49 protein-coding genes and 3 pseudogenes (1 of these 52 running past the window's edge) are annotated in these 57158 nt (G+C 62.6%); 22 read left to right on the top strand and 30 right to left on the bottom strand.

What is annotated here, in order from left to right; translation table 11 throughout:
* A protein-coding gene (gene rfaD / locus CWO91_RS18280) for an ADP-glyceromanno-heptose 6-epimerase (protein ID WP_130214989.1) crosses the window boundary here: on the bottom strand, positions 1–920 show its 5' portion. It extends 61 nt beyond the left edge of the window; the window shows 920 of its 981 coding nt (coding positions 1–920); its start codon is at positions 918–920; its stop codon lies off the left edge, out of view.
* Positions 921–1078: 158 nt separating this feature from the next.
* Here rfaD and waaF point away from each other — a divergent pair, with 158 nt between their 5' ends.
* Positions 1079–2149 carry a lipopolysaccharide heptosyltransferase II gene (gene waaF, locus CWO91_RS18275; RefSeq protein ID WP_130214987.1) on the top strand — a complete coding sequence of 357 codons (1071 nt, stop codon included), beginning with the start codon at positions 1079–1081 and terminating at the stop codon, positions 2147–2149.
* Between the two features lie 177 nt (positions 2150–2326).
* Here the strand turns inward: waaF and CWO91_RS18270 are convergent, their stop codons facing one another.
* Positions 2327–3364 carry a glycosyltransferase family 4 protein gene (locus CWO91_RS18270; protein ID WP_130214985.1) on the bottom strand — a complete coding sequence of 346 codons (1038 nt, stop codon included), beginning with the start codon at positions 3362–3364 and terminating at the stop codon, positions 2327–2329.
* Positions 3365–3490: 126 nt separating this feature from the next.
* On the opposite strand from CWO91_RS18270, the gene galE reads away from it, so the two are divergent.
* From galE to CWO91_RS18255, 3 genes are all read left to right on the top strand, one after another.
* A complete protein-coding gene (galE, locus tag CWO91_RS18265; protein WP_130214983.1) occupies positions 3491–4504 on the top strand; it encodes a UDP-glucose 4-epimerase GalE in 1014 nt (337 codons plus the stop codon).
* Positions 4505–4622: 118 nt separating this feature from the next.
* Positions 4623–6425, top strand: a complete 1803-nt coding sequence (locus CWO91_RS18260) for an ABC transporter ATP-binding protein (RefSeq protein WP_130214981.1) — start codon at positions 4623–4625, stop codon at positions 6423–6425.
* A 36-nt stretch (positions 6426–6461) separates the two neighbouring features.
* Complete coding sequence (locus tag CWO91_RS18255) at positions 6462–7163, top strand: fumarylacetoacetate hydrolase family protein (protein ID WP_130214979.1); 702 nt, start codon at positions 6462–6464, stop codon at positions 7161–7163.
* Between the two features lie 63 nt (positions 7164–7226).
* On the opposite strand, the gene CWO91_RS18250 is transcribed toward CWO91_RS18255, so the two are convergent.
* From CWO91_RS18250 to CWO91_RS18205, 11 genes are all read right to left on the bottom strand, one after another.
* Positions 7227–8567, bottom strand: coding sequence for an MFS transporter (locus CWO91_RS18250; protein ID WP_130214976.1), 1341 nt, complete (start codon positions 8565–8567; stop codon positions 7227–7229).
* A 167-nt stretch (positions 8568–8734) separates the two neighbouring features.
* Complete coding sequence (locus tag CWO91_RS18245) at positions 8735–9193, bottom strand: YybH family protein (RefSeq protein WP_130214973.1); 459 nt, start codon at positions 9191–9193, stop codon at positions 8735–8737.
* A 13-nt stretch (positions 9194–9206) separates the two neighbouring features.
* The gene (locus CWO91_RS18240; RefSeq protein ID WP_130214971.1) at positions 9207–10136 is read right to left on the bottom strand and encodes an aspartyl/asparaginyl beta-hydroxylase domain-containing protein; all 930 of its coding nucleotides are present in this window, start codon (positions 10134–10136) and stop codon (positions 9207–9209) included.
* A 143-nt stretch (positions 10137–10279) separates the two neighbouring features.
* Positions 10280–10435 (bottom strand): hypothetical protein, encoded by a 156-nt coding sequence (locus tag CWO91_RS43030; protein WP_007612486.1) that lies wholly within the window; start codon positions 10433–10435, stop codon positions 10280–10282.
* A gap of 175 nt (positions 10436–10610) precedes the next feature.
* Positions 10611–11264: a hypothetical protein gene (locus CWO91_RS18235; RefSeq protein ID WP_165405527.1), complete on the bottom strand. Its 654-nt coding sequence runs from the start codon at positions 11262–11264 to the stop codon at positions 10611–10613.
* Positions 11233–11895 carry an AAA family ATPase gene (locus CWO91_RS18230; RefSeq protein ID WP_130214969.1) on the bottom strand — a complete coding sequence of 221 codons (663 nt, stop codon included), beginning with the start codon at positions 11893–11895 and terminating at the stop codon, positions 11233–11235. Before CWO91_RS18230 ends, CWO91_RS18235 begins: the two co-directional genes overlap by 32 nt.
* 137 nt (positions 11896–12032) lie before the next feature.
* On the bottom strand, positions 12033–13499 hold the full coding sequence (locus CWO91_RS18225) for a flavin-containing monooxygenase (protein WP_130214967.1): 1467 nt from the start codon (positions 13497–13499) through the stop codon (positions 12033–12035).
* A 49-nt stretch (positions 13500–13548) separates the two neighbouring features.
* Positions 13549–13968, bottom strand: a complete 420-nt coding sequence (locus tag CWO91_RS18220) for a nuclear transport factor 2 family protein (RefSeq protein ID WP_130214965.1) — start codon at positions 13966–13968, stop codon at positions 13549–13551.
* Between the two features lie 162 nt (positions 13969–14130).
* Positions 14131–15552 carry an adenosylhomocysteinase gene (ahcY, locus tag CWO91_RS18215; protein ID WP_130214963.1) on the bottom strand — a complete coding sequence of 474 codons (1422 nt, stop codon included), beginning with the start codon at positions 15550–15552 and terminating at the stop codon, positions 14131–14133.
* A 129-nt stretch (positions 15553–15681) separates the two neighbouring features.
* On the bottom strand, positions 15682–16878 hold the full coding sequence (gene metK, locus CWO91_RS18210; RefSeq protein ID WP_130214961.1) for a methionine adenosyltransferase: 1197 nt from the start codon (positions 16876–16878) through the stop codon (positions 15682–15684).
* A 60-nt stretch (positions 16879–16938) separates the two neighbouring features.
* Positions 16939–18294: a hypothetical protein gene (locus tag CWO91_RS18205; RefSeq protein ID WP_128938832.1), complete on the bottom strand. Its 1356-nt coding sequence runs from the start codon at positions 18292–18294 to the stop codon at positions 16939–16941.
* 172 nt (positions 18295–18466) lie between these two features.
* Here CWO91_RS18205 and CWO91_RS18200 point away from each other — a divergent pair, with 172 nt between their 5' ends.
* Positions 18467–20176, top strand: a complete 1710-nt coding sequence (locus CWO91_RS18200) for a caspase family protein (RefSeq protein WP_130214959.1) — start codon at positions 18467–18469, stop codon at positions 20174–20176.
* Between the two features lie 221 nt (positions 20177–20397).
* Here CWO91_RS18200 and CWO91_RS18195 read toward each other — a convergent pair whose 3' ends face one another.
* The 6 genes from CWO91_RS18195 to CWO91_RS18170 form a co-directional block, all read right to left on the bottom strand.
* Positions 20398–21516, bottom strand: a complete 1119-nt coding sequence (locus CWO91_RS18195) for a cobalamin-independent methionine synthase II family protein (protein ID WP_130214957.1) — start codon at positions 21514–21516, stop codon at positions 20398–20400.
* Between the two features lie 70 nt (positions 21517–21586).
* Positions 21587–22303 (bottom strand): ABC transporter ATP-binding protein, encoded by a 717-nt coding sequence (locus CWO91_RS18190; RefSeq protein WP_130214955.1) that lies wholly within the window; start codon positions 22301–22303, stop codon positions 21587–21589.
* A complete protein-coding gene (locus CWO91_RS18185; protein WP_130214953.1) occupies positions 22296–23051 on the bottom strand; it encodes an ABC transporter ATP-binding protein in 756 nt (251 codons plus the stop codon). The genes CWO91_RS18190 and CWO91_RS18185 overlap by 8 nt, the downstream gene beginning before the upstream one ends.
* A complete protein-coding gene (locus CWO91_RS18180) occupies positions 23048–24076 on the bottom strand; it encodes a branched-chain amino acid ABC transporter permease (protein WP_130214951.1) in 1029 nt (342 codons plus the stop codon). Before CWO91_RS18180 ends, CWO91_RS18185 begins: the two co-directional genes overlap by 4 nt.
* An 8-nt stretch (positions 24077–24084) precedes the next feature.
* Positions 24085–24954 (bottom strand): branched-chain amino acid ABC transporter permease, encoded by an 870-nt coding sequence (locus tag CWO91_RS18175; RefSeq protein ID WP_128938838.1) that lies wholly within the window; start codon positions 24952–24954, stop codon positions 24085–24087.
* Between the two features lie 174 nt (positions 24955–25128).
* On the bottom strand, positions 25129–26307 hold the full coding sequence (locus CWO91_RS18170; RefSeq protein WP_130214949.1) for an ABC transporter substrate-binding protein: 1179 nt from the start codon (positions 26305–26307) through the stop codon (positions 25129–25131).
* A gap of 583 nt (positions 26308–26890) precedes the next feature.
* Between CWO91_RS18170 and CWO91_RS18165 the strand changes: the two genes are divergently transcribed.
* On the top strand, positions 26891–27184 hold the full coding sequence (locus tag CWO91_RS18165; protein ID WP_128944970.1) for a hypothetical protein: 294 nt from the start codon (positions 26891–26893) through the stop codon (positions 27182–27184).
* A 44-nt stretch (positions 27185–27228) separates the two neighbouring features.
* On the opposite strand, the gene purU is transcribed toward CWO91_RS18165, so the two are convergent.
* A complete protein-coding gene (gene purU / locus CWO91_RS18160; protein ID WP_130214947.1) occupies positions 27229–28092 on the bottom strand; it encodes a formyltetrahydrofolate deformylase in 864 nt (287 codons plus the stop codon).
* 140 nt (positions 28093–28232) lie between these two features.
* Here purU and CWO91_RS18155 point away from each other — a divergent pair, with 140 nt between their 5' ends.
* The gene (locus CWO91_RS18155; RefSeq protein WP_130214945.1) at positions 28233–29072 is read left to right on the top strand and encodes a uroporphyrinogen-III synthase; all 840 of its coding nucleotides are present in this window, start codon (positions 28233–28235) and stop codon (positions 29070–29072) included.
* 12 nt (positions 29073–29084) lie between these two features.
* Here CWO91_RS18155 and CWO91_RS18150 read toward each other — a convergent pair whose 3' ends face one another.
* Both CWO91_RS18150 and CWO91_RS18145 read right to left on the bottom strand, forming a co-directional pair.
* Positions 29085–29765: a peroxiredoxin-like family protein gene (locus tag CWO91_RS18150; protein ID WP_130214943.1), complete on the bottom strand. Its 681-nt coding sequence runs from the start codon at positions 29763–29765 to the stop codon at positions 29085–29087.
* Between the two features lie 21 nt (positions 29766–29786).
* Positions 29787–33101: an adenylate/guanylate cyclase domain-containing protein gene (locus tag CWO91_RS18145; protein ID WP_130214941.1), complete on the bottom strand. Its 3315-nt coding sequence runs from the start codon at positions 33099–33101 to the stop codon at positions 29787–29789.
* A 292-nt stretch (positions 33102–33393) separates the two neighbouring features.
* On the opposite strand from CWO91_RS18145, the gene CWO91_RS18140 reads away from it, so the two are divergent.
* Positions 33394–34656 carry an MFS transporter gene (locus tag CWO91_RS18140; protein ID WP_130214940.1) on the top strand — a complete coding sequence of 421 codons (1263 nt, stop codon included), beginning with the start codon at positions 33394–33396 and terminating at the stop codon, positions 34654–34656.
* Here the strand turns inward: CWO91_RS18140 and CWO91_RS18135 are convergent.
* Positions 34653–35327: a Crp/Fnr family transcriptional regulator gene (locus CWO91_RS18135; protein ID WP_091891868.1), complete on the bottom strand. Its 675-nt coding sequence runs from the start codon at positions 35325–35327 to the stop codon at positions 34653–34655. The genes CWO91_RS18140 and CWO91_RS18135 overlap by 4 nt on opposite strands.
* Positions 35328–35619: 292 nt before the next feature.
* On the opposite strand from CWO91_RS18135, the gene CWO91_RS18130 reads away from it, so the two are divergent.
* The 6 genes from CWO91_RS18130 to CWO91_RS18105 all read left to right on the top strand — a co-directional run bounded on the left by CWO91_RS18130 (position 35620) and on the right by CWO91_RS18105 (position 43006).
* The gene (locus CWO91_RS18130) at positions 35620–36483 is read left to right on the top strand and encodes an ABC transporter ATP-binding protein (RefSeq protein ID WP_130214938.1); all 864 of its coding nucleotides are present in this window, start codon (positions 35620–35622) and stop codon (positions 36481–36483) included.
* Complete coding sequence (locus CWO91_RS18125) at positions 36480–38411, top strand: long-chain fatty acid--CoA ligase (protein ID WP_130214936.1); 1932 nt, start codon at positions 36480–36482, stop codon at positions 38409–38411. The genes CWO91_RS18130 and CWO91_RS18125 overlap by 4 nt, the downstream gene beginning before the upstream one ends.
* A gap of 298 nt (positions 38412–38709) precedes the next feature.
* Complete coding sequence (locus tag CWO91_RS18120) at positions 38710–39603, top strand: branched-chain amino acid ABC transporter permease (protein ID WP_091891860.1); 894 nt, start codon at positions 38710–38712, stop codon at positions 39601–39603.
* A gap of 3 nt (positions 39604–39606) precedes the next feature.
* On the top strand, positions 39607–40680 hold the full coding sequence (locus CWO91_RS18115) for a branched-chain amino acid ABC transporter permease (protein WP_128932711.1): 1074 nt from the start codon (positions 39607–39609) through the stop codon (positions 40678–40680).
* Positions 40681–40723: 43 nt separating this feature from the next.
* Entirely contained in the window at positions 40724–42007 is a 1284-nt protein-coding gene (locus CWO91_RS18110; RefSeq protein ID WP_130214934.1) for an ABC transporter substrate-binding protein, read from the top strand.
* A 159-nt stretch (positions 42008–42166) separates the two neighbouring features.
* Positions 42167–43006: an ABC transporter ATP-binding protein gene (locus CWO91_RS18105; RefSeq protein ID WP_130214932.1), complete on the top strand. Its 840-nt coding sequence runs from the start codon at positions 42167–42169 to the stop codon at positions 43004–43006.
* A 12-nt stretch (positions 43007–43018) separates the two neighbouring features.
* On the opposite strand, the gene CWO91_RS18100 is transcribed toward CWO91_RS18105, so the two are convergent.
* On the bottom strand, positions 43019–44170 hold the full coding sequence (locus CWO91_RS18100) for an AGE family epimerase/isomerase (protein WP_130214930.1): 1152 nt from the start codon (positions 44168–44170) through the stop codon (positions 43019–43021).
* Between the two features lie 86 nt (positions 44171–44256).
* Here CWO91_RS18100 and CWO91_RS18095 point away from each other — a divergent pair, with 86 nt between their 5' ends.
* Both CWO91_RS18095 and CWO91_RS18090 read left to right on the top strand, forming a co-directional pair.
* On the top strand, positions 44257–45480 hold the full coding sequence (locus CWO91_RS18095; RefSeq protein ID WP_130214928.1) for a phenylacetate--CoA ligase family protein: 1224 nt from the start codon (positions 44257–44259) through the stop codon (positions 45478–45480).
* Between the two features lie 90 nt (positions 45481–45570).
* Complete coding sequence (locus CWO91_RS18090; protein ID WP_130214926.1) at positions 45571–46086, top strand: D-glycero-alpha-D-manno-heptose-1,7-bisphosphate 7-phosphatase; 516 nt, start codon at positions 45571–45573, stop codon at positions 46084–46086.
* A gap of 245 nt (positions 46087–46331) precedes the next feature.
* Here CWO91_RS18090 and CWO91_RS18085 read toward each other — a convergent pair.
* The 6 genes and pseudogenes from CWO91_RS18085 to CWO91_RS18065 all read right to left on the bottom strand — a co-directional run.
* Positions 46332–46733 (bottom strand): annotated as a pseudogene (locus CWO91_RS18085) (IS66 family transposase zinc-finger binding domain-containing protein); the annotation flags it as partial.
* Between the two features lie 121 nt (positions 46734–46854).
* Positions 46855–47212, bottom strand: a pseudogene (gene tnpB, locus CWO91_RS18080) (IS66 family insertion sequence element accessory protein TnpB).
* Positions 47209–47505, bottom strand: coding sequence for a hypothetical protein (locus tag CWO91_RS18075; protein ID WP_245471293.1), 297 nt, complete (start codon positions 47503–47505; stop codon positions 47209–47211). The pseudogene tnpB (CWO91_RS18080) and the gene CWO91_RS18075 overlap by 4 nt, the downstream one beginning before the upstream one ends.
* A gap of 8 nt (positions 47506–47513) precedes the next feature.
* Positions 47514–47642: pseudogene (locus tag CWO91_RS44330) on the bottom strand (IS66-like element accessory protein TnpA); the annotation flags it as partial.
* Positions 47643–48057: 415 nt separating this feature from the next.
* Positions 48058–49617: a hypothetical protein gene (locus CWO91_RS18070; protein WP_130214924.1), complete on the bottom strand. Its 1560-nt coding sequence runs from the start codon at positions 49615–49617 to the stop codon at positions 48058–48060.
* A 116-nt stretch (positions 49618–49733) separates the two neighbouring features.
* Positions 49734–50456, bottom strand: coding sequence for a class I SAM-dependent methyltransferase (locus CWO91_RS18065; protein ID WP_130214922.1), 723 nt, complete (start codon positions 50454–50456; stop codon positions 49734–49736).
* Positions 50457–50634: 178 nt separating this feature from the next.
* Here CWO91_RS18065 and CWO91_RS18060 point away from each other — a divergent pair, with 178 nt between their 5' ends.
* The 6 genes from CWO91_RS18060 to tnpC form a co-directional block, all read left to right on the top strand.
* The gene (locus CWO91_RS18060; protein ID WP_130214920.1) at positions 50635–51471 is read left to right on the top strand and encodes an FkbM family methyltransferase; all 837 of its coding nucleotides are present in this window, start codon (positions 50635–50637) and stop codon (positions 51469–51471) included.
* A gap of 180 nt (positions 51472–51651) precedes the next feature.
* On the top strand, positions 51652–53091 hold the full coding sequence (locus tag CWO91_RS18055) for a glycosyltransferase (protein WP_130214918.1): 1440 nt from the start codon (positions 51652–51654) through the stop codon (positions 53089–53091).
* A gap of 473 nt (positions 53092–53564) precedes the next feature.
* On the top strand, positions 53565–53816 hold the full coding sequence (locus tag CWO91_RS18050) for a hypothetical protein (RefSeq protein ID WP_130214916.1): 252 nt from the start codon (positions 53565–53567) through the stop codon (positions 53814–53816).
* A 1091-nt stretch (positions 53817–54907) separates the two neighbouring features.
* Complete coding sequence (gene tnpA, locus CWO91_RS18045; protein ID WP_245471292.1) at positions 54908–55333, top strand: IS66-like element accessory protein TnpA; 426 nt, start codon at positions 54908–54910, stop codon at positions 55331–55333.
* A complete protein-coding gene (gene tnpB / locus CWO91_RS18040) occupies positions 55330–55677 on the top strand; it encodes an IS66 family insertion sequence element accessory protein TnpB (RefSeq protein WP_027564512.1) in 348 nt (115 codons plus the stop codon). The genes tnpA and tnpB (CWO91_RS18040) overlap by 4 nt, the downstream gene beginning before the upstream one ends.
* Before the next feature lie 70 nt (positions 55678–55747).
* The coding region (tnpC, locus tag CWO91_RS18035) for an IS66 family transposase (RefSeq protein WP_130214914.1) at positions 55748–57158 on the top strand (1411 nt) is incomplete at its 3' end.

The following is a 57158-nucleotide window of genomic DNA, read 5'->3' as shown; positions in this document are numbered from 1 at the left end:
AGCGTCGTGAAGCCACCGTTGTAGCCGGCGCGGTGGAGACGATCGACCTTGCTCTGGGTGAAGTATTGATAGCTGCCCCGGATCGCCTCGGGCATGTCGATGTACTCGATGTTGGGCCTTTTGCCGAGCGCTGCATAGGCTGCCAGCATCAGGTCCTTGAAGCTGCGTGCCTTGCCGGTCCCGACATTGAACAGGCCGGAGACCGACGGCGTCGCCAGCAGCCACATGACGACGCGCACGACATCGTCGACATAGATGAAATCGCGGCGCTGGTCGCCGTCGTCGATGCCCTCGCGATGCGACTTGAACAGCTGCACGACTCGGCCCGCTCTCACGTCGTCGAAGCGGCGCGCCAGCACGCTCATCATCGAGCCCTTGTGGTATTCGTTGGGGCCGAACACGTTGAAGAACTTCAGGCCCGCCCATTGCGGCGGCAGCCGATCGCCGTTCGCGACGCGCTGGGCAACAGTGAGGTCGAACAGGTGCTTGCTCCAGCCGTACAGATTCATCGGCCGTAGCTTCTTCAGCGCCGGCAACGAGGCGTCGTCGTCAAAGCCGTCCGCACCATCGCCATAGGTCGCCGCCGACGAGGCATAGATGAACGGCACCGCATTCGCCGTGCACCAGTCCAAGAGGCGCATCGACAGGCGGAAATTGGTCTCGATCACGAGATCGCCGTCGGTCGCGGTGGTCTCGGAAATCGCCCCGAGATGGATCATGGCGTCGAGCTTGCGGCCCTTCAGCCAGTCGATCAGTTCGGCCGGCGGGACGATATCCACAAGCTGCCGCTTGGCGAGGTTGCGCCATTTGCCGTCAGAGCCGAGGAGATCGCAGACCACGACGTCGCTGCGGCCGGCCTCGTTGAGCGCGGCGACGACATTCGATCCGATAAAACCGGCCCCGCCGGTCACCAGCAACATTCCACCTACCTGCCCGATTTCTGAAGGCCCGGTCCTGCCGTAGCGCATGATCCGCCAAAGTGTAAGCGGTTTTGGGATCGGTCCTCACCCGGCTTTACCTGCCGGCCCGGAGCGGCTAACCGAACGGCCATACAGCTCGCCTTCGGCTCTATTAACAAATGAATGAAGATTCGCAACTTAGTGGACATGCAGACCGGGACGACACAAGCCCGATCCTGGTCATTCCCTACATGTGGATCGGCGATTTCGTCCGGAATCACACCGTCGTGCGGGTCCTGAAGCAGCGCTGGCCCAACCGGCCGGTCGATCTCCTGACCACCTCGCTGTGCGCCCCGCTAGTCGATTACATGCCCGGCGTGCGCGCAGGGATCGTCTGGGACCTGCCGCGCGGCCGGCTCGCAGTGAGCCGCCAGCTCAGCCTGGCAAAACTCCTGCGCGAGCGGAACTACGGCACCGCCCTGGTGCTGCCCCGGACCTGGAAGGCGGCCATTGCGCCCGCGCTGGCGGGCATTCCTGAACGGGTCGGCTTCGTCGGCGAGTTCCGGTTCGGCCTGATCAACCACAGGCGCTGGGGCGAGAAGAAACTGCCCCGTTTCATCGACAAGAACGCCGCCCTCGCCCAGCCCGATGGCGCCCCGCTGCCTCCGGAATGGCCGGTGCCGCAACTCCGCGTCCCCGCCGAGGAGATCCTCCGCTGGCGGCAGGCCAATGGTCTCAGCGCCGGCGCAGCCGTGGCGCTGGCTCCCGGCTCGGTCGGAGTGTCAAAACGCTGGACCTACTATCCCGAGGCCGCCCGGTTGCTGGTCGAGCAGGGCCTGGAGGTCTGGGTGGTCGGCGGCCCCGCGGAAAAGGGCCTCGCCCAGGAAATCGTCGCGGCGGGCGGCGTGGGGGTGCGGGACCTCACCGGCAACGATTTGCGCAACGGCGTGCTGGCCATGGCCGCCGCCGGCGTCGCCATCTCCAACGATTCCGGCCTGATGCATATCGCAGCCGCCCTGGGCACGCCCACCATGGGCATTTTCGGCCCGACCAGCCCCTATCTCTGGGCCCCCCTCAACGGCCTCGCCGCCACCGTGGTCCAGGACAAGAGCGTGCTGTCATGCCAGCCCTGCCAGAGCACAATCTGCAAGATGAACGATCACCGCTGCATGCGCGACATCGCGGCGAGCGAGGTGGTGGCGATCGCGCAGCGGGTGCTGGCCGAGGCGGGGACGCGGGCGACGACATGAGGCGATCTGGGCAGCGCCGATGATGACATCCTGCCAGTGTTTAGCCCGACAAGTCAAACGCAATTCGAAAAATCCGCAAAAATCGAGCTCTTAACCAAGACATTGATTTTGCTGACCCCGGCTACTGTGCATGGGATTGTTTTCGCGCTTTTTGTTTGGCGGTCGCGAAAAGTCGGTTCAGAGCAGCGGCCGATAGACCTCGCCGATCCGCGCCGCCTCCGCATCCAGGCTGAATTTTGCGAGCACCCGCACCCGCCCCCGCTCGCCCATCGCGGTTGCCGCGGTCACATCACGCATCAGCGGCTCCAGCGCGGCGACCAGCGCATCGACATCACCCGGCGGCATCAGTACGCCGGTCACGCCATCTTCGACCACGAGCTCGGCTGCACCGGCGCGTGCGGCGACGAGGGCGCTGCCGGCCGCCATCGCCTCGATCAGCGTCAGGCCAAAGCCTTCGTTGCGTGAGGTGAAAGCGTAGATGGTCAATCGCTGATACCAGCGCTGCACCTCGCCGATCGGCAATTCGCCAGTGATGACGATGCGCGATTGCAGACCGGCGGCCGCGATGCGCTGCTTCAGGTCGTTGAGAAAGGGCGTCTGCTCGGGCGTGACCTGGCCGACGATCACCGCGGTGAAATCGGGATAGCGCGGCAACAACCGGCACATCGCATCGACGAACACGTCGGTGCCCTTCTGCGCGCGCACGCGGCCGAAGCAGCCGATCGCGTAGCGGCCCGGCAGCGCGGCTTCCGCCAAGGCAGCGGCGCGATCTGTCGGCGGTGCGTAGACGTCGGTGTCGACGCCATGCGGGATCACCGTTGCCTTCACTTTCAGGAACGATGCCGAGACGTCGCTCGTTGCGATGATCGCGTCCATGCGCCGGATCAGCCAGCGCGTGATCCAGCTGTGATGCCGCTGCGCCGCCGAGGTGAACACGAGCTTCAAGGGCCATCCGAGCGTGCGCAGCGCGACGCCGGCGATCATCTCGTTGTTGCGGCGCGCATGCCAGATCAGCGGCGCCTTGCGACGCCATAGTTTCAGGAAATCCGCAGCGCTCAGGCGCGCAATCCCGTCCGGCGCATCGGAGCCGAACCACGCCGCGCGATACAGTTTCGCCAGCCGCGGCGCGACCATCCGATTGGTCGCGGTGACCCCGGAATAGCGCCTGTGCAGATTTGGCACGATCACGTCGAGATCGCCGGGGAAATTCGCCACGTCATGCTCCGTTTAGCAGATCCCCTATACGCAACATTAAGCATAGTGACCAGTTCAGCCGCGCCGATACCCCCTCTTCACCACGCCAGCGCTAGTTTTGCGCGTTGATCGAAGACGGGTGAGATCATGACTGTGCTAGTCACCGGCGGCGCCGGCTATATCGGAAGTCACACGGTCCTGGCGCTGGCGGAAGCTGGCGAGGACGTCGTCGTGATCGACGATCTCTCCACTGGCTTCTCCACCTATCTGCCGGAAGGCGTGCCGCTGTTCATTGGCGATGCTGGCGACGAGAACTTGCTCGAAGGCGTGATCGCGCAGCACGACATCGAGAGCATCATCCATTTCGCGGGCTCGGTCGTCGTGCCGGATTCGATGCGCGATCCGCTCGGCTACTACCGCAACAACTTCACGACCGCGCGCAATCTGCTCAACGTCGCGGTCAAGCGCGGCATCGGCCGCTTCATCTTCTCCTCGACCGCCGCCGTCTACGGCAATCCGGACCAGGTGCCGGTGCCCGAGCACGCGCCGACGCGGCCGCTGTCGCCTTACGGCTCGTCGAAGCTGATGACGGAGATCATGCTGCACGACGTCGCCGCTGCCTTCGGCATGCAATATGTGACCTTGCGCTACTTCAACGTCGCCGGCGCCGATCCGCAGGCGCGCATCGGCCTTGCCACCGTCGGCGCCACGCATCTGCTCAAGATCGCGGTGGAAGCCGCCACCGGTCAGCGCGCCAAGATCGACGTGTTCGGCACCGACTATCCGACCCCGGACGGCAGCTGCATCCGCGACTTCATCCACGTCACGGACCTCTCGCAGGCGCATCGCTCCGCGCTGGCGTATTTGCGCAATGGCGGCTCCTCGACGACGCTCAATTGCGGCTATGGCCGCGGCTATTCGGTGCTGGAGATAATCGACGCGGTGCGCCGGGTTTCGGGCCGCAGCTTCGCCGTGCAATACGCCCCGCGCCGGCCCGGCGACATCATGACAATGGTCGCCGACACCAGCCGCATCCGCGGCCTGCTCGACTGGAAGCCGCAATACGAGGACCTCGAGACCGTCGCCGCCCATGCGCTAGCCTGGGAGGACAAGCTGTTCCGCGAGCGCCATGGCGAGCTTCGCCACGCCGTCTCGGCCTAGAATCATCCCGAGCGCAAGCCCTTAATTGGGCTTGAAAAACCCCGCTTGAGCAGGCACAGAGGCCCATCGATCCCTGACGCGCGGGCAGGCTTTGTCCTGCGCCGTCAATGGACACCGGATGGCCCAGTTTCCAAAGAAAATCACCGACGATCCCTATGCGGCAGCGGTCCTGATTCGCCGCCTGGTCGTGGAACAGGGGGTCGTCTACTGGCGGCGCTACCTCGTCGCCTTTGCACTGATGGCGCTCGCCGCAGGCTCAACCGCATGCGCGACCTATGTGCTCGGCCAGGTCATCAACCAGGCCTATGTCGACAAGAACATTCCGGGCATTGCGATGTTCTCGGGCATCACGGTGGTGCTGCTGTTCATCAAGGGCGTGGCGACCTACGGCCACATGGTGATCCTGACCAAGATCAGTAACGCCATCCTCGCCACCAACCAGCGCCAGATGTTCGCCAAGCTGATGCGCGAAAGCGTCGGCTTCTTCTCCGAGCGGCATTCGTCTGAATTCCTGGCGCGGCTGACCGCCGGCGCCAAGTCCATCACCGACGTGCTCAACATGCTGGTCAACGCGATCGGGCGCGACCTGTTGATGCTGCTCGCCATGATCGGCGTGATGGTGTGGCAGGATCCGCTGATGTCGTTCATCGGCCTCGTCGCGGTGCCGCCTGCGATGCTGGTGCTGCGCAAGCTGGTCAAGCGCATCAAGGGCCTTGCGCATAACCAGTTCACCGGCACCGCCGACATCCTGGAGACGATGCAGGAATCGCTGCAAGGCATCCGCACCGTCAAGGCGTTCACGCTCGAAGACACCATGCAGAACCGCATCGACGAGAACATCGCGGTCGTCGAGCGCAACGCCAACAAGATGGCCCGCGTCGCCAACCGCTCCAACCCACTGATGGAGATGCTCGGCGGCTTCGCGGTCGCCGGCTGCTTGATGTACGGCGGCTACGCCGTGGTCGCGCTCAATGCCACGCCCGGCGCGTTCTTCTCCTTCATGACTGCGTTCCTGATGGCGACCGAGCCGGCCAAGCGGCTGGCGCGGCTCAATATCGACCTCAACAGCCAGCTGGTCGGCGCGCGCATGCTGCTCGAGGTCGTCGACAGCCCGGCGAGTGAGCAGTCCGACGACGACAAGCCGGCGCTGAAGCTGTCAGATGCCCGCATCGAGCTGCGCGACGTCAGCTTCTCCTATCGCTCAGGCGAGACCGTGCTGAACCGCATGAGCTTCATCGCCGAGCCCGGCAAGGTCACCGCGCTGGTCGGCCCGTCCGGCGGCGGCAAGTCGACCGTGCTGGCGCTGCTCTTGCGCTTCTACGAGGTGACGCAAGGCGAGATCGTGATCGACGGGCAGTCGATCAGCTCGGTCTCGCGCAAATCGCTGCGGGCGCAGACCGCCTATGTCGGCCAGGACGTCTATCTGTTCCGCGACACCATTCGCAACAATATCGCCTTCGGCCGGCCGGGCGCGACCGAACAGGAAATCATCGAGGCGGCGAAGGCCGCCTGCGCGCATGATTTCATCATGGGTTTTCCGCTCGGTTACGACACGCCGGTGGGCGAGCACGGCACGCAGCTCTCCGGCGGCCAGCGCCAGCGCATCGCGGTGGCGCGCGCGCTGATCAAGAACGCGCCGATCATCCTCCTGGACGAAGCCACCGCCGCGCTCGATTCGGAGTCCGAGCGTCAGGTGCAGGAGGCGATCGAGCATCTCTGCCGGAACCGCACCACCCTCGTGATCGCGCACCGCCTGCACACCATCATTCACGCAGATAGCATCCTGGTGGTCGAGGGCGGCGAGATCGTCGAGCAGGGCCGGCATGACGAGCTCTTGCGCCGCTCCGGCCGCTACGCCTCGTTCTTCCGCCTGCAACATCACGATGCCGGCGCTCTGGCGCCGATCAGCGCAACCGCATAGAGTTCCTTATCACCTCAAGAGCCGCGAGACCGCTTCATGAACGCCGCCTCCTACGTCATTCCGCTTCCGCCGCAGGCATCGCTTCCCGTCGTCGGGGAGAGCGGCCGCTATCCCGTGCGCCGCATCTGGTGCGTCGGCCGCAACTATCTCGAGCACATCCGCGAGATGGGCAATGACGAGCGCGCCCCGCCGTTCTTCTTCGCCAAGCACGCCGATATGCTGGTGCCGGATGGCGCAATCATCCCCTATCCGCCGCTGACCAAGGATCTGCATCACGAGGTCGAGCTGGTCGTCGCGATGAAGAGCGGCGGGCTGAACATCCCCGCCGACAAGGCGCTCGGCCACGTCTACGGCTACGCCGTCGGCATCGATCTCACCCGCCGCGACCTCCAGATCGCCTCGCGCAAGAAGGAGCGTCCCTGGGAGATCGGCAAGTCGTTCGACGGCTCCGCCCCCTGCTCCGCGGTGCAGCCGGCCACGAAGATCGGCCATCCCTCGAAGGGCAAGATCTGGCTCACCGTCAACGGCAAGGAAGCGCAGAAGGGCGACCTCACCGAGCTGATCTGGAACGTGCCGGAGATCATCTGGCAGCTCTCGCAGCAGGTGAAGCTCGCCGCCGGCGACATCATCATGACGGGCACGCCGGCCGGCGTCTCGCAGCTCCAGGTGGGCGACAAGCTCGAATGCGGCGTCGATGGCATCGGCACGCTAAAGGTCGCGATCGGCCAGCCGGAGTAGGCAGACCTCAAATCAATGAAAAAGAAAAGCCCCGGACGTGACGTCCGGGGCTTTTTTGCGGCCTCAAGTTCGCCGCTCATGCGCGCCCGCCGCGTTGATGTCCTTCCCGGTGTAGTCGGTCATCATCGCGGTTGCGGCCAGCGTCATGACAGCGCAAATCGCGATGTAGACCGCGATCGCGGTCGCCGAGTGGAACGTGCCGAACAGCCAGGTTGCGATCAGCGGCGCCGGGCCGCCGGCGATCACGGATGCGAGTTGATAGCCGAGCGAGGATCCGCTGTAGCGCAGGCGTCCGGTAAAACTCTCGGCGATCAAGGCGGCTTGCGGGCCGTACTGCATGTCATGCGGAATCAGCGACAGGATGATCGCAAGGAAGATGATGGTTGGCGATCCGGTGTTGAGCAGCGCGAAATAGACGAAGCCGAAGATGCCCGTCACGGCAGCGCCGATCATGTACATGTTCTTGCGGCCGATCTGATCGGAGATATGTCCGCACAGCGGGATCGAGACGAACGACAGCACCGAGGCCGAGAGAACCGCGGTCAGCAGGAAGTCGCGCGAAACGTGCAGGGTGCCGATGCCGTAGGAGAAGACGAAGGCGGTGAAGATGTAGAACGGCGCCTGCTCCGACATGCGCGCGAAGGCCGACAGCAGGATCTCCTTCGGGTATTCCCGGATCACCGTCAGCATCGGCGTGCGGTCGACCTGACGTTCGGCCACGAGCTTTGAGAACACCGGCGTTTCGAGGATGCCGAGCCGGATATAAAGGCCGACGCCGACCAGGATGATGCTGAGCGCGAACGGAATGCGCCAGCCCCACGCCAGGAACTGATCGCCCGCCATCTGGCTGAACGCCAGCACGGCGAGATTTGCGAGGAACAGGCCGCAGGGCACGCCGAATTGCGGCCATGACGCGATCAATCCTCGGGATCGGTCGCTGCGGGCCCATTCCATCGACATCAGCACCGAGCCGCCCCACTCGCCGCCAACGCCAACGCCCTGAATGAATCGCAGCACGGTCAGGATCACGGCGCCCCAGATGCCGATGCTCGCATAGGTCGGCACCACGGCCACCGCCGCGGTCGCCAGTCCCATCAAGAGCAGCGTCGCGATCAGCGTCGATTTACGTCCGATGCGGTCGCCATAGTGTCCAAAGATTGCCGCGCCGATCGGGCGCGCGACGAAGCCGACTGCGTAGATCGCAAACGCCTCCAGCGTGCCAACCCAGGGGTCGGACTGCGGAAAGAACAGCTTTGCGAAAACCAGACCGGTGACGGTGCTGTAGAGGAAGAAATCATACCATTCGATCGCGGTCCCTACCGTGGACGCGATCACCGCGCGACGAAGCTGGCGCCGATGCTCGGATTCAGTAAGTCGGGTGGCATCAAGGTCGAGTGTTGCCATGGGAGCGTTTCCCTCGGACAGCCCCCGGTTGCGCTTTTTTAACCGGTTGTTCGTTGAGAAAAACGAGACCAGGTTCCAAGGGTTCCGGCCGAACTGGAACGAGAGTGTAAAACTTTAGTCGGCCAATAAAATAAAGCCGGCGGCGCACGCTCCCGGACGGCTTGGCTCTACCAGGCCTTCACCGGCCGATTGGCGTGGCTTGCCTGAGGCACTCCGCGGTTGAGCGACATGTGGGAATGCACACACAGCCAGCCGTTGGCGATCTTGGAGAACACCATCGTCGCCCGGCCGGGCCGCGCAAACGCGCTGCCATCCGGATGATAGCCCGTGCTCGTCCATGGCACGATCACGGTCGCCATGGTGCCGTCGGCGGACGCCAGAACGGAAATCTGTTCGAGGACAAAGCGGAAATCGGTCGTCTTCGGCCAGACATTGTCCCATTGCGTCGCGACCCATTGGTCGAGGCCGGGGATGACATCGTTATGCGTGCCGAAGGCGAGCACATCCGGATGGAAGAGCGGCCGCGCCGAAGCGTAGTCGACCTCGCGGACATAGCCCGCGAAGGTGTCCAGCCACTGGCGGAAGAACCGCACGATCTCCGCGTTCGCGATCGGCAAGGGGCTCATTGCGAGGCGCCGATCACCGCAACGCCGACAGCACGATGAGGCCGAGGATCAGCGCCGTCAGCGAATACTTCAGCGTGTAGTAGACGTTGCGGTTCCACTCCTTGACCTTGCGGCTGGCGAGATGGATCTCGTAGAGCTTGCCGAACACCTTGTTGAGCACGCCGACATTCTCACCGTCGACGTTCTGGGTTGCCGATGCCTTGACGATGTGATGGCTGACCCAGCGGTTGATCGCGGTCATGAATCCGAACTTCATCGGACGCTCGACGTCGCAGAACAGGATGATGCGGTTGACGTCGGTCGCATTCTCCGCGCTGTGGATGAAGGTCTCGTCGAACATGAAGGCTTCGCCGTCGCGCCAGACGCATTCGACGCCGTCGACGAGAATCCGACATTTGTTCGAGTTCGGCGTAACGAGGCCGAGGTGATAGCGCAGCGAGCCCGCGAAGGGATCGCGATGGGCGCCGAGCTTGCCGCCCGGCGGCAGCATCGCGAACATCGCGCCGTGCACGCTCGGAATCGAGTTCAGCAGCTCCACCGTCTTCGGGCAGAGCGTGCGCGCTGAAGGCAGGAAGTCGTCGTACCATTTCAGGTAAAACCGCTTCCAGCCGCTCTTGAAGAAGGAATAGAAGCCCCAGTCGTTGTTCTTGGCGGCGGCGCGGATAAAGCCCTCGTCGAACAGGCGCACTGCCTCGTCGCGGATGGTCTCCCAGTTCTCGCTGAGGGGCTTCAGTTCAGGAAACTGCTCGACCGAGATCACGGGCTTGTTGGGCACGGCCGAGGCGGCATACATCAGCACGTTGTAGGGTGCGAGGTAGGTCGAGTGATCGCCGAGCTGGCGCGCGAAGCGCAGCCGGTGCTTGCCGCGGAAGTGAACGTAAATCGTCGATGCCGCAAGCACATAAAGAATGACAAGTTGCGGTGCAAAAAGCTGTTTCAGCATTTCCCCAATCCCAAGTGACCCAGCCGGGGACGTCATCTACTCCGGCCGGGCCCGACCGACAAGATATTCACCGGTGGGTTGCAATCACGCTGGGGAGAGCGCTCGGGCGGAACTCGGGGCCGAAAGGGCCGAAACCGCCCAAATCAAGCCCGCGACAGCGCCTGCAGCCCCTTGAAGGTCAGGCGCTTGGGATCGGTGACGCCGGCCAGGTAGAGACGACGGATGAAGGCGATGACGGCGTCGCGGTCGCAATCGGTCAGCGCGACGACAGCGTCGACCGCGATTCTCTGGGCTTCCATTGGGCTCACCTCGGCCTTGCGAGTCACCCCGGCCGGGACAGGCTAGGACCCATCCGTTAATCCGGCGTTAACCGTTGGGCGATGGCCGATTCGGACGGGCGGCCGAATACGCAAACAACATTGGCGGGCGGGCTGCCCCGCCCGGGCCTCGGCGATATCCTGATTCCGATGCGCGCTATTCGGCGCCGGACGATCTCGCATTGCGTGTCAATGATTTTAGCAATTCGGCTTGCTGTCGGACCAACTCACACTGCTTTCGCGCATGTGAGCTCGACAACTCGACCCACTGCGAGAGCGTTCTCACGCGGCTCAACTCGCGCGTATACTGCAGGGTCGCGCCTGCATTCACCTTCATCAATTCGAGCATGACAGCGTGGCTCTCAGCGGCAACTCCGTCCAGAACGTCGCTTTCCGGACTGGCAATATCCTTCGTATATTCGAACGCAGCATGCACGCCTAACTTCATTGCCTCGAGGGCACGCGTCTGCATCTCTTTGGCGATCTCCACGGCGAGAGCGGAGGTGTTGCTGGCACTTTGGAATTGCGTCGAAGGCAACTCCACCTTCGTAGACGGGCACGTCGCGACATTGTCGATTGCCGCAGGAATGGTCGTCTCCGCAGGCACCTTTCGAGCAGGCGTCTTTCGAGCAGGCCTCTTGGCTGCCCGCTCGCTCCGGAGTCCATCGCCCCGTCGGGCGGCGACCGGATCAGGCGGCATCTCCAAGAGGCTCTCGTCGATGCTACGGCTCACCGCCGCAGTCAGATCCACCAGCGACCGACGTCTGGCGCGTGCGCCATCAGCAGGTTGTCTCGACCGCGCCTTGCCCATGATGATTCGACTCCGCGAAGATGTGTTCCGAAATCCAGCGCCATAGCCCAACGATCTCGTCCGAGGCCTTTCCTTCCGGCGCAAACTCGGTGACGCCCAAGCCTACGCCGAGCGCATCCTGATGGTCGTTGCGCTGTCCAATAAAGGGAAGCGCAAGCACGCCAAGCGAGTTGAGCGACGTGGCAGCTTCACTCAGCCGGCACCCCCGTGTGGGCGTCTGATTGAGGATGAAGGCAAACCGGCGGTTACCCCTACGAATAGCCAACAGCGTAGGGATGGCAGCTTCGATATCGGCCGGGCTCGGACGCGCCGGAATGAGACAGAGGTCGGCATTGGTGATGGCGCGCAGCGCCAAGGCGTTATTCGTGGCGGCCGTGTCGATGATTGCGAGCCCAATCCCTTCAGCCTGGAGCCGAGATAGCACCGGCTCGATCTCCGCCGGATCCGCAACGCACTCGACACGAGGAAACGAATTCTCGCGACGCTGTTTCCATCTCGAGATGGTGCCCTGCGCGTCCGCCTCAATGAGAGCGACGCGCTCTTCGCGTTCCATCGCGGCCACTGCAAGCCCAACGGCCAGCGTACTCTTGCCGCTTCCGCCTTTCTGCGTGACCAGAGCAAGCACGTGCACGTCCCGCGCTCCCATCAATGCCAGCGACGCGGAACTCAGGCGCTGTCGGAACTAAATTGCATGCGACGCAACAATACTACTTCAAGTCGCGGTTCACCTCAAGCGATCGACGGGTTCCCTCCGGCAACGTACGGAGATCAGGAATACTTCATCACGCCGTCGTCGATCCGGCCTAAGCGCAAGGAGACGATATCGAGCGCGTAGTTCTGATGGAGCCGCCACGGCCGCTTCGAGCCCTGCTTCGGCATCTTAGCGACCGAGCGCTGCACGTAACCCGAGGTGAAATCGAGCGAAGGCTGTGCGGTGATCGTCGGGTCTTCATTATGCGGCATGCACTGACGAAAATTGTGCCGGTCCATGTAGTTGATGAGCCGGCAGACATATTCGCAGGTGAGATCGCATTTCAGCGTCCACGACGCGTTGGTGTAGCCGAAGGCGGAAGCCATGTTCGGCACGTCGGCATACATCATGCCCTTGTAGGTCAGCGTGCTGGCGAAATCGACGGCGCGGCCATCGACGCTGATCTCGAGCCCGCCGACGACCTGGAGCACCAAGCCCGTCGCCGTCACGATGATGTCGGCCGCAAGCTCGCTGCCGTCCTTCAGGCGAATACCGTCGCGCGTAAACGTGTCGATCTCGCTCGTGACGACGGCGGCGCGCTGCTCGCGGATCGCCTTGAAGAGATCGCCGTCGGGAACGAGGCACAGCCGCTGGTCCCAGGGATTGTAGCGCGGCGTGAAATGGGTCGCGACGTCGTAGTCGGGGCCGAGTGCCATCTGCACGCCCCTAAGGATGAGATCCTTCACCTTCGCCGGCCGGCGCCGGCTGAGCTGGAAGAAGAACATCCCCCACATCACATTGCGCCAGCGGATCAAGTGATAAGCAAGCCGCGTCGGCAAATTGCGGCGCAGCTTGTTGGCGACAGGATCCTGAGCGGGGCGCGACACCACGTAGGTCGGCGAGCGCTGCAGCATGGTGACCCGCGCCGCTTTCTTGGCGAGCTCCGGCACAAGGGTCACTGCGGTTGCGCCCGAGCCGATCACGACGACGCGTTTGCCCGAATAGTCGATGTCCTCGGTCCATTTCTGCGGATGCACGATGCGGCCCTGGAAATCCGCCGTGCCCTTGAACTCCGGCGTGTAGCCCGCCTCGTATTTGTAATAGCCCGAGCACATGAACAGGAAATTGCAGGTGAAGCGCACGAGGTCGGTTGCGCCCTCGCCCGCGATGCGCTCGGCCTCCACGGTCCAGCGCGCCTCCGGCGTCGACCACGATGCGCGCTTGACGCGATGACGGAAGCGGATGTGCTGCTCGATGCCGTTCTCGGCGGCGGTCTCGCGCACATAGTTCAGGATCTGCGGCCCGTCGGCAATCGCCTTCGGGTCGGTCCACGGCTTAAAGAAATAGCCAAGCGTGAACATGTCGCTGTCGGAGCGGATGCCGGGATAGCGGAACAGGTCCCAGGTGCCGCCGATGCAGTCGCGCCCCTCCAGAATGACGTAGCTCTTGCCCGGGCACTTGCTCTGCAAATGATAGCCCGCGCCGATGCCGGACAGGCCGGCACCGACGATGAGGACGTCGAAATGTTCTTTGGTTTCGGCCATGGCGCTTCTCCTGATCACAGGATGGCAGCGCCACGCCAAATTGCAACGGTCAGGGGATGGTGGCGCCGTAGACACAGGCAGTGTCGAAATACTCGTGAAATTCGATCGCCTTACCGTCCTTGAAGCGCCAGAAATCCACCTTGGGCGTCTTCGCGACCTTTCCGGTTTTCTTGTTCGTCCATGCGCATTCGCCGCGCGCGACCACGGCATCGCCCTGCGCAACAAATTCGTTCATCGTGTAGTACTGCATGCTCCACTCAGCCAGCAGGCCATCGAAATAGCCGCGCAGCTCGGTGCGGTCGTCATAATACTTGGCGAAAGGTACCTGCTCGGCTCCCCGCGGAATCGAATCGAACTTGATCTGCGGGCCGATGACGTTGTCGAACCAATGATCGACGTTTTGCCCCTTGCTGTCGTTCCACTGGCGATAGGCTTCCTTCAACAGCTGAACGTTGGCTTCGCTGGACATCGCATTCCTCCATATGCATTCTGGCAATGAACGTGGAAAAAAGGCCGCCCGCTGCAAGAGGTGGCGGGCTTGTTGCGGCTCCACCTGAAAGCGTATCACAGGGCGGACCAACAAAAAAAGGCCCCGGATCGCTCCAGGGCCTTGTGTCGCAACTGAAAGCGATCAGTACCGGTAGTGGTCGCTCTTGTACGGACCTTCTTGCTTCACGCCGATATAGTCGGCCTGGTCCTTGCGCAGTTCGGTGAGCTTGACGCCGATCTTGGCGAGGTGCAGGCGGGCAACCTTCTCGTCGAGGGTCTTGGGCAGCACGTAGACCTTCTTCTCGTACTTGCCGTCCTTGTTGTTGGCGAACAGCTCGATCTGCGCCAGCGTCTGGTTGGTGAAGGACGCCGACATCACGAAGGACGGATGGCCCATGGCGTTGCCGAGGTTCACGAGGCGGCCTTCCGACAGCATGATGATGCGGTGCTTGTCGGGGAACTCGATCTCGTCGACCTGCGGCTTGATGTTGGTCCACTTCAGATTGCGCAGATTCGCGATCTGGATCTCGTTGTCGAAGTGGCCGATGTTGCAGACGATGGCGCGATCCTTCATCGCGCGCATGTGCTCGATGGTGATGATGTCCTTGTTGCCGGTGGCGGTGACGAAGATGTCGGCGCGGGGCGCGGCATCTTCCATGGTCACGACCTCATAGCCTTCCATCGCGGCCTGGAGCGCGCAGATCGGGTCGACTTCCGACACCATGACGCGGCAGCCGGCCTGGCGCAGCGAAGCCGCCGACCCCTTGCCGACGTCGCCGAAGCCGGCGACCATCGCGACCTTGCCCGACAGCATCACGTCGGTGCCGCGGCGGATGCCGTCGACCAGCGATTCACGGCAGCCATAGAGGTTGTCGAACTTCGACTTGGTGACGCTGTCGTTGACGTTGATCGCCGGGAACAGCAGCGTGCCCTTGTTGGCCATCTCGTAGAGGCGGTGCACGCCTGTCGTCGTCTCTTCCGAGACACCCTTGATGTTCTTGGCGATCTCGCCGAAGTAGCCCTTCGGCTTCTCCTTCAGCAGGCGCTTGACCAGCGCGTAGAAGATCTCCTCTTCCTCCGAGCCCGGCTTGTCGAGGAAGGCGGTGTCGCCGTTCTCGGCACGGACGCCGGCATGCACCAGCATGGTGGCATCGCCGCCATCATCGAGGATCATGTTCGGCGTGCCGCCGCCGTGCCAGTCGAACAGTTTTGCGGTGTAGTCCCAATATTCGGTCAGCGTCTCGCCCTTGACGGCGAAGACGGGAATGCCGGCGGCCGCGATCGCAGCCGCGGCGTGATCCTGCGTCGAATAGATGTTGCAGGAGACCCAGCGGATATCGGCGCCGAGCGCGGCCAGCGTCTCGATCAGCACCGCGGTCTGGATCGTCATGTGCAGCGAGCCGGCGATGCGCGCGCCCTTCAGCGGCTGCTTCGGGCCGTACTCCTCGCGGGTGGCCATCAGGCCGGGCATCTCGGTCTCGGCGAGCGAGATCTCCTTGCGGCCGAAATCGGCGAGCGAAATGTCCTTGACGATGTAATCGGTGAAGCCGGGCTTCGCGTTCATTGCGAGTGTCCTGTTGTTGAACTCGTCATTCCGGGTCGCCCAAAAGAGGCGAACCCGGAATCTCGATGTGATGGATAAGGATCCCGGGTTCGCTCGCGTACCGCGCGCGCCCCGGGATGACGCTTAAAACTAGAGCGCGCGCTTGAGCGGCTCGACGAGGTCGGTCTTCTCCCAGGAGAAGCCACCCTCGTTATCGGGCGTGCGGCCGAAATGGCCGTAGGCCGAAGTCCGCGCGTAGATCGGGCGGTTGAGGTCGAGATGGCTGCGGATGCCGCGCGGCGTGAGATCCATCGCCTTGGCGACGGCCTTCTCAAGCTGGTCCTCCGACACCTTACCGGTGCCGTGGGTGTCGATGTAGATCGACAGCGGCCGCGCGACGCCGATGGCGTAAGCGAGCTGGAGCGTGCAGCGGTCGGCAAGACCGGCGGCAACGACGTTCTTGGCGACGTAGCGCGCGGCATAGGCCGCCGAACGGTCGACCTTGGTCGGATCCTTGCCCGAGAACGCGCCGCCGCCATGCGGGGCCGCGCCGCCATAGGTGTCGACGATGATCTTGCGGCCGGTCAGGCCGGAGTCGCCGTCGGGGCCGCCGATGTAGAACTTGCCGGTGGGGTTGATGTGCCAGATCGTCTTCGGCGTGATCCAGTCCTTCGGCAACGCCTCGCGCACATAGGGCTCGACGATGTCGCGCACCTGCTTGGAGGTGAGGTCCTCGACCAGATGCTGGTGCGAGACCACGATCTCGCGCACGCCGACCGGCTTGCCGTTCTCGTATTGCACGGTGACCTGACTCTTGGAATCCGGGCCCAGCACCTTCTCGCGGCCGGAGTGGCGCGCTTCGGAGATGAGACGGAGGATCTTGTGGGCGTAGAAGATCGGCGCCGGCATCAGATCAGGCGTCTCGTTGGTGGCGTAGCCGAACATGATGCCCTGGTCGCCCGCGCCTTCTTCCTTGACCTCGCCCGGCTGCAGCGCATCGACGCCCTGCGCGATGTCGGCCGACTGCGGATGCAGCAGGATCTCGACGTCGCAGGTCTTCCAGTGGAAGCCTTCCTGCTCGTAGCCGATGTCCTTGATCGCGCCGCGGACGACGCTTTCGATCTGCTCGTTGGTCACTGATTTCGGACCGCGGGTCTCACCAGCGATCACGACCTTGTTGGTGGTCGCCAGCGTCTCGCAGGCGGCGCGGATGGCCCAGGGATCGATGCCCGCCTTCGGCCCTTCACGATAGAAAAGGTCGACGATCTCATCGGAGATCCGGTCACAGACCTTGTCCGGATGGCCTTCGGACACGGATTCGCTGGTGAAGAGATAGGATGCGCGCATCAGTAACCCCTTGTTCCGCCATTAGCCGGCGGGCGTTTGCGATGTTTACTTTTGATGATGTCAATCACGCCGACGCGAGATGACGTAGGATTCGTCGAGAAACCAGAGCCCATTGTACTTGCGCAGCACGTCCCTGGCGGCATCCAGAGTGCGGCCGTTTTGAGTCATTTCTGTCAACCGGTCGTCCTCAATCTGAGCGACATACACCGCCGCATTCCACGCTGCAAAGGCCGTCGAGGTACCGATGGTGCCGGTGACCTCGTTGGGCAGCGCTTCCATATCATACCTGAAGATCGAACGGTTATCCGCGTAAGCATTAAAATTTAAGTCGCGGCCCACCGATCCAAGTTCATACTTAACCGCACGCAGTAGCTCATGACGGCTGACTGAGAAAGGATTTTCTCCAGGCCAGATCGCCTGGATCATTTCCATGCCCGGATCCTGGCCGTGGGAGTGGATTCCGATCAGCCTGCCGCCAGGCCGGAGCGCCCGCGCCAAGGGTGCAATGATCCGCTTGGCCCGGAAATTGACCGAGGACAGGGCGCGATAGGGCTGCGATGCGATGACGAGGTCGAAATTGGCCTCAGTCTGGCCCGGCCGCGGGATGGTCGAATCCAAGAGAAACCTGTGGTCTTCGCGATAGAGCACGAGGACGACGGGCCGCTCGTAGAGCGGCATGGCCGTGCGTGGGCTGATCGCGGCGCGCCAGTTCTGCTCCAAGAATGGCCGCAGTTCCGCGATCTGCTGCTCGAACTCGCCCGATGAAGCGCCGCGCAGCGGCACCTCATGCCAGACGGTGGCCGCCGCCGCCGCAGGCGATGCCGGCGTCAGCCAGGGCGCCTCCGCGTAGAACATGTTGGTGAAGACGAACACCGACGCCGGATGCTCGAAAATGCGGTCGGGCACCTTCTCCAGCGTCAGGCGCAGGTCCTCGAGACTGAGCTCCTTACCGGCGACATAAAACGGCATGTTGGGAAAGCGCTGGTGCGTGGCGCGCAGCACCCGCGCAAGCACTGTGCCGTCGCCCACGCCCGCGTCGAACAGGCGTAGCGCCGGCGGGCGCGGATGGATGGAGCTTAGCTCCAAGGCGACCCTATCTGCGATCACCCGCTTCTCGCTGCAGGTGTGGACGAACAGCAGGTATTTCTGGCGGTTCTCGAAGAAGCGGAAATTGCCGCGCGGGTCGCGCTTTTCCGGCGGCACCTGAAGTCCCCGTGGCGGCGGCACGCCGCCGGCCATCGATGCGGCCATATAGGCCTGGATCCGCTCCAGCGTGTCGATGGTGATGCGCTTTCCCTCGCGCAGGCGATGCACCAGCTTCCCATCGTTCACCGCGCGCCGACCGAAGGTCGATTCCGCCATGCCCGCCTTGCGGCAGAACTCGGTGATCTGGCTTAGGATTTCGTCGTTTTTCATCGGTGGGACGCGGTGGGCAGACGGATTGGGTCCAGCGTCCTAGCAAATTCTGCCCACTCAGGGAATAGTGGATTGAGGCGCCTCGGTTGGCCGCGCGCCAGGGCGGGAGCCCGTGAACCCCTGCGCCCCGCCGGGCAACAAACAAGCGCTTCTCCTCTCACGAGATATCGCCATGCGCCGCCCGCTCGTCGCGCTCTGCCTGCTCATCGTCGCGCCGTGGTCCGGGCCCGCCTTCGCCCAGGCCCGCAATCAGCTCGGCCCGCTCTGCACCACCGAGACTACGCCCGCGGACCAGATGGTCGACGCCTGCACCAAGATCATCGCGCTGAAAGTGTTCAGGGCCGAGCAGCTCGCAACGGTCTACTTCTGGCGTGCGGTCGGGTGGAACAAGAAGGGCGAGTACGCCAAGGTCATCACTGATGCCACGGAAGCGATCCGGCTCCAGCCGAGCCAGGCGGTCTACAACTTGCGGGGATCGGCCTATTACGACAAGGGCGAGTACGAGATCGCGATCGCGGATTTCGACGACGCGCTGAAGCTCGGCCCGCCCAGCGGCATCATCTTCCACAATCGCGGCAATGCCTGGCGCGGCAAGCGCGACTATGCCAAGGCCATTGCCGATTACGACATGTCGATCAAGGCCGATCCGAAATCGGCGTTCTCGTTCCAGAACCGTGGCATCTCGAAAGAGGCGCTCGGCGATCTCGACGGCGCGCTCGCGGACATCAATCAGGCGATCCGGCTCGATCCGACGCTGCCGCAGCCGCGGATCAACCGCACCGCGATCTGGCGCGCCAAGGGCGATCTCGATCGCGCCATCGCCGATGGCAGCGAAGCGATCCGGCTCGCCAAGGAACGGCCGCCGGTCAACATCATGACGCCGCCCAACAGCGTGCCGATCTCCGGCTACATCCATCGCGCGCTCGCCTATGAGGCCAAGGGCGACTATGCGCACGCGAAGGACGACTACAAGGCGACGCTGGCGATCGTGGCTTCGGATGCCGGCAGCAAGGCCAACCAGGCCACCGCGAAGGTGCGGCTGTCGCTGCTGACGGATGCGAGCGCGCCGATCCCGCGCGATGCGCCGTCACCGACGACGCAGCCGACCGATCCAGCTCCGCAGCAGGCGGGGCCGGCGCCGACGCCCGCACCGGTCGCCCCCGGCAAGCGCATGGCGCTGGTGATCGGCAATGGCGCCTATGCGCATGTCAAGGCGCTGCCCAATCCACCCAACGATGCGCGCGCCATCGCCAAGAGCCTGCGCGACATCGGCTTCACCGTGTCCGAGGGCATTGACCTCGACCGCGCCGCGATGCAGAAGGTGACGCGCGACTTCTTGCGCGAGGCGGCGCGGGCGCAGGTCGCGGTGGTCTACTATGCCGGCCATGGCGTGCAGGTCGACGGCCGCAACTATCTCATTCCCGTCGACGTCGAGCTCAAGCCGGGCGCCAACATGACGGAGGCGATGATCGAGACTGATACGATCATGGCCGGCCTCGACGACCAGGTCCGCACCAACATCCTGATCTTCGACGCCTGCCGCAACAATCCGATGGCGCAGCAGGTTGCATCCGTCGGCGGCAATCGCGGCATCGAGGGTGCCCCGGGCCTCGCAGCTCCAACGAGTCTGGGCACCGGCGCGACGTTGGGAGCCGGCACGCTGATCGCGTACGCGACCGCGCCGGGCCAGGTCGCGCTCGACGGCGAAGGCGCGAACTCACCGTTCTCCGCCGCGCTGTCGCGCCACATCGGCACGCCCGGGCTGGAGGTGCAGCAGATGCTGACACGGGTCCGGGCCGAGGTGGTCTCGACCACGAAGAACAAGCAGGTGCCGTGGTCGAATTCGTCGCTGCTGGGCGAGGTCTATCTGGCGGCGAAGTGAGGGCGGAGCGGGCTGGGCTGTGAGGCGAAGACCGCGCGTCAAACTCAGTGTCGTCCCGGCGAAGGCCGGGACCCATAACCACAGGAAGTGGTTTGACGAAGACCGTTAGCACGCTCGCGCTGCAACTTGCACTCGGCGTATGGGTCCCGGCCTTCGCCGGGACGACACCGAGAAAGTGGTGAGGCCTTTCAGCCTCATGCGCAGCGGAATGACGCTACGCCTTACTTGCCCCACACTTCCTTCGCGATTTCCACCGCAAGGCTGAGCTTGGCCCACTGCTCTTCCTCGGAGAGGATGTTGCCCTCTTCCGTCGAAGCGAAGCCGCATTGCGGCGACAGCGCGAGCTGCTCCAGCGGGGCAAACTTAGCGGCTTCTTCCAGGCGGCGCTTGATGTCATCCTTCTTCTCGAGCTCGCCGAACTTCGAGGTGATGACGCCGACCACGACGACCTTGTTGCCCTTGGGCAGGAAGCGCAGCGGCTCGAAGCCGCCGGCGCGATCGCTGTCGTATTCGAGGAAATAGCCGTCGTAATTGGTGCCGGCGAGCAGGGTCTCGGCGACCGGCTCGTAGCCGCCCGAGGAGATCCAGGTCGAGCGGAAATTGCCGCGGCAGACATGCGTCGTCACCACCATGTCGGCGGGCTTCTCAGCCAGCGCGTAGTTGATGATACGGGCATAGATCTGCTGCAGGCCCTCGGGATTGTCGCCGCGCTCGCGCGCCTTCTGCAGTTCGTCCTGCGAGCAGAGATAGGCCCAGACGGTGTCGTCGAATTGGAGATAGCGGCAACCGGCGTCGTAGAACGCCTTCACGGCCTTGCGATAGGTCTTGCCGAGGTCCTCGTAGAAGGCGTCGAGATCGGGATAGACGTCCTTGGAGATCGACTTGCGACCGCCGCGGAAGTGCAGCACCGCCGGCGACGGGATCGTCATCTTGGCGGTGACGTGGGCCTGGTCGGCATACTTCTTCAGGAAGCGGAAGTGATCCAGCATCGGGTGGTTGTTGGGGAAGTCGAGCTTGCCGATCACGCGCACTGCGTCGTGCCGGGTCTGAACGCCCGCGAACTGAATGCCGGTGTCGGGGTGGAACAGCTCGCAGCCGGTGAGCTTGGCCAGGAAGTCGAAGTGCCACCAGGAGCGACGGAATTCGCCGTCGGTCGCAAGCTTCAGCCCGATCGAAGCCTGCTTGTGCACGACCTTCTCGATCTCCATGTCCTCGATCTTGCGCAGATCGTCGGCCGAGATCTCGCCCTTCTCCAGACGGCTGCGGGCTTCCTTGATCTTGGCGGGACGCAGAAGGCTGCCGACCTCGTCGGCGCGGAAGGGGGCTTTGGTTCGCTGCATTGTTATCTCTCCCGAAATTTCAGTGGCGCAAGTTGTACTCCCTCTCCCCGCCTGCGGGGAGAGGCGAAGATCAATGGGTGGCCGCTCCGGCGACGCTGAGGTGGCGCTCCAGGACGGATGGGTCGGCCTTCAGGGCGGCGCTCGGGGCGTCGTGGACGATCGTTCCGCGCTCCAATATCACGACGCGGTCGGCCAGCCCCAGAATCTTTTGGGCATTCTGCTCGACGATGATCGAGCAGATGCCGCCCGCCCGGGTGATGGTGCCGATCGCCTTGAGCAGTTCCTCGACGATGATGGGGGCGAGGCCCTCGGTCGGCTCGTCCAGCAGCAGGACTTTCGGATTGAGTGTCAGCGCGCGGCCGATCGCCAGCATCTGTTGCTCGCCGCCGGAGAGCTGGTTGCCAAAATTGCTCCGCCGCTCCTTCAGCCGCGGGAACATCTCGTAGACCTTCTCGACCGTCCAGGGGCCGGGCTGCGCCACCGCGGTCATGTTCTCTTCCACCGTAAGCGAGCGGAAGATGTTGCGCTCCTGCGGCACCCAGCCGATGCCGGCACGCGCGCGCTGGTCAGGCCGGAGCGAGGTGACATCCGCGCCGGCAAGCGCGACCGACCCCGAGAAGCGGCGGGTGACGCCGACGATGGAATTGATCAGCGTGGTCTTGCCGGTGCCGTTGCGGCCGAGCAGCGCCAGCACCTGCCCCTCGGCGAGGCACAGCGACATGTTGGGCAGCACCACCGCCTCGCCATAGCCGGCGCGAAGGGAGTTGATCGCGAGCAGGTCAGACATTGACCGCCTCCTCGCCAAGATAGACCGCCTTGACCTGCGGATCGCGCGCGACCTGTTCGGGCGGCCCCTCCGTGAGCAGCGCGCCGGAGACCAGCACCGAGATGCGGTCGGCAAAGGAGAAGACGAGGTCCATGTCGTGCTCGATCAGGAGCACGGTAACGTCGCGCGGCAGTGCGCCGACGACCGCGAGAATGTCATGGCGCTCGCTCTCGGGCACGCCGGCGGCGGGCTCGTCGAGCAGCAGCACGCGGGGCTTGGCCGCGATCGCCACCGCGATCTCGAGCAGACGCTGCTTGCCGTAAGGCAGCGTCACGGTCTGCTCGTTCATGACGTCGAGCAGATGGAAGCGCGTCAGCAGATCGGCGACTTCGCCGTTGACGTCGCTGCGTGTCCCCATCCGCCTCCACCAGTCGCCGCCATGGCCGAGGCGCTCGGAGACGGCAAGGCCGATGATCTCGAGCGGGGTCAGGTCGGGATAGAGCTGGTTGATCTGGAACGTGCGCGACAGGCCGCGCAGCACGCGCTTGTGCACGGGCAGATCGGTGATGTCCTGACCTTCGAGCAGGATGCGGCCCGAGTTCGGCTTGAGGACGCCGGTGAGCTGGTTGATGACCGTGGTCTTGCCGGCGCCGTTCGGGCCGATCAGGGCATGGCGGGCGCCCTGCTCGATCTTCAAGGACAGGTCGCGCGTAACGCGCAGGCCGCCGAACTGCTTTTCGAGATTCTTCGTTTCGAGCGCGATGGTCATGCGTCGCTCTCCGGCACGGCGACGACGGCCTTGCGCCCGGCCACCTGCCTGATGATCAGGTTGGGCACATAGAGCACCCAGCGGTGCAGGCGCTGGCGGCCGACCAGCACGATCACGACAAGCACGAGGCCGATCCAGAACTGCCAGTATTGCGGGGTGATGGTGGAAAACAATTCCTGGAGCATACGGAACACCACCGCGCCGATCAGCCCGCCATAGAGATAGCCGGTGCCGCCGATGACCAGCACCAGCATCAGATCGGCGGAGCGCTCGAACGCGAACACGTCGAGCGAAGCGATCGCGGTGGTCTGAGTGAACAGCGCGCCTGCGATGCCGGCATAGAACGCCGCCAGCGTGTAGATCGCGATCAGGCGGCGGTTGACCGGGATGCCGATGGCGGCGGCCCGCAGCGGATTGTTCTTGATCGCACGCAGCGACAGGCCGAAGGGCGAATGCACGACGCGGCGGGCGAGCAGGAAGAGGAGGAACAGCACGGCCAGCGAGTAGAAGAAGCCGGCTTTACCGAACATGTCGAAGGGGATCTCGCCGAAGATCGGCTGCATCTCGATGCCTTGCAGGCCGTCGGTGCCACCGGTGATGTTGGAGAAGCGTTCGGCCAGCGCTTCCAGCAGCAGGGCGATGCCGAGCGTCACCATCAAACGCGTCAGGTCGACGCCGCGGATCACCAGGAAGCTGGTGGCAAAACCAAGCACCATCGCCGCAAGGCCGGCGACGATCAGCGCCAGCACGGGCTCTTTGATGATGCCGTGCAGCGCGAGAAGTCCCGCCGCGTAGGCGCCGACGCCGAAGAAGGCGGCATGGCCGAGCGAGACGATTCCGGCATAGCCGAGGATGAGATCGAGCGACATCGTGAACAGCGCCAGCCGCAGGATGTCGGTCATGATCAGATAGCGCGTGGGAAAGGCGAAGCCGCAGGCCAGCACGATGAGCCAGAAGGCGACTTCGCCATAGTGCCAGCGCGCTTGGCGCTGGGCGTGATAGCCGACGTCGGAGGAAGCGCTCATCGGCGGACTCAACGCGCGGCCGTGCGGCCGAACAGGCCGTTCGGGCGCCAGATCAGGATCACGATCATCATGGTGTAGATCACGAAGGGGCCCATCTTCGGCACGTAATATTTTCCGGCGACGTCGCCGATGCCGAGCAGGAGCGAGGCCAGGAACGGCCCGGTGATCGAGGACGAACCGCCGACGGTGACCACGATCAGGAAGTAGATCATGAATTTCAGCGGAAAGTACGGATCGAGGCCGAGGATCTCGGCGCTCAGCGCGCCGCCGAGGCCGGCGAGCCCGCAGCCAAAAGCGAAGGTGAAGGCGAACACTTGCGGCACGTTGATGCCGAGCCCGCTCGCGGCACGGGGATCGTCGACTGCGGCGCGGAGGCGGCTGCCGAAGCGGGTCTTGGCCAGCACCATCTGCAGGCCGATGGTGAGCAGACCGCAGATCACGATGATCATCAGCCGGTAGCGGCCGATGCCGACGCCGAACACGTCGAACTGGCCCTGGAGCGCAGCGGGCAAATTGATGAAGACGCGCGAGGAACCCTGAATGTAGTCCACCGCCGCCACCGACATGAAGGTCAGGCCGATCGTGAACAGCACCTGGTCGAGATGGCTGCGCGCATAGAGGTGGCGGTAGAGCGTGCGTTCGAGCGCAATGCCGATCGCGGCTGCGGAGACGAAGGCGAGCGGCAGCGCGGCGAAGAACGGCCAGCCCATCCGGTTGACCAGCACCATGCAGACATAGCCCCCGGCCATGGCGAAGGCGCCATGGGCGAGGTTGACGAAGTTCATCAGGCCGAGCGTGACCGCGAGCCCGCAGGCGAGCACGAACAACAGCATGCCGTAGGCAACGCCATCGAACAGGTTGGTGAGGATTGCGGTCATCGGGGGTCGAAAGTCATCTCAAGTGTGGCCAAGGGCCATGCTGCGCTCCCTCTCCCGCTTGCGGGAGAGGGTTGGGGAGAGGGTCTTTCCACTGAGAGACTCCCGACGGCGCTCTGCGCCGACCTCTCCCGCAAGCGGGAGAGGTGAGCCTCAAGGATGACGCGCTTTCGCGCGTCACTTCTTGGTCTTGCCGAGATCCTTGACGGCCTCGAAGGTCGCGAACTCGACATTGTAGAGTTCGCCGTCGACCTTCTCGACCTTGCGGATATAGATGTTCTGCACGATGTCGCGGGTCTCGGGGTCGATCGAGATCGGGCCGCGCGGGCTCTCCCACTTTTGGCCCTTCATGGCTCCGATCAGCTTGTCGCCGTTGGTATCGCCACCGGTCTTCTTCAGCGCTTCGTAGATCAGGTGCATGCCGTCATACCCGCTCACGGCCATGAAGCCCGGACGGTTGCCGAACGCCTTCTTGTAGGCGGCGACAAAATCCTTGTTCATCTGCGAGGAATGGGCCGCGGAGTAGAGATGCGCGGTGACCGTGCCGAGCACGGCGTCGCCCATGTTGTTGAGAAGGTCGTCATCGGTGACGTCGCCTGGTCCGATCACCTTGATGCCGGCCTTGTCGAGACCACGCTCGGCATACTGCTTCATGAAGTTGCCACCCTGCCCCGCCGGCACGAACACGAAGATCGCGTCAGGCTTGGCGTCCTTCATGCGCTGGAGGAACGGCGCGAAATCAGGGTTTTGCAAGGGCACCTTGACCTCTTCGACCACTTCGCCGCCGCCGGCGGTGAAATGCTGCTTGAAGAAGTTCAGCGCGTCATTGCCCGGCGCGTAGTCCGAGGTCAGCGTCGCCACCTTCTTGATGCCGTTCTTCACCGCCCAGTCGCCGATGATGGTGGAGGACTGCGCCAGCGTGAAGCTGGTGCGCACGATGTAGGGCGAACGCTCGGTAATGATGGAGGTGCCGGCCGCCATGACGACTTCCGGGATCTTGGCTTGCGTTGCGAGCGGCGCGGCCGCGAGCGCGGCGGGCGTCACGCCGAAGCCGGCGATGAAGTTGACCTTGTCGTTGACGATCAACTCTTGCGCGGCGGTCTTGGTCTTGTCGGGAATCGCGGCATCGTCCTTGAGGATGATCTCGATCTTCTTACCGGCGACGGTGTCGCCCTTCTGCTGCATGTAGAGCTTGATCGCGTTCTCGATCTGCTTGCCGGTCGAGGCCTGGCCGCCGGTCATCGGCAGAATCAGGCCGACCTTGACGGCGTCCTCGGCCTTGGCCGGAGCAATGGCAGCAAGGCCCGAGATGGCAGCCACCGCGGCGGCCCAAGAAAATGGTTTGCGTACGAACATCAGATCTCCCTCCCCTTAATTCCTGACTTTTGTGCCCTGAACCGAGTGCCCGGTCCTTGCCGCGCTTTAACTCGCGGACAAGCCATGCCGTGCGGCCACATGGCGTCCTCTGCAACCCCGTTGTCAATCGGACGTTGGGCGACCATTCGGCGCAAGCGCGCGGTCTTTTCGACGACAGCCGGAGAGATTTGTACGATTGTACAAATAAAATGGTCTTGTCAACGAAAAAGCCCTTCGTTGCTCAAGCCAGTTTGCCGCGAATTTGATGCGGCACTCTAAGAGGCGCTACGGCAGCGTGATGGAGAATTCCGCCTCTCATTTGCAGAATTCGAACATCCCCGAATGCCTTTGCCGTTGAACCCTCACGGTTATGCCGGCTGATCTCCTAGCTTATGAATACGTTATGTATACCATACCAGCTAAGACGCTCTCTCAAGTGCAAAATAGACCTATTATAATACCTTCATGTATACAAAAGAATCTGTCTTCGAATAAGCCAATTTTGCTTATTGAGGACTACAGTCCGCCGCTCGCGCCCGTTCGGCGTCCCATCACACGTGCCCAATCGGGCACGAACTAGAAGATGCTCATGCGTTTCCGTTCGCTTTCGATCGCTGCCGTCGTCGCTCTGCTGGCTTCGAACCTTGCAGGCTGCGGCACGGTCAACGAAAAGCTCTCCGCCGGCATGGGCGACTACGTCCCGCAATGGGCCGGTGGCCTGCCGGCCGACGCCCCGCCCCGACCGGGCACGCCGCAATACGACGCCTACATGAAGGAGCGCGAACGCAAGCGGCTGCTGCCGGCAGCCGATCGCGAAAAGGAAGAGCAGGCGCAGAAGGGCGCGACGGGGACAACGTCGGGCAACGCGGTGCGTTAAGATTGTGCGCCCCCTCTCCCCGCACGCGGAGAGAGGTGAACAACTCAATCCACGAACACCACGGTCTTGCGGCCATTGAGAATGACGCGGTCGTTAAGATGGTAGCGGATCGCGCGGGCGAGCACGCGGCGCTCGATGTCGCGGCCCTTGCGGACCAGATCCTCCGGCATATCGCGATGGCTGATGCGCTCGACGTCCTGGTCGATGATCGGGCCCTCATCGAGATCGCGCGTGACGTAATGCGCGGTGGCGCCGATCAGCTTGACGCCGCGCTCATGGGCCTGGTGATACGGCTTTGCACCCTTGAACCCCGGCAGAAACGAGTGATGAATGTTGATGCAGCGCCCCGACAGTTTTGCCGAGAGATCGTCGGACAGGATCTGCATGTAGCGGGCGAGCACGACGAGATCGGTGCCCGTGCTGGCGACGAGGTCGAGGATCTGCGCTTCCTGCTCGCGCTTGGTCTCCTTGGTCACAGGCAGGTGGTGGAACGGGATGCCGCCGAAATCGAGCCCGGCATAGACCTCGCGCGGATGGTTGGAGACGATCGCGGTGGGGATCATCGGCAATTCGCCGGTGCGCCAGCGATAGAGGATATCAACCAGGCAGTGGTCGGACTTCGACACCAGCAGCATCACCTTGCGATGCGCGGCGCGGTCGCGCATCTGCCATTCCATGCCGAAACGTTCAGCGATCGCGGCAAAGCCGGTCTGGAGCGCCGACAGTTCCACGGCGAGATCGGCCGCGGTGAACACCACGCGCATGAAGAATTTCTTGGTCTCGACGTCATCGAACTGCTGGGCGTCGAGAATGTTCTGCCCGTTGTGGGCCAGGAACGTCGACACCGCCGAGACGATGCCGGGGCGATCCGGACAGGACAGGATCAGGACATATTGATGATAGGGCATGACTCTTGATGAAGGTTTGGGCAAACGAAACGGAACAACACGCGATTTGCGCCCCGCTCTAGCACCGACCCACTCTTGCGCCAATCCCGGGCGCAGAGTCAGGATGAACGCACCATTGCGATTTTGACCGGAGCACGCCCATGGCCGACCGCTTGAACGGCACCCGCATCCTGATCCTGGAAACGCGTGAGGAGGCGCAGTTTGCGAAGCTTCTGGCCGAGCAAGGCGCCGAGGTCGTGCAGTGCCCGATGTTCACCATTCACGATGCGCCGGACCCGGCGCCGGTCGAGGCCTGGATCCGCCGCGCCATCGACAAGCCTTTCGACGACCTCGTGCTGATGACCGGCGAGGGCCTGCGCCGGATCATGAAGCTCGCCGGCGCCCGCGGCCTCGATCAGGCTCTCGTGGCAGCGCTCGCCAAATCGCGAAAATTCACCCGCGGCCCGAAGCCCGGCAGAGCGCTGCGCGAGGTTGGCCTCGACGCGCAGCAGACCACGGAGAAGCCGACCACCGAGGGCGTGATCGAGATGCTGGGCGGGCTCGACCTGAAGGGCCACCGTCTCGGTCTGCAGCTCTATCCGGACAAGGACCACAGCGCGCTGACCGGCGCGCTCGTCGCGCAAGGCGCCGAGGTCGATACCGTCCTGCCCTATGTCTACGATTCCAAGGCGGCAGATGCCAACATCGTCGCCGCGATCGACGAAATGGCCGAAGGGCGGATCGATTCCATCGCGCTGACCAATCTCGGCCAGGTCCGCCGACTGTTCGAGGCCGCGAAGGCGCATGGCAGCGAGGCACGCCTTCGCGCTGGGCTCGAACGGACGCTGATTGCTTCAGTCGGCCCGGCGGTCTCAGGCGAGCTCGCCGCGCACGGATTGCGCACTGACGTCTCGCCGGTGGAAGATCATTATTTCATGCGCCCGCTGATCTCGGCGATGGCTGCGGCGCTCGCCGAGAAACGACCGAGGGTGGCGGGTTGATCGCCAAGATGCCTAGCCTGCCACCTGCGAGGCGGCCGACATCAGCTCCTGTGGGCTCGGCGCTCCGAACATGCGCTGGCCGCCGCCGGGAACCTCGGTGAACGTCCAGCGCACGATCCCTTCCCGGTCGAGCAGGAACTGGCCAAACAGCTGCCCCGTGCCTGTTGCCGCCATACGCTGGTCGGCTTCGGTCATCTCGTAACCGTCTTTGTTGTTGAGGTACTCCGCGGCTGCCGGCCGGTTCATCGGGCCGGGCAACTCGCCGGGCATGTCCACTTGCATGCTCATGACCGCGTCCATGCCCACTTTGCGTGGCCACTCGGTTTCGTTCTCCGTGAACTCGATATTGGGCAGGCCGAATGCGCGGTGCGAGACCCGATCGGGGTCGGACGCGGCGAGCAGATTGGGCAATGGATGATAGCGGAAATAGAGCCGCGCGCGGTCGATCGGCGTGTTGACGACCGTGAGACTTTCGATCCCCTTCCCGCGCAGCGCGCCATCAAGCTGCGCCTGCGCCGCGATATGGCGCCGGCAGAACGGACAGTGCAGGCCACGAAACAGGCCCACCAGTATGGGACTATGCCCGCGATAATCCTCGAGCGCGATCTTTCCTTCGCGTGTGATGGCGTCCAGGACGATGTTCGGTGCGCGATCGCCCGGCTGAAGTGTTCCATCTACATGACGGTCTGACATGGTTGAACTCCCTCACATTGGCTAGTCAAGGAACGGCAGTACGATCAGCCCTGCGGGATCGAGCCCGTGCCGGGCGCAGACATCATGGGCCAGCGCGAAATACCGCTCGGCCTCGGGCATGTCGCCTCGATCAAGGTTCAGTGTCGCAAGACCATCATAGCATGGAAACAGCTGCTGCGGCTCGCCGGTCTCGCTCGCCACCTCGATGGCCTCGTTGTAGCAGCGCGCGGCCATGTCGGGGCGGAAATGGCACTGATGGATCTGCCCGAGCACGATGAGGGGTACCGGGAGATGCTCGCGCTGATCGAGCGCGCGGTCGATCTCGATCGCCTTTTCGGCAGCCGGCACCCCCTCCTCAGTACATCTGTCCGTGAAGGTGCAACAGGCGACGGCAAGGTTGGCCAGAAGGCGCGCCTGGAAGCCGAGATCGCCGATACGATTCGCGACATCGAGGCCGCGCCGGCAAACCGCCATGGCTTGCGCCGGGTCGACGATCGTGTAGAGCACGCCAAGGTTGGTGTAGCCGCGGCACGCCACGTTGAGGAGGCCGGCGGCCTCGGCTGCCGCGACACTTTGCTCCACCTCCTTCACCGCCTCCTGGTGTCGCCCAAGCCGCGCCAGCGCAACCGCCTTGGTGTTGAGCGCCTCCGCAATGGCGCGCGCCGCCTCGAGACCCGCTTGCTCGTCCGCGTTCGCCGGCACGGACCGCGCGTGGCCCAGCGCCTCGTCGGCCCACCGCGCGGCGGCGACGTGATCGCCCACACGAAACGCGAGACGGCCGCGCTCCTGGAGGAGGTGCGCCCACTCGATCGGCGCGTCGGTCCCGCCGAGCCGTTCTGCCGCCTCGGCATAGCGCTCCTCTGCCCTGACGCGCTTGCCGGCGTCCCACAACAATCGGCCGAGCTTGCGAAGAATGCGCGCCTCGCCGATACGGTCCCCTGCCGTGCGGTGCCCCTCCAGCGCACTCTGGTAGTGCTCCTCGGCTGTGCTTCGGCGGCCAGCCACGCAACAGAGGTCCGCGACGCGCTCGTACAGGATCAGGCGTTCCGGCTCCCGTTCGCTGGCGGTCGACAGCACGGCGAGGGATTGCTGATAGAAACGGAGGGCATCGTCGTTGGCATAGCTCGCACGTGCGCGATCGCCGGCCGCGCGCAAATAGCGCGCGCCTCTCGACTTGCTCGCGCTCAGACTGAAGTGATGTCCGAGCAAGATGAGATCTTCGAGCTGCTCGGGCTCTTTGCCATAGCGCCGCTCCAGCGCGGCACCAATCCGTCCATGGAGCTCGACCCGACGCTGCAAAAGCAGATTTTGATAGATCACGTCCTGAAGCATGGTCTGCGTGAAGCGATAGGTCCGCAGCGACATCGAGCTCGAGCCCGCGACCTCCTCGATGAGCTCGGCGTCGCACAGAAGTTCGAGCGCTGCTTCGACCCTTGCCGGCTCGGTTGCTGCCGCACCGAGAACAGCCGCATCAAAGCGCGGACCGATCACCGCGGCCTCCTGGGCCACGTGGCGCACCTGATGCGGCAACCGGTCGAGGCGCGCCAGCAACAACGCCTGAATGCTTGCTGGAATATCGGCGGCGGCTTCATCCGATTTCATCCGCCACTGCGCGCCGTCACGCTCCAGGGCCCCGCCTTCGATGAGGCCGCGGATGATCTCCTCGAGGAAAAGCGGATTTCCGCCTGCGCGATCGAGGATTCGGGTGAACAAATGTCCCGGCGGTTCCCGCCAACCGTGACTGAAATACGCCGCGAGCAGCCTTCGTCCGTCAGCATCGCCAAGCGGAGGCAGCCGAATGGTCGTGTGACTGATCCTGCTCGAACCGAACTGATCCACCAGCGCTGGCCGATGTGTAAACAACAGCATCAGCCGCGTCCGCTCCAGCCGGTCCATCAAGAACCGCAACGCTTCAAGCGACACCGCGTCGGCCCAATGCAGATCCTCGACGATGATGAGAAGCGGCGACAAGGCGAGGCGGCGTTCGAAGACGGTACGGATCGCGAAAAAGATCTGCCGCCGGAGCTGTTCCGGTTCGACGTGCCTGAGCACGGCGTTGGGATCGCCAAGGCCAAGAACGTGCAGGTAGAGAGGCATCAGGCGGTCGGCTTCCTCGGCCGCGAGGCCGAGCTCCAATAGCGCTTCCGCAACTTTCGTCTCTGCCTCCGCGGCTCCCGCCTTCTGTGCGATACCGTAGGCGCTACGCAGCACGGCGGCGAGTGCTCCGTAGGATTGTTCGCCGAGCGGCGAGCAGACCGCCCGTCGGATCGCCACGCTTGCGAAGCGATCCTCATCGCGGATGCGGGCGACGAATTCGTTCACCAGCCGCGTTTTCCCAATGCCCGCTTCGCCAACCAGCCGCACCAGTTGAGCCGCGCCGCCGCACGCGCGATCAAGGCTGCCGATCACGCGCGCAAGCTCGGCGTCGCGCCCGATCAGTGGTGCATCGAGGCCCAGCGTGTCGAGGCCGCGTGCCGCGCGGGGCGTATCGAGCGGTCCCTTCAGACGATGGACCAGAACGCTGCCCATCTTGCCCTTGAGCGAGATCTCGCCGAGCGAGTCGTAGGCGAACGCATGCCGCGTCAGACGGTGGGTCAACGGCCCGACCAGCACCTCGTCCGGAGACGCCATCGACTGCAATCGTTGCGCCGTATTCACGGTATCGCCGGTCACCGAATAGGATTTGGCAACGCCCACGCCTAACCCACCCGCGACGACGTGGCCGGTGTTGATGCCGACATGGAGCTGCAACGGTGAACCGGCATAGGCCTTCGCGCGCTCGCTGAGGCGCGCCGTCCGGCTGATCATGTCGAGGGCAGCGCGGACCGCCCGCTCGGGGTCGTCCTCGTGCGCAGTCGGCGCACCAAACAGTGCGAGCAGCGCATCGCCGATGAACTTGTCCACGAAGCCGCCAAAGCTCTGCACCGCGGCCGTCAACTCCTCGAACAACTGGTTCTGAAGCGTCTGCATGACCTCTGGGTCGAGCCGCTCGCTCATCGCAGTGAAGCCGCTGAGGTCGGCAAACAGCACGGTGATGGTGCGGCGGTTTGCTTCGCTATCGACATTGTCCGACTGCGGTCGAAATGCGTGTTGAGCCGTCTGCAGGAGCGGTGGCGAAGACGATCTGATTGGGAGTGTCGCCGGGCTCGTCTGCGCCGATGTCTGTCCGCCGTCGTTGGTCGCCCCGCTGATGAGGGAGCCGCATTTCGGGCAATAGACAAAATCCGGTGCACATGGAAAGCCGCAGCCGGGGCACGCGTTCGGCTGCTTCGTGCCGCACTTCGGGCAGAAGGCAAAGCCGCTCTGAACCTCGAAACCACAACCCGAGCAGTTCATGGCTCAAGACCTCGCGGAAGCCGCGATGGCGCAATCTGCTGGTCCCTACCGAATGGGTCCCAGGATGCAGACCAGAATGGGCTCTGCGCGCCGGAAGAGCAAGCGGCGGTAGCCTACCTCTCAGTATGGGCGACGAAGCATGCTGCGGGCGCACTGGCGGACCGTACGTCGTCGGCAAAGCATGGTGGCATGCGGTAGCGTCAATTGACAGGGCCATCGCCGGGGCTACCCTTCCAAACAGAAGAACAAATAAAAGAGGGCAGGGAAACGCCGTGAAACCCGTCATCGCATCTTGAGCGCATCCGCACGACCTTCCGCGCTCGCGCCATTCCGCATCCGCAACTATCGCTTCCAGTGGCCGTCCGACCTGCTCACCTCCTGGGCGTTCGAGGTCGAGACGCTGGTGCTCGGCTGGTACATCCTGGTCGAGACCGGCTCGGTGCTGCTGCTCACCGTGCTTGCATCGCTCCAGTTCGTCGGGACCCTGGTCGCGCCGGTATTCGGTATGATCGGCGACCGCATGGGTCATCGCGACCTGCTGGTCGCGATGCGTCTTGCCTACATGGTGCTCTCGTCGACCATCATGGTTCTGGCGTTGACCGGTCATTTGTCGCCGCTGAGCGTCATGATCATCGTCGCGATCATGGGCCTGATTCGCCCCTCCGATCTCGGCGTCCGGGGGGCGCTGCTTGCCGAGATCATGCCGGCGGAGCAACTCGTCGGCGCCATCAGCGTTGCGCGCACCACCCAGGACAGCGCCCGCATCGCCGGAGCATTGACGGGCGCCGGCCTGTTCGCCGTCCTCGGCATCGGCCTCGTTTATGTGGCGATCGCCTGCCTCTACCTCGTGGCTGCGCTGCTCATGCTCTGCCTGACCCGGCCGAAAAGGACCCTCACCACGAGCGATCTCCCGGCCAACAGCCACGCCATTTCCCGACTATTTGGCGACCTCAAGGAGGGGATCGTCTACGCCTGGAACGGCCCGGGAATGCGCGCGGCGCTGTGCGTCGCCTTCCTGGCCAATCTCACCGCGTTTCCTTTCACAGGAGGATTGCTGCCCTACATCGCGCGGGAGATCTTTCAGACCGACCAGACCGGCCTCGGCTATCTCTCGGCGAGCTTCGCCGTCGGCTCGCTGACCGGCTCCATCACGCTGAGCCTGGTCAGCGGATTGCGCATTGCCCGGCTTTTGATCGGCGCGACACTGGCCTGGTACGCCATGCTGCTGGTGTTCGTCGAGATCAGGACCATGCCTGTGGCGATGGCCTGCCTCGTCCTCGCCGGTATTGCGCAGAGCATGTCGATGATCTCGGCGGCCGTGATCCTGATGCGGACGGCCAGCGCACATCTGCGCGGTCGCGTCATGGGCGTCCGCATGATGGTGATCTACGGCCTGCCGCTCGGATTGCTCGCGGCCGGCAGCCTGATCGACATCATAGGCTATTCCGCGACGGGATCGCTCTATGCCGCCTCAGGGATCATCGCGATGCTGGCGATCGCGATCCGCTGGCGCGCCGACCTCTGGCCGGTGCACGCCCCCGCCAACGCGCGCTAATCCCCGTAGCTGCGCAGCCGCTCGATAGCGAGGATGGTGACCCCACCATATTCCAGCCGCAGCAGCCCCTCTTTCTCCAGCCGGTTCAGCGCGCGGTTGGCGTTCTGGCGGGACATGCCGGAGAGCGCGCCGATCTCCTCCTGGGTGATCTCCAGATGCGCAGTCGATTCGGGATAGAGGATCGGGTTGAACAGCGAGGCGATACTGCGGGCAAGGCGGGCGGTGGCGTCAAGCGTGCGGTTGACCTCGAGCATGCCGATGAACTGGCCGAGCCGCTCGTTGAGCTGGCGGACCAGGAAGCGGTTGAAGCCGACGCTGTTCTCGAACAACCACATGAAGGCGCTGCGTTCCATCAGCGCGACCCGGCTGTCGCGCAGCGCGACCACGTCGTAGCGTCGCGGCTCGTTCTTGAGCACGCTGCCTTCGCCGAACCAGGCGCCTGCCGTCAGCCCGGCAAGACTGGTCTCCTTGCCGTCGCGCGACACCCCGCCCATCCGGGCAAGGCCAAAGACCATGCCGGCCCAATAGTCGAAGCTGTCGCCGCGCATGAACACAGTCTCGCCGGTGCCGTAGGACCGCTCGCTGACTCCGGCGCGCGCGACCTCGATCTCGGCCTCCGTGAGTTCGCGCGACCAGGCGGCGATGCGCTTCAGATGATCCTCTGAAATCATGATGGAGAGGCCAGCCGCACCGTTTCGTCACTCCGCGCTTCTGTTGCACTGCAACACGATCACATCGGCGGCCATCCGACGAAAGATGGACGCCGCACCCGCCCGAAAAACTTTGTCACCGAATTGTCAGGCCGAAGACATTTCAAAATAGCGCTTTCCCGTATTGAGAGCCACCTTGGGCGATGCGGCTTTTGATCCCTGATGGGAACGAAGGTGGCGCGGGGCCCGGTCGAGACCAATGGCTGCATGGCCTGACCGGGACCACCGTACTAGGATCGTTCGGAAACAACGGATGAAGAGCGCCACTGAATGCGCCATCACCGGGAGGGATTTGTTAGTGGCTAGTCTCGAAGTGCGCGGCGTGTCCTTGCGATTCGGTGGCGTCCGTGCGCTGACCGATGTCAGCTTCGCCATCAGGGAAGGCGAGCTGTTCTCGATCATCGGCCCCAACGGCGCCGGCAAGACCTCGATCGTGAATTGTATTTCCGGTCGCTACAAGCCGACCGAAGGCCAGCTCTTCTACCAGGGCCGCGACATTACCGGTTTGACGCCGACTGCCCGCGCCTCGCTCGGCATCGGCCGCACCTTCCAGAATCTCGCGCTGTTCCACCATATGAGCGTGCTCGACAACATCATGGTCGGCCGCCATCACCTCCTGAAGAACAATTTCCTTACGGGCTCGCTGTACTGGCTCACCGGCGCGCGCAAGGAGGAGCTCGAGCACCGCCGCAAGGTCGAGGAGATCATCGACTTCCTCGATCTCCAATCGGTGCGAAAAGCCACCGCCGGCACCCTTTCCTATGGCCTGCGCAAGCGCGTGGAGCTCGCCCGCGCCATGGCGCTGGAGCCGCGCCTCATCCTCCTCGACGAGCCGATGGCCGGCATGAACTTCGAGGAGAAGGAGGACATGGCCCGCTACATCGTCGATCTCAATGAGGAGTTCGGGATGACGGTAGTGATGATCGAGCACGACATGGGCGTGGTGATGGACATCTCCCACCGCGTCATGGTGCTGGATTTCGGCAAGAAGATCGCCGAGGGCGATCCCGCGGCGGTCCTCGCCGATCCCCACGTCAAGCGCGCCTACCTTGGTGAGGAAGACGAGGTGCTGGTCGATCCGGATGACGCCCCGCCGGCGCAGGAGAGCGCGGCATGATGGATTACGCAGGACGCGTTGCGCAGGCCGACACCTATCCCAAGATGCTCCGGCTCAACGCGAAGGAGCATGGCAACGAGATCGCGCTGCGCGAGAAGGATCTCGGGCTTTGGCGCCTGTTCACCTGGAACGACTACCAGATGCGGGTGCGCGACTTCGCTCTTGGGCTCGTCGAGCTTGGCCTCGGCCGCGGCGACGTCATCGGCATCATCGGCGACAACCGGCCGGATTGGGTCGCGGCGGAAGTCGCGACCCATGCCGTTGGCGGGCTGAGCCTCGGGCTCTATCGCGACGTGCTGGACGAGGAAGCCGCCTATCTCCTGACCTATGGCGAGGCGCGGCTCGTCTTCGCCGAGGACGAGGAGCAGGTCGACAAGCTGCTCGCGCTTGCCGAGCGCGTGCCGAAGTTGAAGCACATCATCTATTCCGATCCGCGCGGGATGCGGAAATATGACGATCCCAGGCTGATGTCAGCCGAAAAATTCGCCGAGCTCGGCCGCACGCGCGCCGTTCGGGAGCCGGAGCTTTACGACCGGCTCGTGGATGCAACCAAGGGCGAGGACGTCGCGATCCTCTGCACGACGTCGGGCACCACCTCACACCCGAAGCTCGCGATGCTCGCCGCCGGGCGCGTGCTCTGCCATTGCGCGACCTATCTCGCCTTCGATCCGAAGGGACCTGACGACGAGTACGTCTCGGTGCTGCCGCTGCCCTGGATCATGGAACAGGTTTACGTGCTCGGCAAAGGCCTGTTGTGCCGGATGAAAATCAACTTCGTCGAAGAGCCCGACACCATGATGAACGATCTGCGCGAGATCGCGCCGACGTTCGTACTGTTCGCGCCGCGCGTCTGGGAATCGATCGCCGCCGATGTCCGCGCCAAGGTGATGGACGCTACGCCGTTGAAGCAGCGCCTGTTCGACGTCGGAATGAAATCGGGACTGGCCGCACTCGCGCAGGGCAAGCGCTCGGATTTTGCCGATGCGATCCTGTTCCGCGCGCTACGCGACCGGCTCGGTTTCACCCGCCTACGCTCGGCCGCGACCGGCGGCGCGGCGCTCGGCCCTGATACCTTCAAGTTCTTCCAGGCGATGGGCGTGCCGCTGCGCACGCTCTACGGCCAGACTGAGCTGTTAGGGGCCTATACGCTGCACCCCGAGGGTAAGGTCGATCCTGACACGACAGGCGTACCGATGGCCGATAGCGTCGAAATCCGGATCGACAATGCCGACGTGCACGGCGTCGGCGAGATCGTGGTGCGGCACCCCAACATGTTCCTCGGCTATTACAAGAACCCCGAGGCCAGCGTCGCCGACATCAAGGACGGCTGGATGTGTTCCGGCGATGCCGGCTATTTCAATGACAACGGTCAGCTTGTCGTCATCGACCGCATCAAGGATCTCGCCGAGACCTCACGCGGCGAGCGCTTCTCGCCGCAATTCATCGAGAACAAGCTGAAATTCTCGCCCTATATCGCGGAGGCCGTGGTGCTGGGCGCCGGCCGCGACGCGCTCGCCGCCATGATCTGCATCCGCTACTCCATCATCTCGAAATGGGCGGAGAAGAACCGGCTCTCGTTCACGACCTACAGCGACCTCGCCTCGCGGCCTGAGGTCTACGCGCTGCTTCAGAAGGAGGTCGAGACCGTCAACGCGACGCTGCCGCCTGCCCAGCGCATCTCACGCTTCCTGCTGCTCTACAAGGAGCTGGATGCCGACGACGGCGAGCTCACTCGCACCCGCAAGGTGCGCCGCGGGGTCATCAACGAGAAATACGCAGGGATCATCGACGCTATCTACCGCGGCGATGCCGACATCCCCGTCGACACAGTGATCCGCTTCCAGGACGGCACCACGCAGCGCGTGCGCACGACGTTGCGTGTGGTGGATTTGGGCGGACATGGGCACATGGCGGAGGCTGCGGAGTGAAACAGTCTACCGATGCGCAAGCTGCTGCCCTTCGCCTCTCCCCGCTTGCGGCAGGGCAATCGCATATGGAAGCGGCTTCCCTGCGGCCCATCCTTCGAGACGCCCGCTTTGGCGGGCTCCTCAGGATGAGGGTGGAGTATGCAGCAGCAGTTTCAACGGGCCCGATGCCAATTAGCCTCATCCTGAGGAGTCCGCGGAGCGGTCGTCTCGAAGGACGAGGCGCTTGCTCCGGCTGCTCCAAGAGATCATATGCGATAACCCTGCCGCACGCGGGGAGAGGCGAAGGACAGCATATCACATGAACACCGCCTTCCTCTTCCAGCTCCTGGTCAACGGCCTCGTGGTCGGCACGCTCTATGGCGTGGTCGCGATGTCGTTCGTGCTGATCTACAAGGCGACGCAGGTCGTCAATTTCGCGCAAGGCGAGCTGCTGCTGGTCGGCGCATGGGTATGCTGGGCGCTGCTGGCAAAATACCAGGTGCCGTTCTGGATCGGCATGCCGATCACGCTGGTGTTCATGTTCGTGTTCGGTATTGCGGTCCAGGTCCTGATCCTGCGGCCGATGATCGGCGAGCCCATCATCTCGGTCATCATGGTGACGATCGGCCTCTCCACCGTGCTCCAGGCGACACTGAAATGGATGTTCGGCGTCAATCCGCAGCCGTTCCCGCGCGTGTTCGAGAGCCAGTCGGTCAGCCTGTTCGGACTCCAGATCCAGACCGTCTATGTCATGAGCCTCGTGGTGTCGGTCGCGATGATGATCGGCATGGCATGGTTCTTCCGCGCCTCCAAATATGGCCTTGCGATGCGGGCCACCGCATTCAATCAGCAGGTCGCGCAGTCGCTCGGCATTTCCGTCAAGAGCGTGTTCGCGATGGCCTGGGCGATTTCAGCGACGGTGTCGGCCGTCGCAGGTGTCGTCGTTGCGGTGGTCAACGGCGTGTCCTCGGGCCTTGCGGCCTACGGCATAAAAGTGTTTCCGGCAGCGATCCTCGGCGGGCTCGATTCCGTCGGCGGCGCCGTGCTCGGCGGCATCATCATCGGGCTACTCGAAAACGTCGCGCAATATGTCGACAGCGAGTACCTGCACTGGGGCAATCTCTACGAGATCGCGCCGTTCTACGTCCTCATCATCGTGCTGATGATCAAACCCTACGGCCTGTTCGGCACCCACGACATCGAGCGGATCTGACCCATGGCCGGCCCTGCCCTCATCCCCGCTGGTGATTTCCGCACCACTTACGCCGCGGACACCACGATCTTCCCGACCACGACCAGCCGCAATTTTGCGATCGCCGGCGTGCTGCTGCTGTGCCTCGCGCCACAATTCTTCAGCGGCTATTGGCTCAGCATTTTGATCCAGATCGGCATCTTCTCGATCGCGGCGTTGGGCCTCAATATCCTGGTCGGATTCACCGGCCAGATCTCGATCGGCCACGCCGCGTTCTTCCTGCTCGGCGCCTTCACCTCGGCCTATATCTCCAACAACGCGCCGATTCCGGTGTTCTTCGCAATCCCGCTCGCCGGCATCGTCACGGCGCTGGTCGGGCTGATCTTCGGTATTCCGGCGGCGCGGTTGAAGGGGCTCTACCTCGTCATCGCGACGCTGGCCGCGCAATACATCCTGCTCGACTTCTTCTCGCGCGCCGAATGGTTCTCGGGCGGATCGGTGCCGGCGAGCGCCGAGCCGTTCTCGATTCTGGGCTACACGCTGCGCGGCGACAGGCAGTATTTCTACGTCGTGCTGGCCTATGTGCTGGCGAGCTACATCCTCGTCACCAATCTGATGCGCACGCGGGACGGCCGCGCGCTGGTGGCGATCCGCGACCATTATCTCTCCGCGGAGATCATGGGCATCAACCTCACCAAGTACCGCACGCTGTCGTTCGGCCTCGCCGCGTTCTTCGCCGGCATCGCCGGTGCGCTCTATGCGCATTACCAGCTCGTGGTCTCCCAGGAAGGTTTCGGCATCGAGCGCTCGATCCTGTTCTTGGCCATGATCATCATCGGCGGCACCGGCTCGATCATGGGCACGCTGATGGGGACCGCCTTCGTGGTGCTGTTGCCGGAATCGATGGAATTCCTCAGTCTGCATTTGAAGGGCGGCGCGATCGACAAGGCGCTCTCGCTCAACACCAACATCACCTTCCTGCGCGAGATCGCGATCGGGGTGATCATCATCGCGTTCCTGATGTTCGAGCCCGATGGTCTCGCGCATCGCTGGCGGCAGATCAAGGCTTATTGGAAACTCTACCCGTTCTCGCATTGAGCGCGGAAACTTCACTTAAACAATAACAGGAGGAACCGACCCCATGACGATAAAGTCCCTTTTGAGCACCGCATCACTCGCGCTTGCGATCGCCGCATTCTCGGCAAGCGCGCAGGCGCAGATCGCGCTCGGACATCTTGCCGATTATTCCGGCGGCACCTCCGACGTCGGCACGCCCTATGGACAGGCCGTCGCCGATACCTTCGCCTGGGTCAACAAGAACGGCGGCGTCGGTGGCAAGCAGCTCAACGTCGACACCAACGACTATGGCTATCAGGTGCCGCGGGCGATCGCGCTCTACAAGAAGTGGTCGGCGCCGGACTCGAAGGTCGCTGCGATCATGGGCTGGGGCACCGCGGACACCGAGGCACTGACCGGCTTCCTCGCACAGGACAAGATTCCCGACATGTCCGGCTCCTATGCCGCCGCGCTGACCGATCCCGAAGGCGTCAGCGGCAAGGCCAAGCCTGCTCCTTACAATTTCTTCTATGGCCCGAGCTATTCGGATTCGCTGCGCGCGATGCTGATGTGGGCGGCCGAGGACTGGAAGGCCAAGGGCAAGTCCGGCAAGCCGAAATTCGTGCACATGGGCGCCAACCATCCCTATCCGAACGCGCCGAAGGCCGCCGGCGAAGCCATGGCACAGGAGCTCGGCTTCGAGGTGCTGCCTCCGCTGGTGTTCGCGCTCTCGCCCGGTGACTACAGCGCGCAGTGCCTCAGCCTGAAATCTTCGGGCGCCAACTACGCCTATCTCGGCAACACCGCGGCCTCCAACATCTCGGTGATGAAGGCCTGCAAGACCGCGGGCGTCGAGGTCCAGTTCCTCGGCAATGTTTGGGGCATGGACGAGAACGCCGCCAAGACCGCGGGCGATGCCGCGAACGGCGTGATCTTCCCACTGCGCACCGCCGTGAGCTGGGGCGGCGATGCGCCCGGCATGAAGACCCTGATGGAGATCTCCAAGATGTCCGATCCCACCGGCAAGGTCTATCGCCCCGTGCACTACGTCGCGGCCGTCTGCTCGGCGCTGTACATGAAAGAAGCGCTCGATTGGGCCGCCAAGAACGGCGGCGCCACCGGGGAGAACGTCGCCAAGGGCTTCTACCAGAAGAAGGACTGGGTGCCGGCCGGGATGGACGGCGTCTGCAATCCCTCGACCTGGACCGACAAGGATCACCGCGGCACGCTGAAGGTCGATCTCTATCGCACCAAGGTCTCAGGTGCGACCGACGGCGACCTCAACGACCTCATGGCCAAGGGCACGATCAAGCTCGAGAAGGTCAAGACCGTCGAACTGCCGCGCAAGCCGGAATTGCTGGGGTGGTGAGCCCCGCTTTCGCCCCCCACACAACTGTCATCCCCCGCCTTGTGCGCAACGCGCACTGGAGCGGGGGATCCAGTACGCCGCGGCCTCTCGGGGAACGTTGGGCGTCTCTGGAATACTGGGTCACCCGCCTTCGCGGGTGACGACAGCGGAGAAGACTGCATGACCCAGACCGCCGAAGCAACGCGCCCCAATCCCAGCATCGGGCCCGCCCCGCCCCTCCTCAGCGTGCGCAATATCGAGGTCGTCTATGACGACGTCATCCTGGTGCTGCGCGGGCTCAGCCTCGATGTGCCCAAGGGCGCGATCGTGGCGCTGTTAGGGGCCAACGGCGCCGGCAAGTCGACGACGCTGAAGGCGATCTCGGGCCTGCTCAAGACCGAGGACGGCGAGGTCACGCGTGGCGAGATCCTGTTCGAGGGCGACCGCATCAACGGCATCGATCCCGACAAGATCGTGCGCCGCGGCATCTTCCAGGTGATGGAGGGCCGGCGCATCGTCGCCGACATGACCTCGCTGGAGAACCTCAGGCTCGGCGCCTTCACGCGCAGGGACCGCGAGGTCGATGCCGACCTCGACATGGTCTTCAACTACTTCCCGCGCCTGAAGGAACGCACCGGCCTTGCCGGTTATCTCTCGGGCGGTGAGCAGCAGATGCTTGCGATCGGCCGCGCGCTGATGGCGCGTCCGAAGATGATATTGATGGACGAGCCGTCCATGGGGCTGTCGCCGCTGCTGGTGAAGGAGGTGTTCTCGATCATCCAGAAGATCAACCGCGACCTCGGCGTCACCATCCTGCTGGTCGAGCAGAACGCGCGCGCCGCACTCTCGGTGGCGAGCCACGGCTACATCATGGAGCAAGGCAAGGTCGTGCTCGACGGCACCGCGGACGAATTGCGCGACAACGAGGACGTCAAGGAATTCTACCTCGGCGGCGCCGGTGACCAGCGCAAGAGCTTCAAGAACCTCAAGAGCTTCAAGCGGCGCAAGCGCTGGCTGTGATCCACAACGAGCCTAGCCCAGCACCTGTTCCGCTTCCGTGACTGCGCAGAGAACATGATAGAACGACGACGCAGGAATGGTGTCGATCAGCGATTTGCCGTCGCGGTCGAACTGATCGTACCAGCCGCCCTTCACGGGATGGCTGAGATAGTGCCGTTCGAGCCTCACCAGCGATGCGCGCGCTTCATCCGCCGCGCCTGCCTCGCCGGACTCGGCTTGCGCGATCCACGCCTTCGCGATCTCAGTCTGCGGCCACAGCCGACGCGTGCTGCGGCGGATGTTGCCGGCCTCATCGCCCTCGTCGATCAGGCAGCCCGTGGCCTCGTCGCAGTAGCGCAGCGAGGTCGCCAGCAGTTCGGCGCGCCGCTGCCCGGTCGGGCATCCCGTGATGCGTTCGAAACCCTTCAGAAGCCAGACCCATTCCGCCTGGTGACCCGGCTCGACGATGATCGGCTCGATCTTCGACCAGTCCTCCTCGAAATACTCGCCGAGCACGCACTTCCGCTTGTCATAGAGATTCGCGAGGAACAGCGCAAAGAATTCGCCGGCGCGGTTCTGGAACGACAGATCGTGGGTCGCCTCAAAGCACGCGACCATCGCCTCGAACAGATGCATGTGCGGGTTCTGCCGGCGCGGCAGCGAGACCGGAAGGCCTTCGTGGACGCCACCATGCGGCGACCGCAGATGGCCGTCGAGGAAGGCAAGCAGCGCGTCGATCTCGGCGCGCACCTGCGCATCCTGGTCGAGCGCGTAGACCGCCGCGAGGGCAAACAGGATGAAGGCGTGGTCATAGGCGTCGCGCCGGGCATTCAGCACCGCCCCCTCCGGCGTCAGCCAGTGCACATAGCCGGGCCGGCCGTCGGGCGCTTTTGCCTTTGCCAGCAGGTGCTCCAGCCCCCTCAGCGCAATGGCGCGCCCCTCGGGATACCAGCCCATCTGCGCGGCCTTGGCGTAGCACCAGATCTGGCGCGCCTGCACGAACACGCGCCGTGGCGCAGCCGCATCCGCCGTGCCGTCGCGGTGCAGCCGGTCGATGAAGCCGCCCGCGGCAGCGTCCCAGCCCACGGTCGACCACAGCGGCAGCGCCTCGTCGGTCATGCGGCGCTTCAGGCGCGCGACAACGCCTGCCGTCTCCTCCGCCGCAACGATCGGTTCGTCCGCCACCTTAGCCCCTCCAGGCCACCGCAATTGCCGTCTGATAGCCGTGCCGGCGGCGGCGCGCAACGGATGCCAACCTCTAAGGACCAGCCATGACCGCCCATTACGACGCCCTCGAGACGCGTGACCATGGCGCACGCGAGGCCGAGCTGTTTTCCCGGCTGCCGGAAGTCCTGCGCGGCGCAATGGCCGCTCCAGCCTATGCCGAGAGGCTTAGGGGCTTTGACCCAGCCTCAGTGACGTCCAGAGCGGCGCTGGCGCGTCTGCCGGTGCTGCGCAAGTCGGAGCTGCCGGCCATGCACAAGGCCTCAGCGCCCTTCGGCGGCTTCGTGGCGGCTGCTCCCGGCACATTCGCCCGGCTGTTCACCTCGCCCGGTCCGATCTTCGAGCCGGAGGGGCGGCAGGCCGATCCCTGGCGCGGCGCGCGGGCGCTGTTCGCAGCCGGGTTCCGGGAGGGCGACGTCGTGCTCAACACCTTCAGCTATCATCTCACCCCCGGTGGCTTCATTTTCGATGCCTCAGCGCGCTCGCTCGGCTGCGCCGTAATCCCGGCCGGCCCGGGTAACACCGAGCAGCAGTTCGAGCTGATCGAGGCCTACAGGCCGGTTGGCTACAGCGGCACGCCGGACTTTTTGAAGATCCTGCTCGATGCCGCCTCGACCGCTGGGCGCGACGTCTCCTCGATCAAGCGCGCACTGGTCTCGGGCGCCGCGTTCCCGCCCTCGCTCCAGGTTGAGATCAAGGCGCGCGGCATCGACGCCTACCAGGCGTTCGGCACCGCTGATCTCGGCCTCATCGCCTTTGAGACCGGGGCCCGCGAGGGCATGGTCGTGAACGAGGACCTGATCATGGAGATCGTCAAGCCCGGCACTGGGGACCCAGTTGCGCCGGGCGACGTCGGCGAAATCGTCGTGACCTCGCTCGACCCGCACCATCCCTGGATCCGGCTCGCGCTCGGCGACCTCACCGCGGCCTTGCCCGGCACGAGCCCTTGCGGGCGCACCAACATGCGCATCAAGGGCTGGATGGGCCGCGCCGACCAGACCACCAAGGTCAAGGGTATGTTCGTCCGACCCGAGCAAGTCGCCGAGATCGGCAAGCGGCATTCTACGCTCGGACGACTACGCCTCGTCGTCACGCGCCACGGCGAGAGCGATGCAATGACCTTAAGGGCGGAAACCGCGGCCGCGAACGACGCGCTGCGCGACGAGATCGCCGCCAGCTTGCGCGCCGTGACGAAACTCAGCGGCAACGTCGAGCTGGTCAGCCCCGGCGCGCTGCCGAACGACGGCAAGGTGATCGCGGACGAGAGGTGAGCGCGCTGCCAGTCGCGCGCGTTTACGACATCCTTGACAAGCCGCCGGCGGAACGGTGAACAAGGACCGCGAACAGCTCTTGCGACACCTATGACGACATCAACTCGCCCGGCCGTATTCTTCGACCGCGACGGAGTCCTCAACCACGATGCGGGCTACCTCTTCGAGGCCGCCAAGTTCAAGTGGATGGATGGCGCACGCGAGGCGATCAGGCTGGTGAACGAGGCCGGTTATTTCGCCTTCGTCGTTACCAACCAATCCGGCGTGGCCCGCGGCTTCTATGAGGAGAGCGACGTAGACACCCTCCACCGCTGGATGGCAGAGGAACTCGCCGCGGTCGGCGCGCATATCGATGCGTTCGAGTACTGTCCGGACCATCCCGAGGCCCCCATCGAGCGCTATCGTCGCGACAGCCACCGGCGCAAGCCCAGGCCGGGCATGATCACCGACCTGATGCAGCGCTTTCCCGTCGCAATCGACAGGAGCTTCCTGATCGGCGATCAGGAGCGCGACTTGGAGGCGGCGCGCGCCGCGGGCATCCGCGGGTTGCTGTTCCGGGAAGGCAATCTCGCGATCTTCGTGCGCGAGGCACTCAACTTGCGCTGATCGGGGTGATCCCCCCAGACCCGGCTCTGGGATGAGCAATCAGCGATCGATCTTCGCAGTTTCGAGACGGGTTTGTACGCCTACCACAGCATCGGACGGGGCGCATGTCCCCCGGAGCGTCCTGAGATCGGCAAGCACCATCCCCGCTCGGGCGATTGCCCTTCATCGTCTCGCCTGAGCGCGAGATGGACGCCATGACGCTAAAGATGGTGACCAGTGTGCCAAACGACTCGCTTCGCGACCTCGCAGGCTCGGCAGGCGTATTTGGGACGCCGGGTCACGAGGATCCGGAACTGCGCCGGGACCAGGTCCAGCCGTTCGCTCCTATCCTCGCCGATCCGATGCAACTCGCCCTGGCAGCAGGGACAGGTCTTGTCCTCGATGTCGACGATGACCTCGATCCGCGGCAGGTGCGCCGGCAAGGCGCCACGGTTGCCGCGGCGCTTGCGAGCCCGCGCCTCACGGCCTTCAGGTTCGCTCACGTCCTGCGCCGTCTCGCTATACGCCGCCACCTGTTCGACGTCTTCCAGGCCCAGCAGCATCTGATCTTCAGGCAGCGTCTCTGCCCGCCGGCCAAACCGATGCCGCTGCAATTCCTTGATGATCTGACGCAGCCGTTCGCTCTCGCACCGCTCGGCAAGCAGCATCGCTTTCAGCGTCTCGGGTCGTCAGGCAGGGCGTCGCTCACACCCAATTCAGAGCATATTCGTCGCCATCTGGCGACGCGGCCGACGCTCCTGATTCACTTCGCCGCAGCGCCGCTAACAACTATCCCGGTTGTGTTGGCGCCGGCGTCACCCGCGCTTCATGCACAAGCCGCCAGTCGAGCCCCTCCAGCAGTGCCGACAATTGGGCCGCCGACAGACGCATCACACCGTCCTCAATCTTCGGCCAGCGGAAGATTCCATCCTCGAGCCTCTTGGCGAACAGACAAAAAACCCGTTCCGTCCCAGAACACCAGTTTGATCCGATCCGCCCGCTTGGCCCGGAACACATAGACAGCTCCCGAGAATGGATCAGCCCCCATGCTCTCGCGCACCAGGGTCGCAAGCCCCTCCATTCCCTTGCGGAAGTCTACCGGTTTGGTCGCCACCATCACCCGGACCGCACCCGACGGACCGATCACCGGCTCGCCTTCAGCGCCTGGACGATCGACGCAATCATCCTTGGGTCCGCACCACGACCGGCCCGGATCGTGATGCCGTCAACTTCTATCTCGATGACCCCGGAATCTGCCTTTGCCTTGCGCACCGCTTTGCGCTCAGAGCTAAGAGCGGGCGCCGGCACCACGGCATCCACCACTGCCGGCACAAACTGTACTTCTTCTGCTTCGGAATGACCGCCCGCCGCTTCTCGCAACTGACGTCGCCAGCAAACAACTGCTGCGGCGACAATCCATGCCGTCGCGCTACCGAGCAAACCGAGTCGCCGCTCGCCACGATCTCCGCAACAATCCGCGCCTTGTCCTCGTCGCCCCACTTTCGCCGACGGCCGGCTCCGGTGAAGACCTCAAGCCGCCGAACCGGCTCCGTGATAGCACTATGCACTGTGTCCATTCTAAGCCTAACGGTTCAAACAAACCGCAGACTCGCAGATCGCCCCGTCATCCGGTAGGTGGCCGCTGAACAGCGCTTACGTAGAATGGTACAATTGGCGAAGAACACTGGCGCATCTGGCTGGCAGCTCGTTGCTCCAATGCGGTTGAATTTATAATCGACCAAGCGAAAATGTGATCGCTCGCAACCAGCCAGTATGCCGGAACTATCCGAAGGGATCGGCTTAGATAAAATGATTCGGGCGACGCGTACTTGTCCGACAGCACCCGAACACTATAAAGAATATGTCAACTGCAGCAGCGCCACCCACAAGATGAAGGAAGCCGCATGGCAGAACGGCATAATCCGCCGATCACTGCTATTGCGAGAAGAGAACGAAGCAATCCCATTCGAGCAACGAAAAACTAGTGCGAAGTCAGTCGGCTTGCCGTGGCAGATTTAAGTCAATGCATGAATGATTGATCAAGGCCACGCGAATATCTCCAACCCTGCATATGTCATCCACTGGCCTCTTAAACGGCAGCTGGTCCGCAAATAGTGGGTATGAGCTCACAACGGCTACGCATGCGTCAACCGGTATCACGCTGTTTACGTCACGCATGTCGCCGGGAATGAAGACAGCCTTGTTGAAATAATCGTAGTTAAGCAAGACGCGATCAAACGAGAGGCGAATTGCATCATTGTAGAACACAACCTGGTCATCGTTTCTGTTGGCGTAAAGGAAGCCGAAGATGATCGGATACTCAAATAGTCCGACGCTGTAGCTCGGCAACACATAGCAGGTTGAGCGCAAAGCCATCAGCGGCTTCTCAACTATCACCTCAGCCCCCTTCTGGGCATTTGCATCAGAGTAAAATTGATAAGTAGTCCAAACCCGCCCAGCGACAAGCTGAACGATAACAACTCCAATGCAAATCGAAGAAAAGCGAACGTAAGAGCACATCTCCCGCGCTATCCGCGAATAAGTGAGCGCCACTCCCAACATGAACGGCGCAATGCTGATAGCCGGAACTAAATAGTATGCATAATACTGCTTGGACACTATCGCAATTGAAGCAAATATCACTAACGCCATTGCAAAGACCGTGCGACCGATCAAACTACCCTCAACTGACCCGACCTGGCGCCTCAAAATCAGTAATGAGATAGCAGTAGCAAGGAGATCGATCCAGTAATCCCGCCCTATCCTTGAAAGAGCTAAGAACGCAGCTCCGTAGTCAATGAATCCACGCTCTCCGCTCCCATAAGCCCCCTTAGCGTGCGCAATGCTGTCTATATAGCCTGTAAATATTTGCAGCTCTTTCCAAGCAGGTAAGAGCGCCAAAATCAATGACATGGTCATCGCAGCCAGGTACGTAACTTGCGGGCGCGCGCGGAATCCTGCGGCGACGGGATAGAGCAGGATAAACGGCAGAAACAGTATCTTCGTTGCCAAACCGACGGTCGCAAGAACTCCCGCAACGATACTCAATCGCATCGAGGCGAAGCTTTTCAAGGCGGCGCAGAATGTGACGGCGACGAGAAGTGACGCAATGCCAACCAAGAAGGGCTCGGGCATCAAGCGTGCACCGAAAGTCACGGCGTGCGCTGAAGAAAATAGCCCTGCTTGGAGAATCAATCCTAGCGGAACCGAGCTGCTTGCACGCGCGACCATAATTCCCGCAATAAGACTGCAGGAGCTCGTAAAGAGAGCCACAGAGAAGCGTGCGATTAGCATCAGCGAATCGAAATGAAGCAACGAGTTCGCGCCAAATGAACCGGAATACAGAAGCTTGCTCGCCCCGCCGATCACTGCGCCGCCAAATACGATGAGACTCACGCCTGGATGGAAGAGAAACCGAATGCTAATGCCTGCATCGAGATTGATTGCAGCAAAATAGTACGCTGCGTCAGGATCAATGAAGGGGCCAAACGAGCCGCCCAGCCAAATCAATCCAACTGTTTGTACGGTCAGAAACACAGTCGGAAGGCTCATTAGAATAAGCCAGCCGCGCATTCCCAACGGAAGAGTCTGCCTCGAGATAGTCAACGGCGCTTCACCTTTGACGTGATAAACGCGGAGAAGTCGAAATGAGTAACGAAACGACTATTTCATGTCGTCTTTTCCACCACGATCAGGACACGGAATCCAAAAAGTCGCCCGAGCCAAGGCTCCAGACGACGTTCCAATCCAAGCGTCCATTTCGCGACTGGTTCGTTGATTAGCGACCAAGATTTGAACCCACCGCTGAGGGGATATGCGGCTAGCGAAAACCAATACGTTCGCGCTATTCGTAGTGTCGGAAAGGCGTCGTGAAATTGCTCGCGATATCGAGTCACCAAAAGAGTAGGAATTGCCTGGTTGGCATCGTAGGGGTCGCGTCGAGGGTCAGGCATGCCAGTGGCCAAAGGATCATGTTTCATCCTGACCGGCTCCTGATGAAATAAACGTAAGAATAGTGTGCTTCCTAAAGTGACAGCAGGCTCTGCCATTACGATCCTTCCACCAACCCGCAGCACTCTTTCAGCCTCGCGGAAGAACAGTGATGGAAACTCCAAATGATGTAAGACATCGAGCATGACGATGTTATCGAACGTGGCTTCGGCGAACGGCAGACGCTGAGCATCCGCAACAGCGTCCAGCCACGGCGCAAACTGAACATCCGTAGAAATCACGTCGGCAAGTTTTTCCTTCAGATTGCCAATACCTCCCCCAATCTCCAGCGTATTCCCCGGCCCGGTCGACGCTGCGATTCGATCAAAGAAATCGCCGTAAACCAGCCTCAGACTAGGCTTGCGGTTCCACACCGCTTGATAGTCTTGGAGGAACTCCATGCGCTATAGTCACTGCCCTTTACTTGCTGCCGGCTCTTGCTTCCAGGCACCAGCATCCGATCAAGCTGGTTGTGTCTGGCTAGGTGATAAGCCTAGAATGAGTCGAGCGAGACTGCAATTGAGGCGTGTCCCAATGTTCAGTCGTCCAACTGGTTGACCACTCACGGTTCCACTGAAGATGAAGACAGCCGACAAAATACGTTTGGCACGCGCTGCTTACAAGTTGGTCCGATTCGGCTTGCGATTGGTCGGCAAGAATGATCGCGCGAGTGTAGTCCGCGGGCAGGTCAGGTTCGATCTTGAGCTTTCCGAAGGAATAGACTTTGCGATTTTCATTGGCGCGTTCGAACGTGCCACGCAAAGAGCACTTAGCAAACTCGTCAAATCCTCAAGTACCGTTTTGGATATTGGAGCCAACGTGGGAGCGCATACGCTCCTCCTCGCAAAACTGGTGGGTGAAAAAGGGAGAGTATTGGCTTTCGAACCCACTGACTTCGCCTACGGTAAGCTCAGTCACAATCTCGCGCTCAACCCGGAGCTTGCGGCGCGCGTGAGAGCCTTTCAATGTTTTCTAACGGTAGAAAACAATGTCGCTGTTCCGTCGACAATCTATTCGAGTTGGCCGCTAGTCGCGAGAGGTGAAACTCACGCAAAGCACCTCGGGAGAGAGATGCCGACGGCATCGGCGTCATCGCGCAGCTTGGACAGCGTTCTAAGGGAAGCCGGCGTGAAGAATGTGGATCTTGTCAAGCTGGATGTCGATGGATATGAGTGTGATGTACTTCGGGGGGCGTCGACGGTGTTGACGAAGATGCGTCCAATCTTCGTGATGGAGTTGGCGCCTTACGTTTTGCAGGAACGTGGAGCTTCACTCGAGGAACTGATATCAATCTTCATCGGAAGTGGATATCAGTTTTTTGACGAACGCACCGGCCAAGCTTTACCGTCAGCCGCAGCTCAACTGCGGAAGCTCATCGGCGACGGGGAAAGTAGGAACGTGATCGCTAGAACCTGAACTTTGAGGCGCCGACATATTGATGACTGCGCGCCAAACGGCGGATTCCAGGCCACTCAAGATAACACGCAGATGGCTTGAAACGGCTCGGAGAAGCACAATCCTAGTCGATTCATCCGAATAGACATTTGGAGCAACGGTCAACAGGCGTTGTCAACGTCGCCAAGGCACGGGTTTGGTATGTCCAGCACTGCTAGTTCGTCAAGGAAGGCGTCTATCCATAAATTCTCAGAGCGGTACGCCGCTTCACGCGACCACTGGCGGAGCAAAGCGAGCTTTTTCCATCGGGAAGACCAGATCTATTTGCGCTTTCTGATTCCGCCGGCATCAAGGGTGCTCGAAATCGGTTGTGGGACAGGTGATACGTTGGCCAGTCTCGAGCCGTCGTACGGCGTGGGCGTGGACTTCAGCGAAGCGATGATCGCCAAAGCAAAAGAGCGGCATCCCGAACTGACTTTCCAATTGGGTGACGCTGAAGACCTGGAAACCATAAATGCGATCGAGGGCCCCTTCGACTTCATTTTAATTCTCGATACGATAGGCTCGTTTGACGATTGCCAAGAAAGCATCTTTCATCTTCATAAATTGTGCTCGCGTGAAACGCGGCTTGTTATTGGTTACTTTTCCCATCTCTGGTGGCCAATACTTCGGATGGCCGAAATGGTCAGATTGCGGATGCCGTATCCCGAACAGAACGTGCTCTCTCCAGCCGACGTTCGCAGCTTTGCGAGGCTTGCAGACTTCGATCCCGTCAGGTCAGAACAGCGGGTGCTCTCGCCATTGGCTTTGCTTGGCATGGGACGCCTCATCAATCGCTTCATAAGCATCCTGCCAGGCATCCGTGCACTTGCGTTACGGCATTTCCTGGTGTGTCGATCGACGCACGTGCACGGCCCTGAACTGAAATCCGTGACCGTTGTTGTGCCAGCACGCAATGAGCGTGGGAATATAGAGCCCGCCGTGCAGCGAATTGGGGATTTCTGCGGCGATATTGAGATATTGTTCGTGGAGGGACACAGTAAGGACGGAACCTTCGCGGAAATGGAGCGTGTGAGGTCAGCCTATCCGGAGCGAGATATCAAGATTATGTCTCAGCCCGGCAAGGGAAAGGCGGATGCGGTCTTTAGTGCGTTTGATGTCGCACGCGGCGATGTCCTTATGATATTGGATGCCGACCTGACGATGCCGCCGGAGCAGTTGCCAAAATTCTGGGATGCGATCCGGTCGGGCAAAGGCGAGTTCATCAATGGGTCTCGGCTGGTATATGGAATGGACGATGGCGCCATGAGATTTCTGAACCTAATTGCAAATAGGCTATTTTCCTATTTGTTTTCGTGGATTCTCAATCAACGCTACAGTGATACACTTTGTGGAACCAAAGTCTTGCGGCGAACTGATTACCTGCGGTTGAAGGCAGGCAAATCCTATTTTGGCGACTTCGATCCATTCGGCGACTTCGATTTGATCTTTGGTGCTTCTAGGCTCAATTTGAAATCGATCGATTTGCCGATTCGGTATACCGCACGCAGTTATGGCGAAACGCAGATTTCGCGATTCGCACACGGATGGATGCTAGTGAAGATGGTGGCGTTCGCTTTTCTTAGAATCAAGGCTCGATAGGCGGCCGCGAAGCACGTCCAGACTGGATCCGCCGCCCGCTCGGACCTGCGACGTGCCGGTGGCTCGTGCGCTTTATTCATGGGACGCCGCGATCGATGATCGCGGTCGACCAACGATCTCGCTTCCTTCCGGCAAAACGAGGGCTTCGATAACCTCATCACCCAACAGGCAAATTCCAAACTACTAACAATATTACTGTCCGCTTTTCGTGCTTGACGTCAAATGCTGAGCTCGCCTGTGTGAAGTTCCCTCGATGAACGGAGCTTGCACCCGATCACCACGGGACACCAAAAGCCACAAACACGAAAAGAGCGATCGCTACGACGGTCCACACGACCGCCTTGGATGATCGTAGCAGCAAAGAAGTGGTTTCATTAGAAAATTTATCCAATTCGGCCTCCTCTCGCCTGCAATCTTGATGCGACTCTGATACATGCTTATCTTCACAAAAAACAACAATCGAATCGACGTTCATGCGCTGGGCGAACTTGCGAACGATTCTGCTCTTAATGATCGCCGTCAATTTTGTTGGTATCGGAGCCGGCGAGATTCAAAGGCGAGCGCTGATGAAGTCGCTGTATGGAGCGCAGGTCGATCATACAAAGACACTCGAGAAGCAAATCGACCGACTTAATGACGAGTTAAGCGACAAGTCATCTAAGTTGGAAGCGCTCGCGCAGGCGATGGCAACTTCCAGAGATGCCCCCAATGAGACTCTAGCGTGAGTTCAAAAGATCCAAACTGATCTCGAGCGCGCAAATGCGCAACTAATGGAGCTCCAAGGAAACGCGAAGTTGTCGCAAATTATAGCGCTCGAACAACGAGAGCAGCTACCTGAAATCGCGGCCAGACTGAATCATCTTGAGCTGCTAGTTCAGCAGGCCGTGGCGCAGCTATCAGGACTTCGCGTTAGGATCGACCATGGAGATGCGGAGCCTTCTCGCTGAGCGACAGAAGCTTACAGACCGCCTGCGAAGGTCGTCGAGCAGACCCACCGCTGACGCGTGGTACGCTCAAAAGTCTAATCACGACGCAGCCTGCCTAATCATTCGTCCCGTTATCAGGAGGACGTGATCTTCAGGGCGGATATGTGTCTTCTCGAGGCGCAATGATGAGCCCGTATCTTGGCGGAGATACTGCCCCAACGTATTCCTCAGCTAGGAAGACACCGCCTTCCTTGAGGGCCGAGACGAGTTCTTCGGCGTAAGCCTTAGCTTCTTGGTCTCCCATCTTGGTCACTATCGCTGATTTGCTGTCGGCCTCAGATCTGAGCGCGGCGATTAGCGCGCTTCGTTGTTCCTCTGTGGGACGACGTGACGCGACCTTTCCCGCGAGCTTGAGGCGTTCTGATCTTCTAAGGCGACAGAGAGTTCAAGATTTTGAGTCCGATCCTTTCCTGCTCTAGCCGGCTCCTTCGGCTTGGACGCTTGCTTGAGCTGCCCGTTCGTCTGCCGTCGCGGATCGCTCGAGAGCTTGGTCGCCCCTCGCCTTGGCTTCTGCGATCTTGCTCGGCCTCATGCTGTGATCGCAGACGTCCTACCGGTAACAAAGGAAGAGAACGCCGTCAGCGCTACGGCGGCGCCATCCAAGATGGCGCCAACGAGCAGAGTCCAATAGGCAATCGCGTCCCACGTATCTAAAGAGATTCTTGTTTGTCTCATTTACTTCGAGGCGCTGATTGATGATTTGGGAAAATCTCACAATGCCGGGTTGCGTGCGGGCAGCGTCAGCAAAAACCAGGGTCAGTCACGCAGAGCCGTATCGCTCCGGCGAGGACCGCCTTGCGCAGTTTGATGGAAGATGAAGACATAGGCGTATGACTGACCATATGCCTATGCCTAAGGTTTCCCGACTTGAAGTCGTCTCGACGGGCGCTCGACGCCGTTGGACATTGGAAGAAAAGCAGCGGATCGTCACCGAGAGCTATGGCGGGCCACGTCTGGTGTCGGTGACGGCACGACGCAACGGGCTGTCGACAAGCCAATTGTTCACGTGGCGCCGGTTGGCGCGCGAAGGCAAGTTGAGCGGGGATGGCGCGCCGGCGCTTGTTCCGGTTGAGATCACGTCTGCGGCGGCTCCGATCTCGAGTAGCGCGCCACAACCGGTGTCTTCACCGCCTGCGCAACGTGCAAGGGCCGGCATTATCGAGATCGAGCTTGGCGGCGGCTGTCGCGTGCGCGTTGACCGGGACGTGGACACGGAGGCGCTGCAGCGGGTTCTTGAGCTTCTGAGACGGCGATGATCCCGATCCCGAGCGGCGTCAGGGTCTGGATTGCCACCGGCCACACCGACATGCGCCGCGGGATGCAAAGCCTGGCGCTTGCGGTCCAGGAGAGCCTGAAGCGCGATCCTCATGCTGGCGATCTCTACATCTTCCGGGGTCGTCGCGGCGATCTGGTCAAGATCCTCTGGCATGACGGGCTGGGCATGTCGCTCTACGCCAAGCGCCTGGACCGAGGCAAGTTCATCTGGCCTTCGGCGTCGGACGGCGCGGTATCGATCTCAGCGGCGCAGATGGCCTATATGCTGGAAGGGATCGACTGGCGGAATCCACAGCTGAGCTGGCGACCGAGAAGCGCGGGCTGAGCACAAAATCCAGCAGATTTTGCATTTTGGGGGAGTCACAACGCTTCCAATCTGTGATTCACTGTGTCGCATGGATGCCGAGCGCGACGCTGTTCCGGATAACATTGCCGCCCTGAAAGAGGCGTTGGCCGCCGAACGCACGAGGGGTTTGGAGATCGCCGCTGAACTCGCGGTCGCCCGTGCGAAAGCGTCTGAGGACGAAGCGCTGATCGCCCAGCAGAAGCTGCAGATCGCCAAGCTAAAGCATCAGATCTACGGCCAGCGGTCGGAGCGTTCGTCGCGCCTGATCGAGCAGTTGGCCTTGACGTTCGAAGAGCTGGAAAGTGACGCCACTGAAGACGAGCTGGCGGCAGAGCGCGCTGTGGCCAACCGTCTGCGCAAGCTCGGCGAGGACGTGACGAGGACACTGGAAGTGGTACCGCGCCAGTGGAAAGTGATCGAGACGGTCCGGGAGAAGTTCTCCTGCCGCGACTGCGAGAAGATCAGCCAGGCCCCGGCGCCATTCCATGCCGTCGCACGGGGATGGGCCGGCCCGAGCCTGTTGGCCATGATCATGTTCGAGAAGTTCGGCCAACATCAGCCCTTAAACCGCCAGGCGGAGCGCTACGCCCTGGAAGGCGTGCCGATCGCGCTGTCGACCATGGCGGACGCCGTGGGATCGGTCTGTGCGTCGCTGGATCCCCTGCTGCGCCTGGTCGAAGCCCATGTCCTGGCGGCCGAGCGCCTGCATGCCGATGATACGACCGTGCCAGTGCTGGCCAAGGGCAAGACCGATACGGCACGCTGCTGGATCTACGTCCGGGACGACCGGCCGTTTGGCGGCGCCGGGCCGCCGGCGGCGATGTTCTACTACTCCCGTGACCGCAGGGGCGAGCATCCCCAGGCGCATCTGGCGGGGTATACCGGCATCCTGCAGGCCGACGCCTATGACGGGTACAACCAGCTCTATCTGGCGGGACGCCACCCTGGACCGATCCGGGAAGCGGCGTGTTGGGTCCATGCGCGGCGCCCATTCTTCGCCATGGCCGATATCGAAGAGAATGCGCGGCGCAAGGCCACCGGCAAGAAGGAGATCCCGCTCTCGCCCATCGCGGTCGAGGTCGTGCGGCGGATCGATGCGCTGTTCGAGATCGAGCGCTCCATCAATGGCAGGAGCCCCGAAGAGCGTCTGGAGATGCGACAGACGCTGAGCCGGCCTCTGGTCGAGGACCTGCAGGTCTATATGCAGGAGCAGCTCGCCAAGCTGTCCCGTGGGCACGACCTGGCCAAGGCGTTCAACTACATCCTGAAGCGGTGGGCGAGCTTCACGCTGTTCCTGGAGGACGGACGAGTCTGTCTCTCGAACAATGCCGCCGAAAGAGGCTTGCGAGGCATCGCTCTTGGACGAAAATCCTGGTTGTTCTGCGGCTCTGATCGCGGCGGACGGCGCGCGGCTTCCATGTATGGCTTGATCATCACTTGTCTATGCCGCGCGCGGCATA

Source organism: Bradyrhizobium genosp. SA-3 (genome assembly GCF_004212635.1).
In the GTDB taxonomy this organism is placed as follows: Bacteria; Pseudomonadota; Alphaproteobacteria; order Rhizobiales; family Xanthobacteraceae; genus Bradyrhizobium.
This window is presented reverse-complemented; position numbering and strand designations above follow the sequence as displayed.

What these genes read in the sequence shown, in the direction of transcription:
- waaF (WP_130214987.1), top strand. Translation starts at nt 1,079, where the DNA reads ATGAATGAAGATTCGCAACTTAGTGGACATGCAGACCGGGACGACACA.
- galE (WP_130214983.1), top strand. Translation starts at nt 3,491, where the DNA reads ATGACTGTGCTAGTCACCGGCGGCGCCGGCTATATCGGAAGTCACACG.
- CWO91_RS18260 (WP_130214981.1), top strand. Translation starts at nt 4,623, where the DNA reads ATGGCCCAGTTTCCAAAGAAAATCACCGACGATCCCTATGCGGCAGCG.
- CWO91_RS18255 (WP_130214979.1), top strand. Translation starts at nt 6,462, where the DNA reads ATGAACGCCGCCTCCTACGTCATTCCGCTTCCGCCGCAGGCATCGCTT.
- CWO91_RS18250 (WP_130214976.1), bottom strand. Translation starts at nt 8,567, where the DNA reads ATGGCAACACTCGACCTTGATGCCACCCGACTTACTGAATCCGAGCAT.
- CWO91_RS18245 (WP_130214973.1), bottom strand. Translation starts at nt 9,193, where the DNA reads ATGAGCCCCTTGCCGATCGCGAACGCGGAGATCGTGCGGTTCTTCCGC.
- CWO91_RS18240 (WP_130214971.1), bottom strand. Translation starts at nt 10,136, where the DNA reads ATGCTGAAACAGCTTTTTGCACCGCAACTTGTCATTCTTTATGTGCTT.
- CWO91_RS43030 (WP_007612486.1), bottom strand. Translation starts at nt 10,435, where the DNA reads ATGGAAGCCCAGAGAATCGCGGTCGACGCTGTCGTCGCGCTGACCGAT.
- CWO91_RS18235 (WP_165405527.1), bottom strand. Translation starts at nt 11,264, where the DNA reads ATGGGCAAGGCGCGGTCGAGACAACCTGCTGATGGCGCACGCGCCAGA.
- CWO91_RS18225 (WP_130214967.1), bottom strand. Translation starts at nt 13,499, where the DNA reads ATGGCCGAAACCAAAGAACATTTCGACGTCCTCATCGTCGGTGCCGGC.
- CWO91_RS18220 (WP_130214965.1), bottom strand. Translation starts at nt 13,968, where the DNA reads ATGTCCAGCGAAGCCAACGTTCAGCTGTTGAAGGAAGCCTATCGCCAG.
- ahcY (WP_130214963.1), bottom strand. Translation starts at nt 15,552, where the DNA reads ATGAACGCGAAGCCCGGCTTCACCGATTACATCGTCAAGGACATTTCG.
- metK (WP_130214961.1), bottom strand. Translation starts at nt 16,878, where the DNA reads ATGCGCGCATCCTATCTCTTCACCAGCGAATCCGTGTCCGAAGGCCAT.
- CWO91_RS18205 (WP_128938832.1), bottom strand. Translation starts at nt 18,294, where the DNA reads ATGAAAAACGACGAAATCCTAAGCCAGATCACCGAGTTCTGCCGCAAG.
- CWO91_RS18200 (WP_130214959.1), top strand. Translation starts at nt 18,467, where the DNA reads ATGCGCCGCCCGCTCGTCGCGCTCTGCCTGCTCATCGTCGCGCCGTGG.
- CWO91_RS18195 (WP_130214957.1), bottom strand. Translation starts at nt 21,516, where the DNA reads ATGCAGCGAACCAAAGCCCCCTTCCGCGCCGACGAGGTCGGCAGCCTT.
- CWO91_RS18190 (WP_130214955.1), bottom strand. Translation starts at nt 22,303, where the DNA reads ATGTCTGACCTGCTCGCGATCAACTCCCTTCGCGCCGGCTATGGCGAG.
- CWO91_RS18185 (WP_130214953.1), bottom strand. Translation starts at nt 23,051, where the DNA reads ATGACCATCGCGCTCGAAACGAAGAATCTCGAAAAGCAGTTCGGCGGC.
- CWO91_RS18180 (WP_130214951.1), bottom strand. Translation starts at nt 24,076, where the DNA reads ATGAGCGCTTCCTCCGACGTCGGCTATCACGCCCAGCGCCAAGCGCGC.
- CWO91_RS18175 (WP_128938838.1), bottom strand. Translation starts at nt 24,954, where the DNA reads ATGACCGCAATCCTCACCAACCTGTTCGATGGCGTTGCCTACGGCATG.
- CWO91_RS18170 (WP_130214949.1), bottom strand. Translation starts at nt 26,307, where the DNA reads ATGTTCGTACGCAAACCATTTTCTTGGGCCGCCGCGGTGGCTGCCATC.
- CWO91_RS18165 (WP_128944970.1), top strand. Translation starts at nt 26,891, where the DNA reads ATGCTCATGCGTTTCCGTTCGCTTTCGATCGCTGCCGTCGTCGCTCTG.
- purU (WP_130214947.1), bottom strand. Translation starts at nt 28,092, where the DNA reads ATGCCCTATCATCAATATGTCCTGATCCTGTCCTGTCCGGATCGCCCC.
- CWO91_RS18155 (WP_130214945.1), top strand. Translation starts at nt 28,233, where the DNA reads ATGGCCGACCGCTTGAACGGCACCCGCATCCTGATCCTGGAAACGCGT.
- CWO91_RS18150 (WP_130214943.1), bottom strand. Translation starts at nt 29,765, where the DNA reads ATGTCAGACCGTCATGTAGATGGAACACTTCAGCCGGGCGATCGCGCA.
- CWO91_RS18145 (WP_130214941.1), bottom strand. Translation starts at nt 33,101, where the DNA reads ATGAACTGCTCGGGTTGTGGTTTCGAGGTTCAGAGCGGCTTTGCCTTC.
- CWO91_RS18135 (WP_091891868.1), bottom strand. Translation starts at nt 35,327, where the DNA reads ATGATTTCAGAGGATCATCTGAAGCGCATCGCCGCCTGGTCGCGCGAA.
- CWO91_RS18130 (WP_130214938.1), top strand. Translation starts at nt 35,620, where the DNA reads ATGAAGAGCGCCACTGAATGCGCCATCACCGGGAGGGATTTGTTAGTG.
- CWO91_RS18125 (WP_130214936.1), top strand. Translation starts at nt 36,480, where the DNA reads ATGATGGATTACGCAGGACGCGTTGCGCAGGCCGACACCTATCCCAAG.
- CWO91_RS18120 (WP_091891860.1), top strand. Translation starts at nt 38,710, where the DNA reads ATGAACACCGCCTTCCTCTTCCAGCTCCTGGTCAACGGCCTCGTGGTC.
- CWO91_RS18115 (WP_128932711.1), top strand. Translation starts at nt 39,607, where the DNA reads ATGGCCGGCCCTGCCCTCATCCCCGCTGGTGATTTCCGCACCACTTAC.
- CWO91_RS18110 (WP_130214934.1), top strand. Translation starts at nt 40,724, where the DNA reads ATGACGATAAAGTCCCTTTTGAGCACCGCATCACTCGCGCTTGCGATC.
- CWO91_RS18105 (WP_130214932.1), top strand. Translation starts at nt 42,167, where the DNA reads ATGACCCAGACCGCCGAAGCAACGCGCCCCAATCCCAGCATCGGGCCC.
- CWO91_RS18095 (WP_130214928.1), top strand. Translation starts at nt 44,257, where the DNA reads ATGACCGCCCATTACGACGCCCTCGAGACGCGTGACCATGGCGCACGC.
- CWO91_RS18090 (WP_130214926.1), top strand. Translation starts at nt 45,571, where the DNA reads ATGACGACATCAACTCGCCCGGCCGTATTCTTCGACCGCGACGGAGTC.
- CWO91_RS18070 (WP_130214924.1), bottom strand. Translation starts at nt 49,617, where the DNA reads ATGAGCCTTCCGACTGTGTTTCTGACCGTACAAACAGTTGGATTGATT.
- CWO91_RS18065 (WP_130214922.1), bottom strand. Translation starts at nt 50,456, where the DNA reads ATGGAGTTCCTCCAAGACTATCAAGCGGTGTGGAACCGCAAGCCTAGT.
- CWO91_RS18060 (WP_130214920.1), top strand. Translation starts at nt 50,635, where the DNA reads ATGAAGACAGCCGACAAAATACGTTTGGCACGCGCTGCTTACAAGTTG.
- CWO91_RS18055 (WP_130214918.1), top strand. Translation starts at nt 51,652, where the DNA reads ATGTCCAGCACTGCTAGTTCGTCAAGGAAGGCGTCTATCCATAAATTC.
- CWO91_RS18050 (WP_130214916.1), top strand. Translation starts at nt 53,565, where the DNA reads ATGCGCTGGGCGAACTTGCGAACGATTCTGCTCTTAATGATCGCCGTC.
- tnpA (WP_245471292.1), top strand. Translation starts at nt 54,908, where the DNA reads ATGACTGACCATATGCCTATGCCTAAGGTTTCCCGACTTGAAGTCGTC.
- tnpB (WP_027564512.1), top strand. Translation starts at nt 55,330, where the DNA reads ATGATCCCGATCCCGAGCGGCGTCAGGGTCTGGATTGCCACCGGCCAC.